At 59.4% G+C, this 56,762-nt stretch carries 51 protein-coding genes, 1 tRNA gene, 2 pseudogenes and 1 riboswitch (2 of these 55 running past the window's edge); of the genes and pseudogenes, 32 read left to right on the plus strand and 22 right to left on the minus strand.

All coding sequences use genetic code 11. The features are described 5' to 3' along the window. The 5 genes from fliF to RMR13_RS01915 all read right to left on the minus strand — a co-directional run. Positions 1–1,290, minus strand: the 5' portion of a protein-coding gene (gene fliF / locus RMR13_RS01895) for a flagellar basal-body MS-ring/collar protein FliF (RefSeq protein ID WP_310598952.1). The gene continues 369 nt to the left of window position 1, outside the view; the window shows 1,290 of its 1,659 coding nt (coding positions 1–1,290); the start codon lies at positions 1,288–1,290; its stop codon lies off the left edge, out of view. Positions 1,291–1,355: 65 nt separating this feature from the next. Further along, the gene (fliE, locus tag RMR13_RS01900) at positions 1,356–1,649 is read right to left on the minus strand and encodes a flagellar hook-basal body complex protein FliE (RefSeq protein WP_310598953.1); all 294 of its coding nucleotides are present in this window, start codon (positions 1,647–1,649) and stop codon (positions 1,356–1,358) included. 3 nt (positions 1,650–1,652) lie between these two features. Further along, entirely contained in the window at positions 1,653–2,090 is a 438-nt protein-coding gene (gene flgC, locus RMR13_RS01905) for a flagellar basal body rod protein FlgC (protein ID WP_310598954.1), read from the minus strand. Between the two features lie 47 nt (positions 2,091–2,137). After that, complete coding sequence (gene flgB, locus RMR13_RS01910; RefSeq protein ID WP_310598955.1) at positions 2,138–2,551, minus strand: flagellar basal body rod protein FlgB; 414 nt, start codon at positions 2,549–2,551, stop codon at positions 2,138–2,140. Between the two features lie 47 nt (positions 2,552–2,598). Next, on the minus strand, positions 2,599–5,043 hold the full coding sequence (locus RMR13_RS01915; RefSeq protein WP_310598956.1) for a tetratricopeptide repeat protein: 2,445 nt from the start codon (positions 5,041–5,043) through the stop codon (positions 2,599–2,601). A 283-nt stretch (positions 5,044–5,326) separates the two neighbouring features. Between RMR13_RS01915 and RMR13_RS01920 the strand changes: the two genes are divergently transcribed. The 5 genes from RMR13_RS01920 to RMR13_RS01940 all read left to right on the plus strand — a co-directional run bounded on the left by RMR13_RS01920 (position 5,327) and on the right by RMR13_RS01940 (position 10,697). Then, positions 5,327–7,084 carry an ATP-binding protein gene (locus RMR13_RS01920; RefSeq protein ID WP_310598957.1) on the plus strand — a complete coding sequence of 586 codons (1,758 nt, stop codon included), beginning with the start codon at positions 5,327–5,329 and terminating at the stop codon, positions 7,082–7,084. Positions 7,085–7,249: 165 nt separating this feature from the next. Next, on the plus strand, positions 7,250–7,621 hold the full coding sequence (locus RMR13_RS01925) for a response regulator (protein WP_310598958.1): 372 nt from the start codon (positions 7,250–7,252) through the stop codon (positions 7,619–7,621). A gap of 59 nt (positions 7,622–7,680) precedes the next feature. Beyond that, on the plus strand, positions 7,681–8,148 hold the full coding sequence (locus tag RMR13_RS01930; RefSeq protein ID WP_310598959.1) for a chemotaxis protein CheX: 468 nt from the start codon (positions 7,681–7,683) through the stop codon (positions 8,146–8,148). 47 nt (positions 8,149–8,195) lie between these two features. After that, a complete protein-coding gene (locus RMR13_RS01935; RefSeq protein ID WP_310598960.1) occupies positions 8,196–8,651 on the plus strand; it encodes a chemotaxis protein CheX in 456 nt (151 codons plus the stop codon). A 198-nt stretch (positions 8,652–8,849) separates the two neighbouring features. After that, a complete protein-coding gene (locus RMR13_RS01940; protein WP_310598961.1) occupies positions 8,850–10,697 on the plus strand; it encodes a hypothetical protein in 1,848 nt (615 codons plus the stop codon). Here RMR13_RS01940 and RMR13_RS01945 read toward each other — a convergent pair whose 3' ends face one another. Beyond that, a complete protein-coding gene (locus RMR13_RS01945) occupies positions 10,698–11,795 on the minus strand; it encodes a sigma-54 dependent transcriptional regulator (protein WP_310598962.1) in 1,098 nt (365 codons plus the stop codon). 5 nt (positions 11,796–11,800) lie between these two features. Beyond that, the gene (locus RMR13_RS01950) at positions 11,801–12,109 is read right to left on the minus strand and encodes a hypothetical protein (RefSeq protein ID WP_310598963.1); all 309 of its coding nucleotides are present in this window, start codon (positions 12,107–12,109) and stop codon (positions 11,801–11,803) included. A gap of 375 nt (positions 12,110–12,484) precedes the next feature. Between RMR13_RS01950 and RMR13_RS01955 the strand changes: the two genes are divergently transcribed. Continuing rightward, on the plus strand, positions 12,485–12,973 hold the full coding sequence (locus RMR13_RS01955; RefSeq protein ID WP_310598964.1) for a thermonuclease family protein: 489 nt from the start codon (positions 12,485–12,487) through the stop codon (positions 12,971–12,973). A gap of 54 nt (positions 12,974–13,027) precedes the next feature. On the opposite strand, the gene ftsH is transcribed toward RMR13_RS01955, so the two are convergent. Beyond that, the gene (gene ftsH, locus RMR13_RS01960) at positions 13,028–14,827 is read right to left on the minus strand and encodes an ATP-dependent zinc metalloprotease FtsH (RefSeq protein ID WP_310598965.1); all 1,800 of its coding nucleotides are present in this window, start codon (positions 14,825–14,827) and stop codon (positions 13,028–13,030) included. Positions 14,828–14,847: 20 nt separating this feature from the next. Here ftsH and RMR13_RS01965 point away from each other — a divergent pair, with 20 nt between their 5' ends. The 4 genes from RMR13_RS01965 to RMR13_RS01980 all read left to right on the plus strand — a co-directional run bounded on the left by RMR13_RS01965 (position 14,848) and on the right by RMR13_RS01980 (position 17,585). Then, a complete protein-coding gene (locus RMR13_RS01965; protein ID WP_310598966.1) occupies positions 14,848–15,075 on the plus strand; it encodes a hypothetical protein in 228 nt (75 codons plus the stop codon). A gap of 462 nt (positions 15,076–15,537) precedes the next feature. Beyond that, the gene (locus tag RMR13_RS01970; protein ID WP_310598967.1) at positions 15,538–15,771 is read left to right on the plus strand and encodes a hypothetical protein; all 234 of its coding nucleotides are present in this window, start codon (positions 15,538–15,540) and stop codon (positions 15,769–15,771) included. Between the two features lie 104 nt (positions 15,772–15,875). Beyond that, positions 15,876–17,060 (plus strand): NrfD/PsrC family molybdoenzyme membrane anchor subunit, encoded by a 1,185-nt coding sequence (nrfD, locus tag RMR13_RS01975; RefSeq protein WP_310598968.1) that lies wholly within the window; start codon positions 15,876–15,878, stop codon positions 17,058–17,060. An 81-nt stretch (positions 17,061–17,141) separates the two neighbouring features. Further along, positions 17,142–17,585, plus strand: a complete 444-nt coding sequence (locus tag RMR13_RS01980) for a MerR family transcriptional regulator (RefSeq protein ID WP_310598969.1) — start codon at positions 17,142–17,144, stop codon at positions 17,583–17,585. 210 nt (positions 17,586–17,795) lie between these two features. Here RMR13_RS01980 and RMR13_RS01985 read toward each other — a convergent pair whose 3' ends face one another. Both RMR13_RS01985 and RMR13_RS15345 read right to left on the minus strand, forming a co-directional pair. Then, the gene (locus RMR13_RS01985) at positions 17,796–19,532 is read right to left on the minus strand and encodes a sigma 54-interacting transcriptional regulator (protein ID WP_409070243.1); all 1,737 of its coding nucleotides are present in this window, start codon (positions 19,530–19,532) and stop codon (positions 17,796–17,798) included. Further along, positions 19,506–20,360: pseudogene (locus RMR13_RS15345) on the minus strand (PAS domain-containing protein); the annotation flags it as partial. The gene RMR13_RS01985 and the pseudogene RMR13_RS15345, both read right to left, overlap by 27 nt. Before the next feature lie 171 nt (positions 20,361–20,531). Here RMR13_RS15345 and RMR13_RS01990 point away from each other — a divergent pair. The 5 genes from RMR13_RS01990 to RMR13_RS02010 all read left to right on the plus strand — a co-directional run bounded on the left by RMR13_RS01990 (position 20,532) and on the right by RMR13_RS02010 (position 24,561). Continuing rightward, positions 20,532–21,299 carry a 4Fe-4S dicluster domain-containing protein gene (locus RMR13_RS01990; RefSeq protein WP_310598971.1) on the plus strand — a complete coding sequence of 256 codons (768 nt, stop codon included), beginning with the start codon at positions 20,532–20,534 and terminating at the stop codon, positions 21,297–21,299. 20 nt (positions 21,300–21,319) lie between these two features. After that, positions 21,320–22,033 (plus strand): c(7)-type cytochrome triheme domain-containing protein, encoded by a 714-nt coding sequence (locus tag RMR13_RS01995; RefSeq protein WP_310598972.1) that lies wholly within the window; start codon positions 21,320–21,322, stop codon positions 22,031–22,033. Between the two features lie 619 nt (positions 22,034–22,652). Continuing rightward, a complete protein-coding gene (locus RMR13_RS02000; RefSeq protein ID WP_310598973.1) occupies positions 22,653–22,886 on the plus strand; it encodes a hypothetical protein in 234 nt (77 codons plus the stop codon). 44 nt (positions 22,887–22,930) lie between these two features. Next, positions 22,931–24,115 carry an NrfD/PsrC family molybdoenzyme membrane anchor subunit gene (nrfD, locus tag RMR13_RS02005; RefSeq protein ID WP_310598974.1) on the plus strand — a complete coding sequence of 395 codons (1,185 nt, stop codon included), beginning with the start codon at positions 22,931–22,933 and terminating at the stop codon, positions 24,113–24,115. Between the two features lie 77 nt (positions 24,116–24,192). After that, positions 24,193–24,561: a MerR family transcriptional regulator gene (locus tag RMR13_RS02010; protein WP_310598975.1), complete on the plus strand. Its 369-nt coding sequence runs from the start codon at positions 24,193–24,195 to the stop codon at positions 24,559–24,561. Positions 24,562–24,735: 174 nt separating this feature from the next. Here the strand turns inward: RMR13_RS02010 and RMR13_RS02015 are convergent, their stop codons facing one another. Then, complete coding sequence (locus tag RMR13_RS02015; protein ID WP_310598976.1) at positions 24,736–25,002, minus strand: hypothetical protein; 267 nt, start codon at positions 25,000–25,002, stop codon at positions 24,736–24,738. A 475-nt stretch (positions 25,003–25,477) separates the two neighbouring features. Between RMR13_RS02015 and RMR13_RS02020 the strand changes: the two genes are divergently transcribed. The 8 genes from RMR13_RS02020 to RMR13_RS02055 all read left to right on the plus strand — a co-directional run bounded on the left by RMR13_RS02020 (position 25,478) and on the right by RMR13_RS02055 (position 36,200). Further along, positions 25,478–26,260 carry an enoyl-CoA hydratase-related protein gene (locus RMR13_RS02020; RefSeq protein WP_310598977.1) on the plus strand — a complete coding sequence of 261 codons (783 nt, stop codon included), beginning with the start codon at positions 25,478–25,480 and terminating at the stop codon, positions 26,258–26,260. 113 nt (positions 26,261–26,373) lie between these two features. Then, positions 26,374–27,549, plus strand: a complete 1,176-nt coding sequence (locus tag RMR13_RS02025) for an acetyl-CoA C-acetyltransferase (RefSeq protein WP_310598978.1) — start codon at positions 26,374–26,376, stop codon at positions 27,547–27,549. A 342-nt stretch (positions 27,550–27,891) separates the two neighbouring features. Then, on the plus strand, positions 27,892–29,139 hold the full coding sequence (locus RMR13_RS02030) for a hypothetical protein (protein ID WP_310598979.1): 1,248 nt from the start codon (positions 27,892–27,894) through the stop codon (positions 29,137–29,139). An 88-nt stretch (positions 29,140–29,227) separates the two neighbouring features. Beyond that, positions 29,228–30,388: an acyl-CoA dehydrogenase family protein gene (locus RMR13_RS02035; RefSeq protein WP_310598980.1), complete on the plus strand. Its 1,161-nt coding sequence runs from the start codon at positions 29,228–29,230 to the stop codon at positions 30,386–30,388. Positions 30,389–30,405: 17 nt separating this feature from the next. Next, positions 30,406–31,359 (plus strand): CoA transferase, encoded by a 954-nt coding sequence (locus RMR13_RS02040; RefSeq protein WP_310598981.1) that lies wholly within the window; start codon positions 30,406–30,408, stop codon positions 31,357–31,359. A gap of 15 nt (positions 31,360–31,374) precedes the next feature. Continuing rightward, positions 31,375–32,193: a CoA-transferase gene (locus RMR13_RS02045; protein WP_310598982.1), complete on the plus strand. Its 819-nt coding sequence runs from the start codon at positions 31,375–31,377 to the stop codon at positions 32,191–32,193. A gap of 225 nt (positions 32,194–32,418) precedes the next feature. Beyond that, complete coding sequence (locus RMR13_RS02050; RefSeq protein WP_310598983.1) at positions 32,419–33,504, plus strand: hypothetical protein; 1,086 nt, start codon at positions 32,419–32,421, stop codon at positions 33,502–33,504. Beyond that, positions 33,501–36,200, plus strand: coding sequence for a hypothetical protein (locus RMR13_RS02055; protein ID WP_310598984.1), 2,700 nt, complete (start codon positions 33,501–33,503; stop codon positions 36,198–36,200). Before RMR13_RS02050 ends, RMR13_RS02055 begins: the two co-directional genes overlap by 4 nt. Before the next feature lie 107 nt (positions 36,201–36,307). Here the strand turns inward: RMR13_RS02055 and gltA are convergent, their stop codons facing one another. Both gltA and RMR13_RS02065 read right to left on the minus strand, forming a co-directional pair. Next, complete coding sequence (gltA, locus tag RMR13_RS02060) at positions 36,308–37,711, minus strand: NADPH-dependent glutamate synthase (RefSeq protein ID WP_310598985.1); 1,404 nt, start codon at positions 37,709–37,711, stop codon at positions 36,308–36,310. Positions 37,712–37,731: 20 nt separating this feature from the next. Next, positions 37,732–38,592, minus strand: a complete 861-nt coding sequence (locus RMR13_RS02065; protein ID WP_310598986.1) for a sulfide/dihydroorotate dehydrogenase-like FAD/NAD-binding protein — start codon at positions 38,590–38,592, stop codon at positions 37,732–37,734. Between the two features lie 386 nt (positions 38,593–38,978). Between RMR13_RS02065 and RMR13_RS02070 the strand changes: the two genes are divergently transcribed. Then, entirely contained in the window at positions 38,979–40,118 is a 1,140-nt protein-coding gene (locus RMR13_RS02070) for a D-alanyl-D-alanine carboxypeptidase family protein (protein WP_310598987.1), read from the plus strand. 563 nt (positions 40,119–40,681) lie between these two features. Continuing rightward, a pseudogene (gene msrB, locus RMR13_RS15350) lies at positions 40,682–41,596 on the plus strand (peptide-methionine (R)-S-oxide reductase MsrB). 49 nt (positions 41,597–41,645) lie between these two features. Here the strand turns inward: msrB and thiC are convergent. From thiC to RMR13_RS02120, 8 genes are all read right to left on the minus strand, one after another. Next, the gene (gene thiC / locus RMR13_RS02085) at positions 41,646–42,932 is read right to left on the minus strand and encodes a phosphomethylpyrimidine synthase ThiC (RefSeq protein ID WP_310598988.1); all 1,287 of its coding nucleotides are present in this window, start codon (positions 42,930–42,932) and stop codon (positions 41,646–41,648) included. Between the two features lie 22 nt (positions 42,933–42,954). After that, positions 42,955–43,617, minus strand: a complete 663-nt coding sequence (thiE, locus tag RMR13_RS02090; RefSeq protein WP_310598989.1) for a thiamine phosphate synthase — start codon at positions 43,615–43,617, stop codon at positions 42,955–42,957. After that, positions 43,598–44,152, minus strand: a complete 555-nt coding sequence (gene thiF, locus RMR13_RS02095) for a sulfur carrier protein ThiS adenylyltransferase ThiF (protein ID WP_310598990.1) — start codon at positions 44,150–44,152, stop codon at positions 43,598–43,600. Before thiF ends, thiE begins: the two co-directional genes overlap by 20 nt. Beyond that, complete coding sequence (gene thiH / locus RMR13_RS02100) at positions 44,149–45,258, minus strand: 2-iminoacetate synthase ThiH (RefSeq protein WP_310598991.1); 1,110 nt, start codon at positions 45,256–45,258, stop codon at positions 44,149–44,151. Before thiH ends, thiF begins: the two co-directional genes overlap by 4 nt. Positions 45,259–45,282: 24 nt before the next feature. After that, on the minus strand, positions 45,283–46,059 hold the full coding sequence (locus RMR13_RS02105) for a thiazole synthase (RefSeq protein ID WP_310598992.1): 777 nt from the start codon (positions 46,057–46,059) through the stop codon (positions 45,283–45,285). A 3-nt stretch (positions 46,060–46,062) separates the two neighbouring features. After that, positions 46,063–46,260, minus strand: a complete 198-nt coding sequence (gene thiS, locus RMR13_RS02110; protein ID WP_310598993.1) for a sulfur carrier protein ThiS — start codon at positions 46,258–46,260, stop codon at positions 46,063–46,065. 89 nt (positions 46,261–46,349) lie between these two features. Continuing rightward, positions 46,350–46,447: riboswitch (TPP riboswitch) on the minus strand. A gap of 85 nt (positions 46,448–46,532) precedes the next feature. After that, a complete protein-coding gene (locus tag RMR13_RS02115) occupies positions 46,533–46,934 on the minus strand; it encodes a cell wall hydrolase (protein ID WP_310598994.1) in 402 nt (133 codons plus the stop codon). A 5-nt stretch (positions 46,935–46,939) separates the two neighbouring features. Then, positions 46,940–47,173: a NifU family protein gene (locus tag RMR13_RS02120; RefSeq protein ID WP_409070241.1), complete on the minus strand. Its 234-nt coding sequence runs from the start codon at positions 47,171–47,173 to the stop codon at positions 46,940–46,942. Positions 47,174–48,012: 839 nt separating this feature from the next. On the opposite strand from RMR13_RS02120, the gene RMR13_RS02125 reads away from it, so the two are divergent. The 6 genes from RMR13_RS02125 to RMR13_RS02150 all read left to right on the plus strand — a co-directional run bounded on the left by RMR13_RS02125 (position 48,013) and on the right by RMR13_RS02150 (position 55,190). Next, positions 48,013–49,689 (plus strand): HAMP domain-containing methyl-accepting chemotaxis protein, encoded by a 1,677-nt coding sequence (locus tag RMR13_RS02125; protein ID WP_310598995.1) that lies wholly within the window; start codon positions 48,013–48,015, stop codon positions 49,687–49,689. Positions 49,690–49,858: 169 nt separating this feature from the next. Beyond that, on the plus strand, positions 49,859–50,077 hold the full coding sequence (locus RMR13_RS02130; RefSeq protein WP_310598996.1) for a hypothetical protein: 219 nt from the start codon (positions 49,859–49,861) through the stop codon (positions 50,075–50,077). Positions 50,078–50,832: 755 nt separating this feature from the next. Then, entirely contained in the window at positions 50,833–51,597 is a 765-nt protein-coding gene (locus tag RMR13_RS02135) for a hypothetical protein (RefSeq protein ID WP_310598997.1), read from the plus strand. Positions 51,598–51,758: 161 nt separating this feature from the next. Continuing rightward, the gene (locus RMR13_RS02140) at positions 51,759–53,648 is read left to right on the plus strand and encodes a hypothetical protein (protein WP_310598998.1); all 1,890 of its coding nucleotides are present in this window, start codon (positions 51,759–51,761) and stop codon (positions 53,646–53,648) included. A gap of 109 nt (positions 53,649–53,757) precedes the next feature. Then, positions 53,758–54,273, plus strand: a complete 516-nt coding sequence (locus RMR13_RS02145; protein ID WP_310598999.1) for a Rab family GTPase — start codon at positions 53,758–53,760, stop codon at positions 54,271–54,273. Between the two features lie 5 nt (positions 54,274–54,278). After that, positions 54,279–55,190 (plus strand): GGDEF domain-containing protein, encoded by a 912-nt coding sequence (locus tag RMR13_RS02150; protein ID WP_310599000.1) that lies wholly within the window; start codon positions 54,279–54,281, stop codon positions 55,188–55,190. A 50-nt stretch (positions 55,191–55,240) separates the two neighbouring features. On the opposite strand, the gene RMR13_RS02155 is transcribed toward RMR13_RS02150, so the two are convergent. Further along, positions 55,241–55,317 (minus strand) — tRNA-Thr (locus tag RMR13_RS02155). A 96-nt stretch (positions 55,318–55,413) separates the two neighbouring features. Here RMR13_RS02155 and RMR13_RS02160 point away from each other — a divergent pair. Then, a protein-coding gene (locus RMR13_RS02160) for a hypothetical protein (protein ID WP_310599001.1) crosses the window boundary here: on the plus strand, positions 55,414–56,762 show its 5' portion. The gene runs 109 nt beyond the window's last position; the window shows 1,349 of its 1,458 coding nt (coding positions 1–1,349); the start codon lies at positions 55,414–55,416; its stop codon lies beyond the right edge, outside the window.

Genomic DNA, 56,762 nt, shown 5'->3' on the forward strand with positions numbered 1-56,762 from the left:
GCTGCCGTCGGCGGCGGCAAGAAATGGCATGGAGGTGACCTCGATTTTGTCGCCGCGAGCCTGGTCCAGCCCCAGAGCCGAGCCCACCATGGTTTCCAGGGCCTTGAGTTCGGCCGGCGATCGGGCTTCGGTTCGGGCCTCTTCCCCGTCCTTGGCCGGAACGGCTTTGTCGGCCACCAGCACCGAAACCGAAAGTTTGCTGATCGTGCCGATCGGATTGACCGTTTTCGACACCACCTTGCTGATTTCATAGTTGGTGGTCCGCTGCGACCGGCTGGTCGGCGACGAAGCCCCGGCGGCCTGGTTGGTGTTGCCCTCCAGGTTCGACTGGACCCCGGGGACGCCGCCAACGATTTCCGAACCCGATTTTTCCTCGTTGACCTGCTCGCTGCGAATGACCGGCTCCTCGGGATCGAAGGTCTCCTCGGTTTTCTCGGTCTTGGAAAAATCGAGGGTGGCACTGACCCGCACCATGGCGTTCTTGGCACCGAGCGACTTGTCGAGCAGGGTCTGGGCCCGGTCCTCCAGCCGCTGTTCCACCTGCATCTGAAACTCCAGCATGTCGGGGGAAATACCGCCGGCCAACCCTTTCTCGCCCAGCCGCGACAGCACGTTGCCGTTCTGGTCGATAATCGTCACGTGCTGGGGATCCAGCCCTTCGATGGAACTGGACACCAGGTGCACGATGCCTTCGATCTGGGTCTCGTTCAGCCGCTTGCCCGGCGCGAGCTTGATGATGACCGAGGCGGTGGCGGGCTGCTGCTGGTCCTTGAACAGCCGTTTCTCCGGCAGGGCAAGATGCACGCGCGCGGTTTCCACCGGGCCGAGCGAGGCGATGGTTCGCGACAATTCTCCTTGCAACGCCCTGGAATAGTTTACTTTTTGGACGAAATCGGTGAGCGCGAACGACTGTTTGTCGAAAATTTCAAAACCAACGCCGCCGCCCTGGGGCAAACCGAGCGAGGCCAGGCTCAGGCGGCTTTCATGGACGTCCTTGGCCGGGATGAGGATGTTGTGGCCGTTGTTGTCCAACTGGTAGGGGATGTTCTGGCCCTTGAGCCAGTTGATCACGGCCGAGGCGTCGGGATCGGCGAGATTGCCGTACAAGAGCTGGTATTCCGCGGTACGCGCCTGGACGATGATCAGGGCGAACATGCCCAGGGTCAGGGCGGTCACGGCCGCCAGAGCGATTTTTCGGGACAGGGGCCAGGCGACGATGGTCGCCACCAGCGCCTGCCAGCCGCTTTTCAGTTTTGAGCTCGAAGTGGCATCCGTTGGTTGTTCGGCCATGGCGATGCTTCCCTGCGTTGATGATTCCCCGAATGTGGCGGGCTGTTACGGCATAGGGCCGCGGATCACACCTGCATCCGCATGATTTCCTGGTAGGCATCGATGGCCTTGTTGCGGACCTGAACGGCAAAACGCAGCGAAATGTCCGCTTTTTCCATGGCGATCATGGCCTCGTGCAGGTTTCTCTCGCCGCCGTTATGGAGCTGTTGAATGGCCAGGTCGGCTTTCTGTTGCTGCTGGCTGGTGTTCTCCACCATGGCGCCGAGGATGTCGCCGAAGGTGGTTGCCGCCTGGCGGGTCGGAGAGGCCGCGGAGGCGGCCGGAGTGGTCAGGGGGCCGATGCCTTGAATCGCTTCCATCTGTTATCTCCCGATGTCGAGGGCTTTCATGGCCATGCGCTTGGCCGATTTGATGGTGGTGGTGTTGGCCTCGTACGAACGGGTGGCGGACATCATGTCCACGATTTCCTTGAAGACGCTGACGTTGGGCAGCGCCACGTAGCCGTCCGGCCTGGCATCCGGATGCGAGGGGTCGTAGATGAGCTGGGGCGGACTGTTGTCCTCGACGATCTTGGCGACCTTGACGCCCTCGGAATGCCGCTGGTCCTGGATCGAGGCGGAAAGGTGCCGCTGGAAGGGAACCGGCTCGGTTTGAAACACCACGGATTTCTTTTTGTAGGGCCCGCCCTCGGGGGTCGAGGTGGTTTCGGCGTTGGCCAAATTGGAGCTGATGGTGTTCAGCCGGGTTTGCTGCGCCTTCAATCCCGAGGCGGCAATGTCGAAGGTGGTGAAAATGTCCATGACAGACTCCTGTCTTGAAAGGAGAGGTGTTGCTGTGTTCTAGCAAATTATGCGCCACCATTGGCGGCGTATTTGAGTATCGACAATTTTTTGTTGAGCATGGTGACCGCGGTTTCGTACAGAATCTCGTTTTGCGAGAGTTTGACCATCTCCTGATCGACGCTGACCGTGTTTTTGTCGCCCAGTCCGGTGGTGTCCTTGGTGATGGCGATCGTGCCGTTGACCTGTTCGAGATTGCCGGGAGCCAGGGGGATGTGGCCTGGCTGGGCCGGTACCGACCGCATGCCTTTGTCGGCCATGGCGCTGCGCAACTGATCCTCGAACTGGAAGGATTTGGCCTCGTACCCCGGTGTTTCGGCGTTGGCGATATTGGAGCCGATGACCTCCTGGTTCTTGGAGCGAAGGTCAAGTACCTTCTGCAAAAGCCGCATGGTGGTGTCGAACTGTTGGATGCCAGGCATGGAAATTCTCCGTCAAAAGGTGGCGATGGCGGCCAAGGCGGCCGGCGTCAGCGTTTATCGAGTTCGAGAATGGCCGCTTCCTCGCGGGCCAGTTTGGTCCACAAGGGGTCTGTGCCTTTTTCGGCCAACTCCTTGAACAACTTAAGCGCCTGCGGCTTGTGGCCCTGGCGCAGGGCGATCTGGGCCAGGCGGTAGCGGGCCTGCTCGCTCCCATCCTGGTTGCGTTCGGTGATGCGTTCGAACAGGGGAAGGGCCTGTTCGTTCTGCCCGGCATGGAAGTACGATTCGGCCAGCGGCAGCAGCATTCCCTGTCGGTTCAGCATTTCCCGCACTTCCGGCTGGGTCAGGGTTTCGATCGCCTTTTTCCATGCCTGTTGTTCATAGTAGATCCGGCCCTTGAGCAACTCCAACGCCAGGACCTTGGGGTTTGCCTCGTCGTTCAATTGGGCAAGGGCCTTGGCCACCTGGCCGCTCTTGTAAAGCGCCAGAATCTTGGAAACGAATACGGCCGATCGATTGGCTCCTTCCGGATAGCGGGCCAGATAACGGTCGGCGTATTCCTCGACCTGCAGGTATTGGTCGGAGGCGGCCAGGGATTGAATCAGGGGCAGGTAGATCTTTTCCTGGCCGGCCTCGTCGGAAACGTCGAAAAGATACTGATAAATTTCAGCCGTTTGATCGGTCATGCCCAGCTTGTCGCAGGCCAGGGCCAAGTCGTACAGCATGCCGGTGTCGAGCCAGCCGTTGGCAAAGAGATATTTGTTCTGCTTGGCCAGTACCAGGGCCTTGACCGATTCGCCCTCCTTGACCAGTTGCTTGATCACGATGGGAAGCTGCTGGATGAGCAGGGCCGTGGTCTCGGTGCGCAGTCTGCCCGATTGAAAGCTGCGCAGCAACTGCATGCATTGGTTGACGCCCGCCTCATTGTCGCCCGACAGAACCTTCACCAGAGCCAGCTTGAATCCGCACTCCTCGCGCACGGCAATTGCCTCGGCCAGGGTCGCGCATCTGCCGTAGAGGGCCTCCGCCTCGCTGGCCGGCATCTTGTTGGCGATGAAGTCCACATCGGTCTGCTTGAGCTGGGCCAACAAACTGCCCTCGGTGCCGGGGAAGGCGTTGCTGATCTGCTGCAATTCGATCCGGGCCTTCTTGGCCGTGGCCGGAACATGGAGCTGGGCCAGGGCCAGCCGGAACAAAATGAGATCCTGCTGGGGCCGGTTGGTCAGCATGTCGGCGAGCTGCTGGTAGCGTTTGGCCGCCTCGGCATATTGGCCGGCGGCATACAGCTCGTTGGCAAAGCGGGCAAGCGACATGGGCTGGTTTTCGATCAACTGGGGCGATCGTTTGTCCAGGTCTTGATAGGCGGCCACGGCCTTGGCCATCTGGCCCGCCGCCGAAAGGAGATCGGCCTGCCGCAGCTGGCGAAGGGGGGCCAGCGCGGCGTCGTTGGCCACTGCGGGGTTGTCGAGCAGCTTTTTCGCGTCGTCGAGCCGGTTGGCCAACAGCGCCAGTTCGGCCAGCAGCAGATGGTTCGAGCCGCTCAAGGGAGAGCCTTCGTTCTTCTTCATCCAGTTGCGCAGCTCGTAGTAGGCGTCGATCACATCGCCGCGTTCAGCCTCCTGGTAAATCTGCAGCATGGAGGCCATCTCGGCCATGGGCGTGTCGGGATACTGGATCACGATCCGCTGCAGCAGGAAGTAGGGCTCCCGGTACTCACCGGCCCTGATCAGGGCCTCGGCATAGGTCAACACCAGCCGTTCTTTGAATTTTTCCGTCGGTTGCCGAACCACTTGCTCGCGGAGCAGCAGACACACCTGGAACCATTTATTTTCCCCGGCTTGCGCCAGCGTTTCTTCGGACAGCCAGTCGGTCACCGGGAGCTGCGGGGGCAGGGCGGCGGCCATGGGAAAAGGCGGCAGGTGGAACTTGGGCGCGGGAAGCACCGTCAGCGGCGATTCGTATTCGGTGAAAAACGAACGCCAGTTTTTGGCAAAAGCCGTGCTGTTGACCGGATTGGTCGGGCCCGCCGGGACCTGGGGCGCGGTCTTTCGATCCGTGTCGGTCTGTTGCGGCGGGGCGGAGAGATCCGGTTGAGAAGCGGACTGCTGGTTGCCCAGCAGAATATCGATCACCACCTGGTTGTCTCCCTTACGGCTCTCGCTGGTCACCTTTTGCGGTGGATAGCGAAAGTAAAAAGAAAGCAGCATACCGTTTGTTTCGACCCTGTTGACCAGTTTGACCATCTTGTCGTCGGTCTCCGGCTGGGAGAGAGTGGCGCTCGGGGCCACGTCCCGCAGGACCAGGTCGATCCGCCGCCCGCTGGTCGCGAGATGGTATTCCGGCACCTGGTCGAAATCGAAAACCAGGTGAAGACTGGCCGGATCGTCGTTCCGGGTGATTGCCTTGAGCAGGGCTTCGGCCCGGGCGTCGCTGCCGCAAAATTGATTGACAGCAAGCAGCAGCAAGAAGATGATGAATAAAGTGCGGCGCATGTGTGGTCACTGGGTTGGGCCTTCCACCCGCTTTATGCCGGAGGACGCCTGCTCAGTCGCAAGCAATAAGCATTCCATCCATTTCGATGGTGAAAAGGGTAGAGGCCGGGCTTTTTTTGTACGGGATGAGAAGGGGAAATGCCGGGGCAGGCCGCAACAGGAGGCCCTGAGTCATTTTTTTGGCATGGAAGGGGCGTGTGCCTGGGCCGCTCCCGAATGGAAGTTACGAAACCCACCCGACCGATTCGGTCGGCTGGGTACAACATACAGAAGGAGAGCAGGAGTGACAGAAGAAGAGTCATGGCGGCCGATCGCGGCCTTTATCGATACATCTCTGGAGATGATCGGCCGGGTGCAGCCCTTTGTCCGGGCACTGGCCGCGCAGCCCGCACGCGAGGATATCGCGCCCAAGGTCATTGACTTCGGGTTTCGATTGTTTCATTTCATCAAGGGCAAGAGCCTTGCTTTGGGCTTCGACCACCTGGCGGCACCGGCTGCGGCCATGGAGTATTTGCTTGATCAACTCCGGTCGGGTGGCATTCCGCTGACCCCGCCGCACATCGCCCTGCTGGACGAGGCCTGCGGCTTTTTTGAACGCGGCCTGGCTGTGGTGCGGGAGGAGCGGTCCGACCAAGGTCTGGCGGCGGCGGCCGCCGGGTTCGCTTCGGTGCTGCGGCAGGCCGCATTGGCGCAACACGACGCCGGCACGGGCGATGGGGCGGGTTGCGGACTGCCGGAAGAGGAACGGGAAGCGTTCTTCTGGGAAATGGAGCATCTGGTGGGCACAGCCGAACAGGAATGCGTCCTGTGGGATTTCATTGTGGTCGATCCGGGCCGGGTAACGGAGCTGTCGCGCCTGTTGTCCCGGATGAAGCAGTATTTTGCCCTTTACGGTTTTCACGATCTGGAACGCATTTGCCTGTCCATGGCCTCGACACTCAATCGGTTCGTGCAGGGCGAATGTTTTCAAACCGAATATCCGGAACGGGTGTTTTTGCGCAGTCTCGACGCAATCCGGACCGCGCTGGCCGCCTTTCCGGCCAACCAAGGCATGACCGTGGCCGATCTCGACCGTCACCTTGCTTCCCTGCAGGGCTTGATGCGCCAGCCTTTGGGCGAACTGCTGATCGAGGCGGGCTTGACGGATGCGGCCACCATCGACCAGGCCCTGGCCGCGCAGCGTTCCGACCCGGAAGGGCAATCGCGCCTGTTGGGCGAGGTTCTGGTCGACATGGGCCGGGTGACCTCGGACCAGATCGAACACGCGCTACGCGAACAGCATGATAAACGGGCCTTGGCCCTGGAAGCGGAGGATGTTTGCGATGCCGGAGGACGGGCCGCGCCGGAAAGCCCGTTGGCGGTGGCCATCGACGGCCGCAAGCTCGAACGGGTGCATTTTCTGCTCGAACAGCTGGTACCCTTGCGGCTGCCTGACCAACATCAGGAATACCTGACCGAACTGCGGGAGATCGTGCGCTCCTGGCGCCGCGACGCGCTTGCCTCCCTGGCCGGTCGGCTGCAGCGGGTGGTGCACGATCTCGCCGCCGCGAGCGGCAAGCGGGTCCGCTTCATCGTCGAGGGGATAGAAGCGCTGAAGGAAACGGGCGCGGCGGCCGTCCTGGCCGATTCCCTGTTCCATTTGTTGCGCAACAGCGTCGAGCATGGGCTGGAGATTGGCGAGGAACGCATGCATTTGGGGAAGAGAACGATCGGCAGGCTACACTTGCTGGTCCTCCGCCAAGGTGAGGAGATCTGGCTCAGTGTCGAGGATGACGGCCGGGGCTTCGACGGCGAGCGGGTGGATGCCCTGCTCGTCGGGCGCGGGCAGCTTGCCGCCGCCGACCTTGGCCGGTTGACCGACAGGGAGCGTTTTGTGCTGTTATCCAGCAAGCCGTCCCATCCTTCAGAGCAAGAGCATGAGGGGGAACAGGGCTTGATCGCCGTGCGCAGGAATCTGCGGGCCGTTGGCGGTAGTATGGATGTGATCACTCGGCCGGGCAAGGGGAGTTGCGTGACCCTGCGGGTGCCGCGCCGGTCGTGAGCCGTTGCCGAGAAAACATTGCGGTATAAAGAAGAAGACTTGATTTCGTCTTTTTTCTGCTGATAGAATGATCACGACGAGAATTCCTGCGTTGTTGGCCGGCAAGAGAAGCAGGAAAAACCATGGGTTGCCGGTGTGGTATCGAAAGAAAAAAAGGAGAAGAGAATGGCAAAAAATGTACTGCTTGTCGATGATTCCAGCACCATGCGCAAGATCATCAGTCGATCGTTGCGCCAGGCCGGGCTTGATTTCGGCGAGATCTATGAGGCCGGAGACGGTCTGGAAGCACTGACCCTGCTGGAAAGCGAGAGCGTCGACATCGTACTTAGCGATATCAACATGCCCAACATGAATGGAATCGAATTCTTGCGGGAAAAGGCCAACCGCCCGGCAATTAAGGATATTCCAGTGTTCATGATCTCTACGGAAACCGGTGACGATATCATCGGCGAAGCCAAAAGCCTGGGGGCTATCGGTGCTCTGAAGAAACCCTTTACTCCGGAAAAAGTCAACGAAGTGCTCGGGCCGCTGATTTAATTCGAGGCGATCTATGCGGCGATCATGCTTCTACCTGGACGATTCTGGAGGGGGACAGTTTGAATAGCTTTGTGGAACTCAGTGACAAGCTTATCGAATCGACGATCGAAATTTTCACCGGCATGGTGATGATGGACATTTCGTCGGCCGGCGAACCGGTGGAGAAAACCGGGACGCATAAAAAATCGATCACGGGCATGGTGGGACTTGCCGGAACCCATAAGGGCATCCTGGCCGTTCATTTACCCAATGAAGTGGCGCTGGCGGTTACCAGCAGCTTTCTGGGGGTGGACGTTGGAGAAATCAACGAAGATGTCCAGGATGCCGTCGGCGAAATCGCCAACATGCTCGGGGGCAACTTGAAGACGATCCTTTCCGACCGGGGCAGGGATATCCAGCTGTCCCTGCCATCGACCATCTTCGGCGACGAATATACCTTTTCCTCGCAGGCGGAAAGCGACTGGCTCATCCTGCCGTTTCAATCCCCCAACGGCATGTTTTATGTCGAAGTCGAACTCGAACGTTGACTCGCCTCGTCCGCCTCGCGCCAACCTTTGCCTCGGGAGGCCTGTCGTTGGAAATCGAACAGTTTCTCGTTGATGCCACCTTGGAGGTGTTTGCCTCCATAATTCCCCTCGATATTGCTCCGGAGCCGGTGGGATGCGATGCACCGGCGGTGGAACCGGACGTATCGAGCCTCATCGGCCTGGCCGGCGATCTCAAGGGGGTGCTCGCCGTTCATTGTCCCGCCTCCGTGGCGCTCGGCGTCACCTCGGCCATGCTCGGCATGGAAGTGGCCGCCCTGGACGAGGACGTCAAGGACGCCCTGGGCGAGATCGCCAACATGGTGGCCGGCGGTCTTAAGATCAGTCTGGCCGCCCTGAACAAAAAGATCGAATTGTCCATCGCCACCACCTGCATCGGAAAATCCATCCGCACCGGCGGTCTTGCCGGAGCCACCAGGGCTACGGTGATCTTTGCCACTCCGGCAGGTCGGTTCCGCATTGAACTGCGTTATATTCTCGTGTGAAGAAACAGGGTTAAGTCTTTTGTCCCGGCAGCCGAAACGTGTTTGAAGGGAAATGGTGCACGGCTTGCATAACTGGTTGGAATGGTTGCCGTGAGCACCGGGCGCCATTGCTGGCAGGGGCACGCCGTGTGCCGCGCCATGCCTGCACAAAACTGTACACAATCCTGATTGGCGGATGAATTTCGGCCTGTTTCTGCGATGAAAGCCAAAGAACGATTCGACAAAATCCTGTCCTCCTGCCGTGATCGAATCCAGGAGGAAGTCTCGGCCCTGCTTGGTAAGCCGTTCAAGCTGGGGGAGCCGGAATTCCGTCACGTGAGCAAGGAAGACCTGTTTTCCGAGCCGGGCGGCAAGGAAGTGCTGATCCGCGCCAGTCTGGAGGGGGAATTACAAGGCACCGGCTGCGTGCTGGTCGGCATCAGGGATGCCATTTATATCGGCGGCACGCTTATCATGCTGCCCGAATCGGAATTGGAGAATATTCTTTCCGAGGAGGATTATTCCGAGGAGTTGGAGGACTCCTACGGCGAGGTCGCCAATATAATCTGCGGCGCCGTCACCGTGATTCTGGAGGAGCAGTACCCCAAAAGCGTGCGCCTGGTTCGCCGGGAGCAGGAAGTCGTGGTGCCGGTCAAGGTGGAGGTCGAGTCGGAGCAACCGATCCTCGACGTCCTCTATTACCTGATGAGCACGCCTATGCAGCTCGACGGACGCGAACTCGGGCCCTTGCGCCTGGTTTTACCCGCAGTCCCTTTTGGGCTCGAGAGCTCGGCCGGCGCAAGCGCCAAGCCCGAACCCGCCGCAGCCCAGGCGGCCACCGTGAGCCGCGAAGCCAGCGCAGCGGCGGAGTCGGTCGAGGTTCTTGAACGCGTCGCCGCCGAGCAAGGGGCGGCAGAGTCGGTCGAGACGCTCCAGCGGCCGGTCGAGGAGCAGACCTCGCCGGCAGCGGCAGCCCCCGCTTCCGAGGAACGGGCGGAGCGCCTGCAGGAAGTCGAGCGGCAGAAGGAGTTGGTCGATAATCTGCTGCAGGGCGGCATGGCCAAGATGTGCGAGGAGGTGAGCGCCCTGCTCGGCGGCAGCCTCAAGGTCGTGCCCGATGGCAACGGCCCGGTTTCCAAGGGGGAATTTCTTGATCAGGCCGGTGGCAAGCAGATCATGACCCGGATGGAGATCCGGGGCGACCACCAGGGCGAAGCCTATTTGTTCGTCGAGGACAAGACCGCGATCTACCTGGGGGGCACGCTGATCATGCTGCCCGAGGTCGAGCTGGAGGAAACGGTCCGCAACGAGGATTTCGGCGACGACGCCCACGACGCCTACGGCGAGGTGACCAACATCATCGCCGGTGTCTACACCGCTCTTTTCGAAGCACAATATCACGGCAAGTTCGGGTTGGTCAAAACCTCGATGGAACAGGTCGTCCCGGTCAAGATCGACCCGGATGCGGACGAGGTGTTCCCCGCCCAGCCCTATTATCTTTCCACCGGCAAAATCCAGTACAACGATCGCGATCTGGGACGGCTGCAGCTGCTGATTCCGGCCAGCGCGCTGGCCCTGGAAGACGCGCATCTGTTAAGCGAGGCGATCGAATCTGCCGCCGCTCCCCAGCACGAAGCGCCGGCCTCCGCGCCCGCCGGCAAGCCGGCCGCGGCCAGCCGTCTACGGGAGCAGACGGAGGAGAGCCCCGATATCCTGCTGTTTACCGACGACGACGGCGAGGCGGAACGAATTGCCGAGATGCTCGCGGCCATGGGGTATGTCTGCCGCGTCCTGCATTTCAAGGATCCGGTGCACAGCGTCCTGGCCCCGAGAGTTCGGATTGTCTTTCTGATCATGCGGGAGGCAAGCGAGTTGGGATTCGGGGTGGCGATAAAAATCAGTAGCGCGGGCCTGCCGGTTCCCCTGGTGGCCGCCGGACCGGCCTGGACCAGGACCCTGGTGCTCAAGGCGGTGAAATACGGCGCCTGCGATATCCTGATCACCCCGGCTTCGTCCGACGACATCCGGGAGAAGATCGAGGTCAATCTGGTGAAGAAGGCGGCCTGATCACCTCAGTTCCTCTTCTTCATCTTCCTCCCAACTGGCAAACAGTTCTTTCTTTTTGATTTTTTCCAGCAGGGTGGTCCGCTTCAGATTCAGGAGGCGGGCCGCTTCCTTTTTGTTGCCCTGGGTCAGTTTCAAGGCCTGGACGATCAACTGGGTCTCGAAGTCGTTCACCAAGGCGTTGAAATCGATTCCCTGTTCCGGCCATGCTTCCGTGGGGGCGGGAGGTGGGGGCGCGGACGACGAAAACAGCAACAGTTGCTCGGGGCGGCTGCCGTCGTCATCCAGCCACTGCTGCGCGTTTCTCTCGCCTTCGCCGCCAATCGGGGCGGTGCGGTATTTTTCCGGCAGATCGTGATAGCGGACCATTGCCCCCCCGTGCAAGATGGTCATGTGTTGCACCAGGTTTTCCAACTCCCGGACATTGCCCCGCCAGGGCAGGTTGACGAGGGTCTGTACCGCGGCCTGCTCAAACCCCAATAGAGGATTCTTCTTGGTTTTGCCGACGAAACGGACGAAGTAGTCGATGAGCAGGGGGATGTCTTCGATCCGTTCCCGCAGGGGCGGGATGGACAGGGGGATCACGTTGAGCCGGTAGTACAGGTCCTCGCGGAATCTGCCGTCGGCCACCATCTGTTCCAGGTTGCAGTGGGTGGCGGCAATGACCCGGACATCCACCGGGATTGGTTTCAGGCCGCCGACCGGTTCGAATTCCCGCTCCTGGAGCACGCGCAGAAGTTTTGCCTGGAGCACCGGCTTCATGTCGCCGATCTCGTCGAGAAAGAGGGAGCCCCCGTTGGCGTACTCGATCCGCCCGATTTTCGGGCCGGTGGCCCCGGTGAACGCCCCCTTGGTATAGCCGAACAGTTCGCTTTCCAGGAGATCGTCGGGGATGGCGGCACAGTTGACCGGGACGAAATGATGCTCGCTCCTGGCGCTGTGAGCGTGAATCGCCTTGGCAACCAGTTCCTTGCCGGTCCCGGATTCGCCTTGGATGAGCACCGTGCTGCCTTCATCCTCGGCAAGTTTGCCGATTAGTCTGAACAGCCGTTGCATGGCGGGGCTTCGGCCGATGATTCCGTAAAATTCGTCAGAGGCCATGGCGTTCATGAGAGGTTTTGAGCTGCAAGTTGGCTGGCAATCAGGCAACCGGTGCGGTGCAACAGCTGCCTGACCATTTTCGGAAGACCGGCATCCGGACGCGGACGCGTCCCGGCGGATGCATCGGTTATTGGTCCGGTCAAGATTATGACTAGCAAAGACCGGGATGACATCACGGCGGCGGGTCTCGCCCCCGGATCGAAGGCCGAAACCTTGCCGCCGGCCTGGCGCGGGCCAAACCAGGTGGTGAGCCGGCAAGCGCTGGCAATCATTTTTTTCGAGACATCAAGCAGTCCGCCGATTTCGAATCGCATCGGGCCGCCTGAATCGCCATGGGCAACAGGATGTTTGCGCCGCAGGCATTCGGCCCAACCCGGGTGGCGCTTTGGGCGTCCGAAGCTGTTGGCGGCGTCGGATCTGCAGGTGGCTGACAGGGGGAGAGCGAGCATCATATCCCTGGTTTTTTCTCCGGGTTTCGGAAGGTTCCGTTCGGGCATGAGTTCTTCGGTACCGGGGCGACAAAAGTATGGATAGCCAAAAGTACAGTTTTTTTGCTTTCGGTACAATTTTTTGTAATGTTACCATAAGCGAATTGAGAAAGCCAAGAAACTTTCATAAAAAAGTGTCATTATCTTGACAATAATTGCGACTTATCGATTGAGGCCGGCAATGAAACCAGGAGTGGGGGCATGAAGAAAAAATGGGCATTGTTGCTCGGCTGCGCTTTGGTGGTATGGGCCGTGCAGGGCGAGGCAAGGGCGGAGGTGTGGGAAGGCGTTGTCACCCGGGTGCTCGATGGCGATTCGTTCCGGATCAAGCGGGAAAACCAGCTGGTAACCATCCGACTGTACGGCATCGACAGTCCCGAGTACGGCCAAGCCTGCTGGCGGGAGGCCAAAGAGGGTGCCACCACCCTGTTGCTGGGAAAAAAGGTCAGGGTCGAATCGATGGCAACCGATCGATACGGACGAACCGTGGCCCTGGTCGATTTCCGGGGACAACTGGTCAATGCGGAACTGGTCGGCCGCGGCCTGGCCTGGGTCTATCGCCACTACTGCACGGCCCAGCCGTTGTGCAAGCGGCTCGACGCCCTGGAGGAGGTTGCCAGGGACGGGCGCCTGGGGATTTGGCGGGAAGGACGGCCGGTCCCGCCCTGGGTGTGGAAGCGCGATAAATAGGGCGGCCGGGGTCCGGATCGTTTCCGGCCGCCATGCACCGAGTTGCAACCCGGTTCAACCGGGGGCGTTTGTCCGGATGATGGTTTCGAGTTCGTCGCGGGAAAGGGTCTCGCGCTCCAGCAGGGCAGCGGTGACGGCGTCCAGGCTGGAGCGATGTTCCATAAGCAGCTGGCGGGCCGTGTTGTAGGCGGTCTGCACCAGTTTCTTGACCTCGCCGTCGATGAGGATGGCGGTCTGTTCGCTCATGATTTGTCCGGGTTGGCCGGCCAGGGGGTTGGCGGCCTTGAAGGTGAGCGGCCCCACGGCCTCGCTCATCCCCCATTCGCAGACCATGCGCCGAGAGATGTCCGAGACCCGTTCGAGGTCGTTGCCGGCGCCGGTGGTCGTCTGGTCGAAGACGATCTCTTCGGCCACCCTGCCCCCCAGCAGGGTGGAGAGGGTGGTCATCAGATAGGCGCGATCGTGGGAGACACGCTCTTCCTCCGGTAGCTGCATGGTCAGACCCAGAGCCCGGCCCCGGGGAATGATCGTCACCTTGTGCACCGGGTCGGCCCCGGGCAGCATCCAGGCCACCAAGGCGTGGCCGGCCTCGTGACAGGCGGTGATCCGTTTTTCCCGGTCGGTGATGATCAGGCTGCGCCGCTCCGCTCCCATCAGCACCTTGTCCTTGGCCGCTTCCAAAATCGCCATGGTGATGGCCGGCTGGTTGCTCCGGGCCGTCATCAAGGCCGCCTCGTTGATCAGGCTGGCCAGTTGGGCCCCGGAAAACCCCGGCGTTCCCCTGGCGATCACCTGCCAATGCACCTGCGGATCGATCCTGGCGTTCCGGGCATGCACCTTGAGAATCTTTTCCCGGCCCCCGACATCGGGCAGGGGCACCATGACCTGGCGGTCGAACCGTCCCGGCCGCAGCAGGGCCGGGTCGAGGATGTCCTGCCGGTTGGTGGCGGCGATGACGATCACATGGTCGTTGGCGTCAAAGCCGTCCATCTCCACCAGCAACTGGTTCAGGGTCTGCTCGCGTTCGTCGTTGCCGCTTGAGCCGGCGCCGCCTGCACTGCGGTGGCGGCCCACCGCGTCGATTTCGTCGATGAAGATGATGCAGGGCGCCCGTTTTTTCCCCTCGTTGAACAAGTCGCGCACCCGCGAGGCACCGATCCCCACGTACATTTCAACGAAATTGGAACCGCTGATCGAAAAGAACGGCACCCCGGCCTCGCCGGCAATGGCCTTGGCCAGCAGGGTCTTGCCGGTGCCCGGCTCGCCGTACAGCAGCACGCCGGTGGGGATGCGGGCCCCTGCGGCAGTAAATTTTTCCGGTTTTTTGAGAAAGTCGACAAGTTCCGCCACCTCTTCCTTGGCTTCGTCGATACCGGCGACATCGTCCAGCTTGATTTTCGACTCCTCCGGATTGATCAACCGGGCCCTGCTTTTACCAAAGGCCAGGGCTCGGCCGCTCCCGCCGGACGATTGTCCCCCTCCCCGGCGAAAATAAAACAGCCACAGCAGACCGAAGAACAAAAAGGGCAGCCAGGAAAGGAGCGCGTGCAACAGCCAGGAGGGTTGCGGCGGCTCCTCCGCCAACACGGTCACATTGCCGCGCAGCAAGCGCGCAAGGGCGTCGCTGGCCGGCGGCACCACGGTCTTGGTCAGGGTTCCGTCGGAGCTGTTCCAGAGAACGGTGTTGCCGATCACGGTGACATTGGTCAGCAGGCCGCTGTCCACCTTGTGCAGGAATTCGGTGTAGGTGACGGTGTGGGCGCGTTCCGGCGCCCTTTGGCAGTAATGGACGAGCAACGAGATAGCCAGGGCGATGAGCAGCCAAATGGAGAGATTTTTGTAAAATTGCTGCATGGTTGTGCCTCCCGGCACCCGTGGTGGAGCGTGAGCGGGCCGAAGGTCTGTTCGGCCTTGGTATCCTGTCGGAAAAAATGAAACAGGGCAGGGCGGTGTTCCCTCCTGCCGCCGCGCCCTTGACGAGAAGTACCACGATTGATGGCAAAGGTAAAGCCGGGGAGCGGGCGCAAAACCCCTCCGAAATCATCGCCTCAAGAGAGCAGGCGAAGGGTGCTCGTTTTTCGAAAAAAACGAGGGCTGCCTGATCGATTGCACGAATCGTTCCAGAAATATGTTTGTGGTTTGATTGTGACCTTTCTCTTCAATCATGTGTTGTTTTTGATGATTCGAGGCGTTTGCGGGTCGCGGATGCCGTCCGCGTCGATTTCCAGCAAATGGCGCATTTTGCTTCTTAAAGGTGAAAATTTGGGATTGTTTCGCGCCTTAATGGGGAAAATTGGGCGCAAAATGCGAAATGTCGGTGCCTGAGACTGGTGATTCTGTTTTATATTCGATAAATCAGTATGATGAATGTGATATTCTTGCATTAAATCGTAAATTATTATTTCAATAATAATCGATATTTTTTTAATGGGATAAAAATGATCCTATAATTTACGATTTTTCTGACAATTGACAGGATATTTTCTTGACAGTCGGTTCGGGGCCGGATATTAAGACTCAGACAGTACGGCGCAGAGCCGGAGCGGGTTCCGGGGCACAGGGTCGTGGAGGCCGGCGAGCGGGAAGTGGATGGAAAGAACATGGGGTCGAACCGGGTGATGGCCGCCAACCGCGCCCGGAGCGAAAAAAACGTTCCGGGGCGCCGGGGCGCGGAGGTGGGTATGGAAGCGATGGTGTTTTTCGTTATCTGGTTGGGCGGGACGTTGCTGCATACGCTGTTTGATCTGAGAATCAAGCCGGTTCTTCGGTCGGCCAGGGAGGAAAGCGACGTGCCTTGATCGGGATTGTGTGGATAGGCCAGTTCGGCAAGCAATAACCAGCAGGGGCGACGGCGGTTGGGCGCGTTCGTCCCGGTACAGGAGGTAAAGGACTTATGAATGCGATGTTAGCGAAAGTTTTGCCCCAGGAAGGCGGGCTGGAAGGCAGCCATTCGGGGTTGTACAACGGGGTGATCGGCCTGTTCGGGCTTTTCACTCTGGTGGGACTCGCCTTTGGGGTGCACGCCATGTTTATCGGCCACGAGCATGCCTATGGCGTCACCCGCGAGGTGCCGTGGGGCTTGATGCTGGCGGCCTATGTCTTTTTCGTCGTCACCTCGACCGGGCTCTGCCTGGTTTCGTCCATCGGCCATGTCTTCGGCTACGATGCCTTCAAGCCGATCGCCAAACGCTCGGTATACCTGGCTATCGCCACCATCGTCTCCGGTTTTCTGGTGATCTTCTTCGAGATCGAGAACCCTTGGAGAATGGCCATCTACAACGTCATCTCGCCCAACCTCAGTTCCAATATCTGGTGGATGGGAACCCTGTACGGGGCGTATCTCTTCTTCATGCTGATCGAATTCGCCCTGCTCCAGGCCGGGAAACACAAAATCGCCGGGATGTGCGGCCTGTTGGGCGTGATTTCGGGTATAGCCGCCCACTCCAACCTCGGCGCGGTTTTCGGTCTGCTCAATGGCCGTGAATTCTGGCACGGTCCGTACATGCCGATCTACTTCATCGTTTCGGCCATGATGTCCGGTTGCGCCACGGTCATTTTCTTTCACTGGCTCGGCTACAAGATCAATGGCTGGAAAATGAGCGAGCCGCTGCAGGAATCCCTCCGGTCGGTGGCCAAGCTGGGAGCCCTGCTCTATCTCGTCATCATGTTTTTCACCACCTGGAAGTTCATCGCCGGTCTTTCCGGACATCCGCCGGGAGAATACGAGGCCTTCATGGCGCTGCTCAACGGTCCCTATGCCCATAATTTCTGGTACGGAGAGGTGGCCATGGGGTTGGCGATTCCCTTCCTGATCATCCTCGCGGTGCGCGCCAGAAACCTGACCGCCATGGCCATCGGCTCGGCGGCAAGCATCGTGGGCATCTTCGTCATGCGCTACGATTTGGTGATCATTGGCCAAATCATTCCGGGATTTCATGAACTGAATATTACCGGACAGCCCCATATCCTGCCTTACACGCCGACCCTGCACGAGTGGATGGTGACCCTGTCCGGAGTGACCTTCTGCGCTATTTTGTTCATGATGGGCGAACGGCTGTTCCGCGGCCATCTGTCCGAAGATCATTGATGGCAACGGTGTCCGGGGGATGGGCGGTTGGCGGTAGCTTGCCATCCATCCCCGGTGTCCCTCGCTGAACGGGAGGGCGGTATGGCAAGAAAAAGAACGGAAATTCGGGCGATTCGGTCCAATGTGCCGATCTACCCGATCGGGGTGGCCGCCAAACTGCTGAACGTGCATCCGCGCACTTTGCGGATTTACGAACAGGAAGAGTTGATCAAACCGGCCATGGTCGGCAACCGGCGGATGTTTTCGGCCGACGATATCCAATGGATCACCTGCCTGCGGACCTTCATCCATGAAGAGGGGATCAGCATCCCGGGCCTGAAAAAGCTGCTGGACTACATTCCCTGTTGGGAAGTGGCCGGCTGTCCCTTGGATATTCGCGAGCAATGCGCGGCCAAGGTTGACCGTGCGGTCCCGCGTACCCTGCACCAGGTCGGGGACAAGGCCGCCGCGGCCGAAGCCCTGGAGCAGGACCGGCAGAAACGCGAGCAGACCGGGCAAAAAAAAAAGCGTCAGTCTTCCGTCTGATGGACAAGAAAGCGGCGTGGCCGGCCGGGCGCACCGAAAAGGTGGTGCGTCGCTCCTGCGGCTGAGCGCGGTCGGGCATCGCCCGAACGGGCTCTATCGGGAAAGAATGGCAGGCTGAAACGACTGTGGCCATTTTAGCAACAGGTCACATCAACAAGGCGTTCCGCGATCGCGGGACGCCTTTTTTATTGTCCTTGCAAAGGCGGAGGGTCAGTCTCGGGAAGCGTTTTCATCCCGGGTCTGGCTGGCAATGCCGTATCGTTCAATTTTGCGCCGCAAGGTGTCCTTGGAGATGCCCAGTTCCCGGCAGGTGGCCATCTTCCGCCAGCGGTTGCGTTCCAGGCTCAGGAGGATGGCCTGCTTCTCGAGTTCCTCCAGGGTTTGCGGGCCCGCGCCGGAACGGGAGGAGGGAAGGGCTTCGCAGCCGGCGGCAAAGGGGTCGGGGAGATGCTGCGGCTGGATATAGCCGCCGTCGCACAGAATAAACGAATATTCGACGATATTCTCCAGTTCGCGGATATTGCCGGGGTAGTTGTAGCGCATCAACAGCGACAGGGCGGCCCCGGAGATGCCGACAATGTCCTTGCCCTGCTGGGCGCTGTACTTCTTGATGAAATGGTCGATGAGCAGGGGAATGTCTTCCTTGCGCTCCCGCAGCGGCGGCAGGATGATCTTCACCACGTTGAGCCGGTAAAACAGATCGTTGCGGAACGAACCCTCGCCAACCAGGGCCTCGAGGTCGCGGTTGGTGGCGGTGATGATGCGGACGTTGGCCTTGACCGGGACATTGGAACCCAGCGGTTCATAGACCTTTTCCTGCAACACCCGCAGCAGCTTGACCTGGACGCTGCCCGGTAAATCGCCGATCTCGTCGAGGAAAAGGGTGCCGCCCTCGGCGGCGGCGAAGCGGCCGATCTTGTCCTTGCGGGCATCGGTGAAGGCTCCGGCCTTGTAGCCGAACAGCTCCGATTCCAGCAGGGTTTCCGGCAGGGCGGCGCAATTGACGATGACAAAGGGTTTGTTGGCGCGTTCGCTGGAATTGTAGAGGGCGCGGGCGATCAATTCCTTGCCGGTGCCGGATTCGCCGAGCACGAGAACGGTACTGGGGCTGCGGGCGATCTCCGGCAGAATGCCGAACAACCGCTGCATGGCCGGGGCCTTGGAGATAATGGCGTCGAAGGTGTATTTCTGGCTCAGTTGCTGGCGCAGGGCGGTGATGGCGGTGAGGTCGCGGAAGGTTTCGACCCCGCCGACGATGTTCCCTTCGTGATCGGTGAGCGGGGCGGCGCTGATGCTGATCGGCACCTTGTCGCCGTGGTTGTTGCGAATGGTGATCGAGCGGTTGGCCACCGGCGCGCCGGTATAGAGGCTTTCGGCGATGGCGCAGTTCTTGCCGCAGATGGAAGAGTGGAAGATGTCGGAGCAGGACATGCCCACGGCCTCTTCCCTGGACCAGCCGGTGATCTCTTCGGCGGCCCGGTTGAAGGAGGTGATGTTCCAGTTGCGGTCCACGGTGAACACCCCGTCGGCGATCGAATCGAGAATCAGGCTTTCGCGGATGGAGGAGGTGTTGTCGCGGAACGTTTCGATTCCGCCGATGATGTTGCCGAAATCGTCCAGCAGCGGGGCCGAGCTGATGGTGACCGGAATCGAGTTGCCGGCCTTGCCCTTGATGAAGATGGAACGGTCGACGAACATGCTGTTGCCGTCGATGGCCTTTTGCAGCAGGCAGTCGTTGCCGCACACGCTGGAATGAAAGATGTCCCGGCATGGCTTGCCGATGACCTCGTCCTGGGTCCAACCGGTGATGGCCTCGGCCGCCCGGTTGAAGGAGGTGATGGTCCGGTTGTGGTCGACGGTGAAGACGCCGTCGGCCACCGAGGCCAGGATCAAATCGTTGTGGAGCGATTCGGAGCTGTCGTGAAAAGTCTGGATACCGCCGATCACCTGGTTGTTGAGGTCGTAGAGCGGAGAAAGGGTCAGGGACAAGGGATAGATGCGGCCATCCTTGCGGGTGGAGAAGATGGTATGGCCGACAAAGGTTTTCTCCTCCTCGATCGAATCCCTGAGCAGACACTGGTTTTCGCAGAATTCCGGCGGAAAGATTTCCTGGTAGTTCTTGCCGACCGCATCCTCGGCGGTCCATCCGGTAAGTTGTTCGGCCGCCCGGTTCAAGGTCATGATTTCCAGGGAGCGGTTGACGGTGAGCACGCCCTCGGATACCGAATCGAGCAGCAAGTGGTGGTAGAGCATTTCATTGCTGTCGTCAAGAATGACCAGGGCGCCGGCCAGAGCCCGGTCCCGGTCCCACAGCGGGGTAACCGTGGCGAGCACCTCGAGTCGCCGTTGCCCGTTCGAGCCGGCCCGCAGCACCGATTGCACCGAAACCGAGTTCTCCCAGCCGATTTGCTCGAACAGATCGGTCAGGTTGCCGGTGTTGTCTTTGAAGGCGATGATTTCGTCCATGGCTCGGCCGAACAGGTCGCCCAGGGTGCGGCCGGTGAGTTGCTCGGCGTTTTTGTTGAGGCCGATGATCCGGCAGCCGCGGTCCAGGTGAAAAAGGGCCAGGGTGTCGTGCCGCAGGTTGAGCTGGTTGACGAGATTAGCGCGCATGGTGGAGGACTCTGGGCTGAAAAAGGGGCGGGTTGAGACAGGAGCGGCGGTCAGGCGGCCCTTGCTTCGCGGGCGGGTGCGATTGTCGAGCCAGGACCGAAAAAGCGATCCGGCGGCCGTGGGCTCCGTTTGCCGATCCGCAACCGGGGCGTGTACCACCATGTATTTGAAAACTTGCTCTTCTCAAGGTTTTGGGGTATGTTCTCGTGTTGTTTTTCAAGGACAAATGAGTGACCATTCATTCGCGACCTTTCTTTTCTTTTGCTGAAACGGGGTATTGTAGCACAAGGTGCGCAAGTCGTCTTTATCACTTTTTTCTGTCGAGGGCATGGAATGAACATTAACGAGCTGGAAAAATTAACCAATGAAGGGGTGGATAATCTCCCAACCCTCGAACGCCGCACCTTTCTACGTGCCGGCCTCGCCATCACCGGATTGTTCATGGGGGGGACGGTCCTGTCGCTCACCTCCGTCCGCGATGTCGAAGCCGCGGTGAGTTCCATGCCGAAGGATGAGAAATACCCCTACAAGCCCCACTACAGCATGGTCATGCGGCAGAATCTGTGCGTTGACTGCGAACGCTGCATGGATGCCTGCGTCCGGACCAACCACGTGCCGCCCTATGGCTGGCGGACCAAGATTCTCGAACGGACCCGCAATGTCGGCCCCAAGGAAAAAGAAACAATTTTCATGCCCGTTCTCTGCAACCAGTGCAACGAACCGCCCTGCGTCCGCGTTTGCCCGACCGTGGCGACCTACAAGGACAAGACCAACGGCATCGTCATGATGGAGAGCAAGAAGTGCATCGGCTGCAAGACTTGCATGGCCGCCTGCCCCTACAATGCCCGCTATTTCAACGAAGAAACCCGGGCGGTGGACAAATGCAATTTCTGCTGGGACACCCGCCTGACCAAGGGCATGAAGGATACGGCCTGCGTCGAGGCCTGCCCCGCCAAGGTCAGGATCTTTGGCGATCTCAGCGACCCGAACAGTGAAGTGTACAAGCTCGTGCATCAACCGGAGACCACGGTGTGGGTTCTGCGACCTGAAGTCGGCGCTTTGCCCAACGTGTTTTATATGAACGTGACCTTGGATATCTAAAGGATAAAAGGAGAAGAAATATGAAAATGAAAACGCTTTTGATGGCGGCATTGTGGGTTGTTGCGGTAGCGGGTACTTCCATGGCGGCGGACAAGCAAGCCGCGCCGGCACCGGCGCCCGCCGGTAGCGCCGCCCCGGCCAAGCAGTACGAATCCTTTGGCAATACCCAAATCGTCGAGATGGAACCGGTCAAGCAGATGTTCAGCCACAAGGCCCACGTGGTGACGGCCGGCCTGACCTGCGATAGCTGCCACCCCAGCCTGTTTGAGCGCAAATGGGGGGCCGCCAAGGCCAAGGGCGATTACAACATGGCCTCGCTGGATGCCGGCAAGTATTGCGGCGCCTGCCACGACGGCAGCACCGCCTTCAACACCACCGGCCCGGAAACCTGCAAGAAATGCCATGGCAGCGACATGAAACAGCCGGATGTGATCGTGTTCAACCGGCCGGTCAAGGGCGTGGTGTTCACCCACAAGGCGCATGTCGACATGGGACTGGATTGCGCCAGCTGCCACGACAAGGCTTTTGAGATGCGCAAGGGCGCTGCCGAGGAGGAACTCGGCAAATTCAACATGCGGGCGCTCTATGCCGGTAAGTACTGCGGCGTCTGCCATAACGGCAATATCGCCTTTGCCTCCAACACCCGCTGTACGTCCTGCCACATCGGCGTCAAGGGAGTGGAGAAGATGCTCAACAAGGCGGCCGCTGCTGCCGAGGAAAAAGCGCAACACTGATCGCACCTGTTCACGGGGCGGGTCTCAGGCCCGCCCCGTTCGTTATCCCTCCCCTTGCTCTTCCCGCTTGTCGTTTTTCCTCCACTTCCCGCTGACAATTCTCTTGCCGCATCCCGCAAACATGGCGTTGCTGTCGCCCATGGGGGCCGTTTCGGGCGCATGATGCGCCCTGGATGCAAGCCTCCTCTGTAACAACTCTATTTTATTTGATTTTTTCTCTGTTCATCGTCGGTCTCGCCGGCGGTCAGTACGGCGCTGGGTCCGATCTTTTTTCGCACAGGCAGTGGTCCGTGGCCAGGGCCTCATCTTTTTCCCCGCAAAGATCAATCGGTTGACTTGCCTGCCTCCTGGTCGAAAGATCCGGGTGTGTGGGCGAATTTTGCGCCACTCCGCAATTGGGGGTCAGGATGATTTTGCGCCTTTGGCGGAGATATGTTGCCAACCGCTATTCCCGGCAAATCTTGCAAACAGCGTGTTGCCTATAATTTTTATCGCAGAAGTTCAGTGGGTTGCCTCTGATTTTCGCAACGTGGCCGCTTGTTCGGCGCAATGGCATATCCCTTGCCTTGGTCAAGGCAGCGGATACACCAACCAATGCTTCCGAACCAAGAGGTCTTTCATGAACATCGCATTGCAGCATTCCCTCACCCCGGCCGGAAATGATGGCGGTCATTTCGGGCTTTCCTGGGTCAAGGCGCACCTGGCCCAAATCATCGAATCATTCTGGTTCTGCCTCAGCTTCATTCTTTTCCTGCTGATGGGGCCGTTTTCAGCCGTTGTCGTGCTGATCGGTCTCGCTTCCCTGGCCAGTGGGGAGAAAAGGGAGCAGATGCGGGAACCGGCTCGGCTCTGATTTGCATTCAGTGAACATATTCCAAAGAACAAGGAGGTAGAAGTATGGCAAACGGATTTTCCCTGGCAACGGCTGCGGAACCGGAAGTGGCGGGGTCGATGGTCAAGTCCCTGTCGATTTTTTTCGGCCTGATGATGGCAATCGGGGTCGGTGTCGGCCTGGCCGGATTCATTGTCGGCCACGAGCACCTGTTCAACAATACCCGTGAAGTTCCGTGGGGCCTGCTGATCGCAACCTATGCCTTCTTCGCCATCACGTCCACCGGCCTGTGCCTGCTGGCCGCGATCAGCCATGTCTTCGGCGGCAACAATCTGGCTCCCTTGGCCAACAGGATGGTGTGGATCTCGCTGATCACCATCCTCAGCGCCTTCGTGGTCATCGGCATGGAAATCGAGAGTCCATGGCGGATGGCCATCTACAACGTCATTTCGCCGAACATTACCTCAAACATCTGGTGGATGGGGACATTGTACGGGCTTGCGCTCGCGTTCATCCTGCTCGAGTTCTGGCTGATCCTGACCCGGCACTTCGCCCTGGCCCTGGCCCTCGGCGTCCTTGGAGCCCTGGCCGAAGTGGCCGCCAACACCTGCCTGGGCGGTGTTTTTTCCACCCTGGCCTCCCGACCGTTCTGGTACGGGGCGCAGTTGCCGGTGTACTTCCTTGCCTGCGCCTTTCTCTCCGGCGCGGCGGCGGCCATCCTGTTCACGCACTACGCCTACCTCCTCCGCGGCCGGGACATGGAGCCCCATGTCTTCTCCGGGGTGCAGGCCGCGGGTAAAATCCTGCTGCTGATGATCATCCTGGTGACGGTCGCCACTTTCTGGCGCATGGCCTCCTTTTATGTCGGCGGTGCCGATGACGGCCGGATCGCGGCCAATGCCCTGTATTCCGGGCCCTTGTCCTTCAATTTCTGGACGCTTGAGGTGGGTGTCGGCCTGGCGGCTCCCGCCCTGCTCCTGGCAATGACCCGGATGCGAAGCGTGGGCGCGATGTCGGCCGCCGCGTTGATGAGCCTGGTCGGCATGTTCATCGCCCGGCTCGACATGGTGATCGGCGGCCAGATCGTGCCGCAGCAGTTGGGCTTCGATGGCCTGCCCGTCTATCTCAATTACGCCCCTTCCGGCTACGAATGGCTGGTGGTGCTTGCCGGCATCGGTTTGTGCGGGCTTGCGTTTCTTCAGGGGGAACGGTTTTTCGGCAAGAGTTTCACCGAGCCTGCCGCCCACTAAGGCGAGATAACCGGCGAGTCGGCGGCCAGGGAGGGCGCAAGCGCGCTCGGCCGCTGGCTTGCCTTGCGAGGATAACCATGGTTGACGAACAAAAAGCAATCTTTACGATCGGCGTTGCCGCGCAGATGCTCGGAGTGCATCCGCGCACCCTGCGCATCTACGAGGATGAAGGACTGATCGTGCCCCTGCGCAAGGGGAAATGGCGCTACTACACCATGAACGATGTCAAGTGGATCGAATGCCTGCGGGAAATGATCCACGGGCACGGGGTGTCCATCGCGGCGGTAAAGAAGCTGCTTCAGTACACGCCCTGCTGGAATATCACCGATTGCCCCTTTGACAAGCGCAAGCAGTGCACCGCCTTCATGGCCAACGGTTTGATCCCGCGCAAGATCGACAAGCAACGGGTGCGAAAGGTGCAAAACCTGGAGAGCAAGGCCGCCTGATTGTCCACCAACGGACAGGGGATTTGGCTCCGACATATCCCCCACAGGCTTGATGCCGCACTGCTTAGCACTGCTTAGCAATGGTTAGGCATGCGGCGCTGCAAGCCGGCAAGCGGTCGTCCGGATTTGATCGGGTTTGCCCACGTTATTCAAAAAGCCGATTGCCATCGAACTTCAAGCAGCTCGTTCGCCGGCAATCGGCGGTGTTTTTGGCGCTCCGGAAAGTTGGTCGAGCAAACGAGATCTCTTTCTGCGTTCGAGAGACCATGTGGTCAGCGCTATCCTTGTCCCGAACGTCCTTTGTTGGTCGTTTCGACAAACGCAGCGGGGAAAAATTTCAGGAAGTTTCAGCTGAATACCGTCCGGAATGAAATCGGCTGAACTCAGGTGGAGATCAGTTTCAAAAATGGCCATGTCGCTGGAGCGCGGTGCCGGCGGCATGGCCGTCGTTCCTCGATTTGCCCTGTATCCTCTTTCGTGGCTTGCCCCATCCAAGCGGCCCTATTCCGCGGCGGCCGCCTGTTTCCCGCCACCTTGCGGTTGAGCTCCCCGGTTGCCCAGAGCGGGAGATGCAGCATATCCCACAGCCAGCGCACTGGCACGGTGTAGCATATCCTTCATTCGTCATTCATTCGTTTTTTCAATGAGATAATCAGTTTATCCTGGGCGTGGCCGCTCGATTTCTCGTTCCATGCTGCAGCATATGCTGCACCTGCTCTCTCCGCTTGTCGGTTGCTTCAGTATTTTCTTCGATAAATCAGATAAATAATTCTTGTGTGTCAAATGGTACAGCGCGTGCAATGAGTGAAAATGTGTAACGTGCTTGACCTGCCTTACGGCTGCGGCGATCAAGGTCCGCAGCTGCGCCAACCGGTACGGAAAGGGCGGCCGGGGTCGCCTCACGCAACATAACGGTATGAAATACAAGACAATCAGCCTGCGGAAAGAAAACGGCCTGGCCATTTTGACCTTGCAGCGGCCGGAAAACCTGCATGCGCTGAACAGCCAGATGCTCGGTGAACTGGGCGCGGCCCTGGCCGATATCGAACGGGAAGAGCGGCTTGGGGGCGTCATCCTTACCGGCGGCAGCCAGTGTTTTTCCGTGGGATTCGATGTCGGCGAAATCAGCGGTTTTGCGGCGGTTGCTGATATGCGCGGTTTTTTCCGGGAGAGCCATGCCGTTTTCGAGCGCCTGGAAGAGCTGGAGAAGCCGGTCATCGCCGCCATCGCCGGCTTGTGTCTGGGAGGCGGCTGCGAGCTGGCCCTGGCCTGCGACTTGCGCATCGCCGCCGACAACGCCTCGTTCGGCCAGCCGGAAATCAAGATCGGCATGATCCCCGGCGGCGGAGCCACCCAACGGCTGCCGCGGCTGATCGGCATGACCAAGGCCATGGAGTTGCTGCTGACCGGCGATTATGTCGATGCCTCGGAGGCGGCGCGGATCGGTCTGATCAACAAGGTCGTTCCCGCAGCCTCGCTGCTTGAGGCGGCACGGGCCATGGCCAACAAAATTCTCCAGCATTCGCGTTGCGCGGTGAAGGCCGCCAAACTGGCCGTCAACGGCGGGGCGCACATGGATATCAAATCGGGCATCGCCCACGAGGCCCGTTGCCTGGATGTGCTGTTCGCAACCCATGAACAACACGAGGGAATAACGGCATTCATGGAAAAGCGAAGGCCGGTTTTCAAGCAGCCGTAAGGGCAGAAAACAGGACGCCTGCCACGGTTGGACACGGCAGAGCTTCCTTTGATCCAGCAAAAATCGAGACGGAATCGTCGTTTAAAATTGTCTTCAGGAATAAGGAGCGAAGTATGAGAGAAGCAGTGATTGTCAGCGCGGTCAGGACCCCCTTGGGCAGCTTCAACGGCACCTTGGCCACCACGGGCGCCACCAAGTTGGGCGCCCTGGTCATAGCCGAGGCCATTCGCCGGGCCGGCATTGCCAAGGAAGAGGTGAACGAGGCGATCATGGGCATGGTGCTGCCCTGCGGATACGGCCAGAATCCGGCCAAGCAGGCGGCCATCGCGGCCGGCATGCCGGACGAAGTGGAAGCGATCACCGTCAACAAGGTCTGCGGCTCCGGCTTGAAGGCGGTGATGCTGGCGGCCCAGGCGGTACAGACGGGCGATGCCGAGGTGGTGGTTGCCGGCGGTATGGAAAACATGAGCATGGCACCCTATTTCTTGAAGAAAGCGCGTTTCGGCTATCGGATGGGCGATGCCACCATGCACGATCACATGGTGCACGACGGCCTGTGGGACATCGTCAATGACTTCCACATGGGCATCTCCAACGAACTGTGCTCCGAGCGCTACCAGGTGAGCCGCGAGGATCAGGACCGGTATGCCGCCGAATCCTACCGGCGGACCTTGGCGGCCCAGGCGGCCGGCAAATTCGAGGAGGAGATCGTGCCGGTGGAGATTCCGCAGCGCAAGGGCGAGCCGAAAGTCTTCCGCCTGGACGAATGTCCCCAGGCAACCAGCTACGAGCAGTTGGCCAAGATGAAGCCGGCCTTCAAGGAAGGCGGGGTCACCACGGCCGGCAATGCCTCGATCATTTCCGACGGCGCCGCCGCCGTGGTGGTGATGAGCCGGGAAAAGGCCGAGGCCCTGGGTTGTACGATCATGGCCACTATCGGTGCCCAGGCTTCTTACGGCATCGACATGAAATACGTGCTGGTGGCCCCCATCTGGGCCGTGCCGAAATGCCTGGCCAAGGAGGGCATCGGCAAGCAAGACATTGATCTGTACGAAATCAACGAGGCGTTCAGCGGTTCGACCGTGGCTGCTCTGAAGACCCTCGAACTCGATCCGGCCAAGGTCAATGTCAATGGCGGCAGCGCGGCCCTGGGGCATCCGATCGGCGCCAGCGGTTGCCGGCTGTTGGTGACCCTGCTGCATGAAATGGTCCGCCAGGACAAAAAGCGCGGTCTGGTTTCGCTCTGCCTCGGCGGCGGGGAAGCCGTGGCCATGATCGTCAAGCGGTGATCGCGTCGCTACGATGCGCGTCTTGAAGCACGTCCTGTTGCGCGGCGCTGCGGTTGCAGCCGGCGTGCAGACAGATTGTATCCATTATTAACTGGGAGAAAAATTTCCTCCAGCCGGAATGGCGGCAGGGAAAACACAAGGGGCCTCTCATTGTTTGAGAGATTGTTTTTGCCGTCATTCCGGCGTCAAGGGGGAAAATCAAGCTACAAGGGCGTTTGCCCATGACCATTGCCGTAGGAGAATTGCTGGTGGCGGCGGGCTCGGGGGACACCAAGGCGGGCCCGCCCCATGGTGACTGGAGAAAAGAGAGAAGATTGTTCGCATCCAAAAAGGAGGAGACGTATGGCAGGTGGAGGATTGCAGCCTCGTTGGGGACAGCCCCTGACTGGCATTGTATCGTTTTGCTGTTTTTTCGTCGTGGCGATGATCACATGGTTCATTTTCAGCGATCCGCGCGGTCCGATCGGGTGGTTTCCCTATCCGTTCGTCATGTACCTCGCCATGATGATCCTGGTCGGGCTCTGGCAGCACATGTTTCTCGGCGACTGGCCGTTCCAGAACATCTCCCAGCCCTGGCGCGGCGTGGTCATGACCATCGCCAACCTGGTCATTGTCTGGTTCGTGATCGATGTTCTCTTCTACCGAGTGCTGGGAACCGGCTTCAATTTCCTCAGCTATTACGGTCTGGAAGCCGCCAATGCCGCCGGCAAGCTCCCCAAGATGGCGCCGGCCGGGGCCTCGGGCTTGCTGGCGCAGGTGGCGGTGGTCGGCTTCGTCCTGATCGGCTTTTATTCCTATCCGGTGTTCACCATCTTCTTCGCCAAGTGGCCGGTGATGCCCTCCGACCTCAAGCAACCGGGCAAGGGGCTGGCGGAAATCGGCTGGGCCTCGCTCATCACCCTCTTTTTCTACGCCGTCTTGATCGTGCCCTTTTTCGGCTCGGTGTATCCGGGCCCGGTGCTGAATCCTTCCTGGTGGACCGGGATCGGCGGCACCGGGCATGTCCACTGGGTGTTCGGCTGGTGGGAATGGGCGATCATCATCTTATTTATGACTCCCAATGTCTGGCGGATGAAGCCGTGGACCCTGATCAGCCTGCCGCAGCCCTGGAAGGGGTTGGTGTGCATGCTCGTTTCCTTTGTCGGCGCCTACGCCATTGCTTTGTTGTGCCGCCAGTTGATCCCGATGTGGGTGCCGGCCGAAACCTTCCAGCACCTGGAGGCCGCCAAGGGTGCCGCCGAAGTGCAACGGTTTCTCTGGCTCCACTCGGCCGAAATCGCGGGATTCACCCTGATCCCGTTCTTGATCTGGCATCACTATTTCGACGACATGTCACCCGGATCCAATCCCGATAGTTGGGGCGGATTTTTCTTCCGCACCATCGGGGTCGGCGTTTTTGCCGCGATCAGCTACGCGATTTTCTATTACGGCAACTTCGGCCACTGGGCCTTGGGCAACCACCACATGACCGAGCTTGCCGAACGATTTTCCCACGGCGAATCGCTGGTCTGGAACTTCTGGTGGATCATTCCCCTGCTGTGGAACGACTGGTTCTTCCACAAGTGGCCGTTCTACGTGGAGAAACATTGAAACAACACCGGAGGCGACGCTGCCGGAGCAGGCGGGGCGCACCGGCTACCGCATCTGATACCCGAAGACATCAACAGGAGGAGTTACAATGAATTTGGATTTGACCGAGGAGCAAAAGCTCATCCAGGATACTGCCCGCGATTTTGCCAAGGCCGAGTTGGAACCGGTGGCCGCCCGGCTCGACCAGGAGAAGGATCGCGAGACCCTGCTTGCCAACCTGAAAAAATTGGCGGAGCTGGGATTCATGGGGCTCAATATCAAGGAAGAGTACGGCGGCTCCGAAGCGGGGGTGGTCGCCTTCAGCGTGGCCATGACCGAGATCGCCCGGGCCTGCGCCTCGACGGCGGTGACGGTTTCGGTGAACAACATGGTCTGCGAGGTGATCCAGGCCATCGGCTCGGAAGAACAGAAAAATAACTATATCCCCAAGATCTGTTCGGGCGAATATGCGGCGGGCAGCTTTGGCCTCACCGAAAACAGCGCCGGCTCCGATCCGTCGGGCATGGTCACCACCGCGGTCAAGGACGGTGATTTCTACGTGCTCAACGGCTCCAAGATCTTCATCACCAGCGCCCCCTATGCCGGCGTCTTCGTGGTCTGGGCCGTGACCGACAAGGAAGCGCCCAAGGGCAAGGGCATCAGCTGCTTTTTGATCGAGGCCGGCACGCCCGGACTCACCATCGGCAAGGAAGAAAAGAAGATGGGGCAGCACGCCTCGGCCACCAACGAGCTGATTTTCGAGAACTGCCGCGTCCCGGCCTCGGCCATGATGGGCAAGCCCAACGACGGCTTCCGGATCGCGGTGGGCGAACTGGCCGGCGGCCGGATCGGCATCGGTTCGTTGGGCCTGGGCGTGGGATTGGCCGCCATGGACCATGCCACCCGCTATGCCAACGAGCGGATGCAGTTTAATCAGAAAATCAGCAATTTTCAGGCGATTCAGTGGATGATCGCCGATTCCTACACCGAGTTGGAAGCGGCCCGTTTGCTGCTGATGAACGCCGCCTTCCGCAAGGAGCATGGCCGCCCCTTTGCCAAGGAAGCCTCCATGGCCAAGATGTTCGCCACCGAGAGCGCCAACCGGGCCTGCTACAATGCCCTGCAGATGCTGGGCGGCTACGGCTACACCCAGGACTTCCCGATCGAACGCTACGCCCGTGATGCCCGCATCACCACCATTTACGAAGGCACCAGTGAAATTCAACGGCTGATCGTCTCCCGCGAGATTCTCCGGGGGCTTTCCGCTTAAACAGCAAGGAGAAGACCATGAGCATAAACAAGCGCATCACCCTGCAGCAGGCAGCGGAAATCGTCAAGAATGGCTCCAGCCTGACCTTTTCCGGCTTCACCATCTGGCGGCGGCCCTTTGCCATCGTCTATGAACTGATCCGCCAACGCCGCCGCGGCCTGCACCTGATCGAGGTGAACGGCGGCCCCCAGACCGAGTTTCTGGTGGGAGCCGGCTGTGTCGACATCTGGGAATCCTGCTGGGTCGGCCACGAACTCTACGGCAAATACGGCGCCAACCTGTCGCGCAAGGTCGGCAAGAAGGAAATCCTGGTCGAGGACTACAGCCACGCGGAAATGATGTTCAGGTTTGCCGCCGCCGCCCAGGGCGCGCCCTACGCGGTCACCCAGACCTCGCTCGGCACCGACATCCACAATCCTGAGTTCGACATGCTGGGACGCGCCGGCAAGCGCGACGGCAAGCGGATCGCCAAACAGAAGTACATTTTTGCCGACGATCCCTTCTTCGACGCCGGCCCCCAGGTGCTGATCCCGGCGGTGAAGATCGACGTGGCCATCCTCTGTGTCCAGCAGGTGGGCGAGGAGGGCACGGTCCGGGTGGCTGGCCAGCTCTATTCCGACCCCGAGGCCGCCCGCGCCGCCGATATCACCATTGTCATGGCCGAGGAGATCGTGCCCGAGGAATACCTCCGCCGCAATGCCGACCACAACACCATTCCCAGCTTCGAGGTCGACTATATCCTCGAGTGCCCCTTCGGCGCCCACCCGACCGGCTCGTTCGGCGGCTACGACGTCGACGGCGCCTTTCTCAAGGATTTCTACGCCCGCACCCGCACCCAGGAAGGGTTCGACGCCTTTGCCGAGGAGTGGATTTTCGGGCTCGATCACGTCGGCTATCTGGAAAAACTCGGCTGGCCGCGCATGTTGAATCTCCGGGCCAACACTGCCCTCAACTACAGACCCCGCAAATAGAAGGGAGGAGTCACGATGAGCAATTACGCATCGCCCGAAGAATACGGCCTGGCGGATCTGCTGTGCTGCGCCGCCTCGCGTGAAGTACAGGACAACGAAATCGTTTTCGCCGGCACCGGCCTGCCCATGGTGGCCATCATGCTGGCCCAGAAGACCCACGCCCCGAACTTGAAGCTGATCTTCGAGGCCGGCACCCTCGACGGTCGGCCGCCGGAGCTGCCCACCTCGGTCGGCGACGCCCGCTGCGAAACCGGCGCCTCGCGTTCATCCGGCCTGTACGACGCCTTTTCCATCGCCCAGCGCGGCTATGTCGATCTGGGCTATCTCGGCGGCGCCGAAATCGACCAGTACGGCAACGTCAACACCACCTGCATCGGCAACTATCTGGAGCCGGAACTCCGGCTCACCGGCAGCGGCGGCAATCCGGACATCAACGCCTTTGCCAGACGGACGGTCTTCATCATGGTGCACGAGAAGCGCCGTTTCGTCGAGCAGGTGAGCTACATCACCAGCCCCGGCTGGCGGGTGAAGAAATGGCCGGGCGGCGAATGGGTGCATCGCCGCGAGCTGTACGGCGCGGCCTTTCGCGGCGGCCCCTCGGCAGTGATCAGCACCGCCGGCGTGTTTCGCTTCGACGAGAACGACGGCCACATGTACCTCGATACCTGCCATCCCGGCAAGACCCCGGCCGAAATCAAGGAACTTTGCCAGTTCAACCTCGACGTTTCCCGGGTCAAGGGCGAAACCGCGCCGCCGACCAAGGAAGAGTTGCATTTCATCCACGATGTGCTCGATCCGGATCAGATCTTCATCCCCAAGGTGAAAAAAGTCTGACCGCTCGCGGAACACGCGTCAATGGGCCGGGTATCGCCACAGGCGGTATCCGGCTTTTTTTATGTCTTTCATCGTGGCCCCCGATTCCTTGACTTGGCATGAATCATTGTTTATATGATTAAAAATTCATATGAATTAAAAGGTGGCAGAGTGGTAATGGATAATTCTCTGAAAAATCCAGATTTTAGGTTTCGCGAACACGAGTTGGCCCGCATCGCGGAAGTGTTGGCACATCGACAAAGCGTGCTTTTGACCGGGATCAGACGGACCGGAAAAACTCAGGTACTCAAGGCCGTGCTGGTGCGGCATGCGGAGCAGGGCGGTTTGATCGGTTTTCTCGATGTGCAGGACTGCGTCAGCCTGCACGCCTTTTATCGGGATTTGTTGCGGCAGATGCCGAAAACGGTTTGGGACAATTTGACCGAGTTGCTGGTGGAAATGCGCGAGGTACCCGACCGTCTGCTTTCCTGGTTCCGCAACCATGTCGACAGAATCGAGGTCAATGGAGCGGAAGTGGACTTCAATCCGCCGGGCGACGACCTGCCGCGTTACTGGCAGCCGGTGGTGGAGCGGTTGCAGCAAGTGCTCAGTCAGCAGAAACATTCGGAACTTCCGGTGCTCGGCATCGACGAACTGCCGTTCATGCTGGAAAATCTGCTCAAGCGCGGGATCGATCCCAACGAATTGGCCGTCATGCTGGCCGGGCTGCGGAAACTGCGCGATGCGGGCCTGCGCCTTATCGTTGCCGGTTCGGTCAGCATGGAGAATCTGCTGACCCTCCATGCCATCCCGCATACGGTTCTGGGCGGTTTGTGGCGCGAGGTGATCCCGCCTTTCACCCGTGATGAGGCGCAGGGATATCTGCGGGATCGTCTTGCGGGCAATGCGGCTGGAGGCGGCCCGGCAACGGATACGATCCTTGAGCACTTGCCCGATTACATTCCCGAATTTCTCAATATTGCCGCGACAGCGGCCAGGAATTGCACCGACACGGCGGCCTGCGAGGCGGCCATGCGGCAAACCGCCTTGCCTGCCATCCGTCGCTCGTTTCTCACCCAATTCGACGAGCGGCTAGTCAAGAATTATCCCAATGCCGATCTGGCCATTGCCGAGCAAATCCTCGACATCGTGGCTCGTGCCGAGGCCTCGGGCTGCCGACTCGATGGCAACGCCTTGCCGCCGGGGTACCGGCAAGTCGTGCTCAAACTGCAATACGACAACTTCATCCTTGAGGGCCAGGACTTTAACTGGCTATTCAGCCTCAATCTTTTGCGGCAATGGTGGCGCGCGACCAGGGGGATGGAGCAATGAACGGCAACCGCTACATCCCCTGGTTCAATCCCCGCGAGATGGACGACCAAACGATGCGTGCCCTGAGTACCGGCCAGGATGAGCTCCTGGCCGATTTTTTCGTTGCCGTACGACACCGGCTGCGTCATCCGGGGACTGGGGTTCATTGGCTGGTCACCGGTCCGCGCGGGGCGGGCAAATCCTTTTTTCTCCGTTTGGTGCAATCCTGTTTTTTTCAGGAACTGGACAAGACGGCCCGGTTTGTGCTGCTCCCGGAAGAACATAGCAACATTGCCGCTCCCCATGAACTGCTCCGGGAAATCGAGCGGATGCTCTCTGCCCGACGCGGGGATATCGGCCTGCCGTCTGCCTGGCGCGTCAAGGACGAGGAGGCGGAGTGGACCGGGGCGCTACGCGACCTGCTGGCTGCCTGGTCCGGTCCGCTGTTGGTGGTCGGGGTGGAAAACTTCGATCAACTGATGCAGCAGGCCTTTGCCGACGAGGTCGGGAATGCCCGGTTGCGCAGCCTCCTGGCCAACGAACCGCGGCTGATGTTCCTGGCGACCTCCGTGCAGGGCGAATTTGACGAGCAATATGACAACCGATTTTTTCGCCAGTTCGAACACCGCCATATCCTCAGGTGGGACGAGGCGGCCCATCGCCTTTACCTCGGGCGACGGGCTGAACTGCAAGGAAAAGAGCCCACTTCACATCAGTTGGCCCGGATTGAGGCCTACAGCCGCTATACCGGTGGTAACGCGCGGGTGGCGGCCGTGTTGGCGAGCGCTATCCTCGACGAGCAAGACCCCTTGCTCGCCAGTGCCGATCTGAGCGCCACCCTGGACCGGATGACCGATTATTACCGGGCCTTGTTCGAGCGTATCCCGCCCATGACCCGCAAACTCTTCGATGCCCTGATCCGGGGGGGGGAGCCCTGTTCACAGACCGAACTCGCCGAACGGGTCGGGGCTCGGCAGAGCGATATTTCCCGCGCCTTTGCCTGGCTGATCGAGTACGGCTATGTCCGGGAAGAACGGCAGCCGGGCAGCAAGAAAGGGCGCTATCTGGTGGCGGACCGCCTTTTTGTCCAGTTCTACCGCATGCGCTACCTGCAACCCGGTCAACGGACCCAATTGGCCCTGCTGACCGATCTGCTGACCGACATCATCGAGTTTGCCGACAAATGGCGTTATGCCGAACGCTACTTCATCGCCGGTCATGAACACGAGGCCCGCACCATGGTGGCATTGGCTTGTCGGGAACGGAGTGTCGATATCGATTTGCTGCCGTCGGAAACCGGGGAAACCGCCCACTTAGTTAAAATGGGGCAGGGGTGGGAGATTTGGGATGCCATCGCGGGTGCAAGCGATCCCGAGCAGATCTTTCAGGAAATTCTGCGCTGCTTCCCCGACGATGCCAGTTTGCGGCAAGCCTACGAAGAGGCGCGGGCACTTGCCCTGGCTAATGTAGAGGATATGCGGGGGGTGCAACTGATTCCTCTGCTGGAGAATAGTCAGCTTTTTTGTCCGGCGGAAATATATTGGTTTTTGACCCAGATGCTGAGAGGCACAAAATCAAAGGGGAGCACATGGCACCAACTCATCGATGCGCTCGAAGATGAGTGTGAAAATGCAGAAGAAGAGGAAAATGACCATGAGCGGCATGAACTCGGACGGCGTTTCCCCTTGGCTGCCTCTCTGCAAGCAGTGATAAAAAGAGGATTTTTTGACTGTATCCCCGCCCCTGAGCAAGCCATCCACTGGGCTGTGCGGGCGGCGGTCCTCTGGTCCCAACACCAGCAACCAAATGCGACTAAGGAGTCTTTGCTGATTTGTTTTACCCTGCTGGAGGAACTGAAGCGCAGGCCTTACCGTCCTGAGGCAATTTTGGCGAGTCTCGCGCTGCTTGAGGCCCCGGCAATATTGCTGTCAGCTGGTCAATCGGCTCTATGGGCGTGGTACAAGGGACTCTGCTTTCAAAAATTATTTAGATTCAGCGAAGCACTCGACGCCTTTGACAGCACTCGGCAATATTTCTTGGAAACGCAAGAACCAAAAATAGCTGCGTTGGCTCTGGAGCAAATGGCGGAGTGCCATGGGGGCATGGGCCGATTTGTCTCAGCCATCGATGACCATCGCCAGGCCCGTATGGAACGCCTTAACCTGGAGCAACCGGAGTTTGCTGCCTGGAATCTAGGCCAGATGGCCCGTCATACAGTCAGACTGCACTCGCTTGCCGCGGCCTGGGAGCTGCTCGATCAACACCAGCCCGACCGATCGGAACACCGCATTGTGGCTTGGCAACAACAGGGAGACGCAATCCAGGATTGTGTCGAACAACAAGGAGTTGCCCAAGCCTTTGCCCTGGGCCGGGCCTTGCTGGAAGGGGTGGCAGCCCGGCCGCAGTACCCGGCCGAAATGGCAGTGCGGGCCTTGTGGATCGACATGATCGTCAAAGGCGTGCCGTTTCCGCTGCTGCGCGATCTGCTGGCCGAGGTAGGCTGCATCTTTGCAGACGATCATTCCGATGTCCCCTTGCTCTGCCCGGTTTTGATCGCCTGGCTCGACGACCTGGAAAGCCTTCCTGCCGAACGCGGTAAGCGTCGACAGGCGCTCGATCCGGATCTTGCCACCACCTTTGCAGCTTTGGAAAAACATCTTGATCCCGAAACCAAGGCCCGTTTGCATCTTGACCAGAAAGGGACCGAACAGGAATAAAGGCGATCGGAAAATCGTTCAATCGTTCATGCCAGGCGCAAAAGAAACAGGCCGGAACCGCGGGCAGCGGTTCCGGCCTGTTGTCTTTCGAATTGAATGATTGAGTCTTACCAGCCGCGCATCAGGTAATCGTGGATGGAGTCGGCGGCCTTGCGGCCCGCGCCCATGGCGAGGATGACCGTGGCCGCGCCGGTGACGATATCGCCGCCTGCCCAGACACCGCGCATGAAGGTCTTGCCGGTGGCCGAATCGGCCTCGATATTGCCGCGTCGATTGAGCTTGATCTCCGGCTCGGAACTGGTCAGCAGGGGGTTGGCCCCGGAGCCCACGGCAATGATGGCCAGGTCGCAGTCCATGGTGAAGTCCGCGTCCGCAAGCGGAACCGGCCGGCGGCGTCCGGAGGCGTCCGGCTCGCCCAGGGTCATCTTTTCGCAGGTGACCGAGGTCAGGCGGCCTTCGTTGTTGCCGTCGAACCGGAGCGGGTTGGAGAGCAGCAGAAACTCGACGCCTTCCTGCTCGGCATGATGGGATTCTTCCACCCGGGCCGGCATCTCGTCGCGCGAGCGGCGATAGACGATCTTCACCGATTCCGCGCCCATGCGGAGCGCGGTGCGGGCCGAGTCCATGGCCACGTTGCCGCCGCCTACCACCACCACGTTTTTGCCCGGAACCAGCGGGGTGTCGTAGAGCGGATCGTAAGCCTTCATCAGGTTGGCCCGGGTCAGGTATTCGTTGGCGGAATAGACCCCGATCAAATTTTCACCGGGCACGTTCAAAAAGCGGGGAAGACCGGCGCCGACACCGACAAAGACCGCGTCGTAGCCCTCGTCCAACAGTTCGCTCACGTCCACCGCTCGGCCGACCACGGTATTGCAGACGATCTCCACCCCGAGTTTTTCCAGGGTGTTGACTTCCGATTCGACGATTGCCTTGGGCAGGCGAAATTCGGGAATGCCGTAAATCAACACGCCGCCGGGTTTATGGAAGGCTTCGAACAGGGTGACCGCATGGCCCTTGAGCACCAGGTCGCCGGCCACGGTCAGGCCGGAGGGGCCGCTGCCCACCACCGCGACCCGTTTGCCGGTGGGCGGTTGCTTGGCCGGCAGAGAGCCGTCGCCATGGGCCCGTTCCCAGTCGGCGAGAAAACGCTCCAGGTTGCCGATGGCCACGGGCTTGCCTTTCTTGCCCAGCACGCACTGGCCCTCGCATTGAATCTCTTGGGGGCAAACCCGGCCGCACACCGCTGGCAGACCGTTCTTTTCCCAAATAATCCGGATACCTTCGGCAAACTGGCCCTGGGCAATGGCCCGGATGAACCGAGGGATGGGCACGGCCACCGGACAGCCCTCCATGCATTTGGGAATCTTGCACTGGATGCAGCGGGAGGCCTCGGCCTGGGCCATCTCTTCGGTGTAGCCGAGGGGTACTTCCAAAAAGTTGCTCCGGCGCACCTCGGCCGGTTGTTCGGGCATGGAATGCCGATCTTTGGGTGTTTTCTGCGTTTCCTGCATGGCAATATTCTCCGGCGGCCTTACGCCTGCTTTTCCAATTGTTGTACTTGCGCTTCCATCCGGCAGCGATGCGCTTCCATGGCCTCGGTTTCCGCGGCCTTGTAGGCGTTCAGGCGCTGGGCAAGACCGTTGAAATCGACCTTGTGACCGTCGAATTCCGGACCGTCGACGCAGGCGAATTTGACCTCGCCGCCCACGGTGACGCGGCAGCCGCCGCACATGCCGGTGCCGTCGACCATGACCGGGTTCAGGCTCACCAGGGTGTGGATACCCTCGGAGCGGGTCAGCTCGCTGACGGCCCGCATCATGGGGACCGGGCCGATGGCCACCACCAGGTTCGGCCGGTCGGTGGCCATGAGCTCTTTCAGGGCATCGGTGACGAATCCCTTGCGGCCGGTCGAGCCGTCGTCGCTCATGGCGATCAGGTTATCGGACAGGGCGTCCATCCGGTCCTTGAGGATCAGGAAGTTTTCACTGCGCGCGCCCAGGATGGTGGTGACCCGGTTGCCCGCCTTCTTCATGGCCCGGGCAATGGGATGGAGCACGGCGATGCCGGTGCCGCCGCCCACGCAAACCACATGGCCGACCTGTTCGATGTCGGTCGGTCGGCCGAGGGGACCGATCAGGTCCATGTAGGCGTCACCTTCATTGAGCGTGGCGAAAATGGCCGTGGATTTGCCGACGACCATGAAGATCACCGACACCGTGCCGGTTTCGGGGTTGGTGTCCGCCATGGTCAGGGGAATGCGTTCCCCGGTTTCCGTGGCCTTCAAGATGATGAACTGGCCAGGTTTTGCCTTGCGGGCGACCCTGGGAGCTTCGATTTCGTGAAGAATCACCGAAGACGGAACCAGTTCCTCTTTTCGAACGATTTTGAACATGGGTGCTCCTGAAACAATATGGTTAATCTTTCCTGGACGACAGAAAGGGCAATGGATCTTGGAAAACTTTTGAAAACAAGATGTTGCCCGAAGAAAACGCGGCCCGGCGACCGATCGATCGCACAAGGCTGGGCGTTGACCGGTGCTTCCCTCTTATAAACTCAGGAACTCGGGAAAGCAAGATTTTGTGCGAAGAATTGACCTGCCCGAATATCGCGAAAACACATGAAGAATTCGCTTACGGCCCAGGGATGCGCCGCGGGCCGGTTTTTGGGGCGAACATGGTTTCTCTGGTGCCGGCAAGTGCTTTGTGGTAAGCAGTCTCCAGTTTGCCAACGCACTGCGGCAACACGCTTGTTTAAAGATAGATTCGGGAGTCGCGAAGAATGATGAAACGTTGTGTGCTCTGCATCCTGTTCGTGCTGTTGATGGTCCCCTGCGTCCAGGCCGCCGCGCGGGCCCAGGTCAAAACCCTTGCCCAGGATCCCTATGCCTCCGCTCTGCTGGTCGAGGCCGACAGCGGCAAGGTGCTGTTCGAAGCCAATGCCGACGCCAAACTGTATCCCGCCAGCGTGCTCAAGCTGATGGATCTCTATGTGATCCTGCAACGTATCGAACAGGGAGCCCTGCGGCTGGACGAGATGGTGCAGGTGACGACGGAAGCGGCCAAGACCGGCGGCTCCCAGGTGTATCTCGATCCCAAGGAGCAGTTTTCGGTGGACGATTTGCTCTATGCCCTGATGGTGCAGTCCGCCAACGATGCCGCCGTTGCCCTGGCCACGCATATCGCCGGTTCCAAAGAGGGGTTTGTGGCCCTGATGAACCAGAAGGCCCAGGAATTGGGCATGAAAAACACAAAATTTCATTCAGTGCATGGCCTGCCGCCCTCCGAAGGTCAGGAACCAGATGTGACCACGGCCCGCGATCTTGTCATTCTCTGCCGCGCCCTGGCCAAGATGCCCGATGCCCTGAAGTACACCGGCACCCAGAGCAAGGGATTCCGGGAAGATAAATTCATGATGTACAACCACAACAAATTGCTCGGCCAGGTGGTGGGCTGCGACGGATTCAAGACCGGGTACTACCAGGCTGCCGGTTTTTCGATCGCCGCGACCGCCCTGCGGGGAGGAGTGCGGATGATTGCGGTGGTCATGGGCAGCAAGGACCGCAAGGTCCGGGATGCCAAGGCCACCGAGTTGCTCAACAAAGGCTTCACCATCATTCCGCCCAGGCCGGAACTGGCCGGGGCCGCAGCGCCGCCGAAACCCGCTGCCACCAGCCAGCCGCAGCCAGCCGCCGGCGCCGTGACCTTTGCCACGCCCGCCGTCGGCGACCCTGCCGCTCCGGCGACGCAGGAAACCCCGGCGGAACAAACCTCCAATGACGGCGGTGACAGCGGCTGGGGCAAATTCTTCATCGGCCTGGGAATCGGGTTCATCCTCTTCCTGGCCCTGTTCGGCGCAGCCGTGGTGATGATGAAACGCCGGACCGGCAGCGTTCGATCCAGGTATCGTCACCGCGACTGATTGTTTCGTTGTTCTTTATGCCAGGCCCCTTTCGCCCCAAAGCGGAAGGGGCTTTTTTTATTTCTGATTACCATCGAACTTCAGCCAAGCTCGTTTGCCGGCAATCGGCGGTGTCCTGACACTTCGGAGAGCCGGTCGATCAAACGAGATCTCTCTCTGCGTTCGAGATGACCCTGTGGCCAGCGTTATCCTTGTCTCGAACGTCCTTTGCTGGTCGTTTCGACGAACGCAGTGAGGAGAAATCTCAAGAAATTTCAGCAGAATACCCTCCAGGATGCAATCGGCTGCATTTGAGCGGTAATCAGTTGTTTGTTTGGGGAAAAGATTCTGGTGCACGTGGGAAACAGACTTATTGTAAGGGGAAAAAGAATTGTTCTCAAGTTGATATTGAGGAGGCCATCATGTTTTCCTGGCGCACTTTTTTTCGGCTCATCGGTTGCCCGGCAGCGGGCTGGGCATGGGCAATCGATTCGCAGGCAGGAGGGGAGGCCGGATCGCGACAATCCGGGGAAGAAGAGGGAAGACGGGAAACGGCCCTGTTCGCCGGAGGCTGCTTCTGGTGCATGGAGACACCTTTTGCACGGCTCGGCGGCGTGGTGGCGGTCGAGTCGGGTTATGGCGGCGGTAACACGGCCAATCCGAGCTACGAGAATTACGCGGCCGGCGGCCATATCGAGGTGGTCCGGGTGGTGTACGACCCCGACCTGGTCAGCTATCGGCAGTTGCTCGCCACCTTCTGGCGTCAGATCGACCCAACCGATGCCGGCGGCCAGTTCGTCGACCGGGGCCATGCCTACACCTCGGCCATCTTTTATTATTCCGAGGAGCAGCGGCTCCAGGCAGAGGCCTCAAAATAGGAGTTGGCGGCACGCGGCGTCTTCGACAAGCCGCTGGTCACACCCATCCTGCCCGCGAAGGCATTCTATCCGGCCGAAGCCTACCACCAGGGATTTTCCGAAAAAAATCCGTTGCGCTACATGTACTATCGTCAAGGCTCCGGCCGTGACGACTTCCTGCGCCGGACCTGGCAGGAGGCCGGCAACGGCCGGGAACATCCGGCGGCAAGCCAGCACCGGCGGTTGACGCCGCTGCAGCACGAAGTCACTCGGAACAACGGCACCGAACCGCCCTTTGTCAATGCCTACTGGGACAACAAGCAGGAGGGTGTCTATGTCGACGTCGTTTCCGGCGAACCCCTGTTTTCCTCGACCGACAAGTACGATTCCGGCACCGGCTGGCCCAGCTTCACCAAGCCCTTATTGGCGGAAAACATTGTTGAAAAGTCGGACTGGAGCCTCCTGACCCGCCGCACCGAGGTGCGCAGCAAGGGTGGTGATTCCCATCTCGGCCATCTGTTTCCCGATGGTCCGGGCCCCACCGGACTGCGTTACTGCATCAATTCCGCGGCCCTCCGCTTTGTGCCCAGGGAGCAGCTGGAGGCGGAGGGGTTGGGCCGGTTCAATCGCCTGTTCGAGTGATCCGCCCCGACCCGTCTGAAGCGGCAAGACCGCCGGTATCCTGCCGGGGCTATTTACCCTCGAGGAGGGCGCGGCTGCGCTTGACCGCGCACAGGTCGCCGCACATGGTGCAGACCTCTTGATCAAGCGGCTGCGACGAGGCGCGGTAGGCGCGCGCTTTTTCCGGATCCAGGGCCAGGTCGAACATCCTGTTCCAATCCAGGTCCTTGCGGGCCTGGCTCATGGCGTTATCCCAATCCATGGCGCCGGGGATGCCCTTGGCGATGTCGGCGGCGTGGGCGGCGATGCGCGAGGCGATGATGCCCTCCTTCATGTCGTCCGCGTCCGGCAGCCGCAGGTGCTCGGCCGGGGTGACATAGCACAGGAAATCGGCGCCCGAGGCAGCGGCCAGGGCACCGCCGATGGCCGAGGTGATGTGGTCGTAGCCCGGGGCCACGTCGGTGACGATCGGTCCGAGCACGTAGAACGGCGCTCCGTGGCAGAGCTTTTTCTCCAGTTGCATGTTGGCCACCACCTCGTTGAGCGGCACGTGGCCCGGCCCCTCGATCATCACCTGCACCTCGGCCTGCCAACAGCGTTTGGTCAGTTCGCCCAGGACGATCAGTTCCTGGATCTGGGCCGCGTCGGTGGCGTCGCGCAGGCAGCCGGGACGCAGGCCGTCGCCCAGGCTGAGGGTGACGTCGTATTGCCGGCACAGATCGAGCAGCCGGTCGAAATGTTCGTAAAAGGGATTTTCCCGGTCATTGGTGATCATCCAGTCCAGAAGCAGCGAGCCACCCCGGCTGACCACGTGGGTGAGGCGGGGATTGGCGCGCAGCCGCTCCACTGCGGTCCGGGTCAGGCCGGCATGGATGGTCATGAAGTCGACCCCGTCTTCGGCGTGGATGCGGACCACGTCGAAGAAATCATCCACCGAGATGTTGGCCACGGCCTTGCCGTACCGGGCCACGGCGTCGTACACCGGTACCGTGCCGATCATCACCGGGCTGATCTCCACGGTGCGGCGGCGGAAGGCGCGGGTATCGCCGAAGGTGCTGAGATCCATGATCGCATCCGCCTTGAGTTCGATCGAACGGCGCACCTTGTTCAATTCGGCCTCGACGTTGCAGCAGTCCTCGGACACCCCGAGGTTGACGTTGATCTTGGTGGTGAGGCCGGTACCGATGCCCTTGGCGACCAGGCTTTTATGCTCGCGATTGGCCGGGATGACGATCCGTCCTTCGGCGATCCGGGCCAACAGGTCGGATTCGTGGATTTTTTCGTCGGCAAGCACCTGCCGCATTTGCGGGGTAAGATCGCCCCGGCGGGCAGCGGTCATCTGGGTGGCGTGTTGCATGTCGGTTCTCCTTGGATGGATGCTAAGCGTTGATGGAAGCGAGGCAGGCCGCTTGCAGCCGCCGGACCGTGGCGGCGATGTCGGCGGCGCCGACGATTTCGGTGACCAGGCAGACCGTGGCGGCGCCCCGCGCCATCACCTGGCCGAGGTTGTGCTCCTTGATGCCGCCAATGGCCACGAAGGGCAGGGGACAGGTGCACGCCACATGGTCCAGGTATTCGAGGCCCACCGGGGCGCAGACGTCTTCCTTGGTCTGGGTGCTGAAAATCGGCCCGACCCCGATGTAGTCGGCACCGGCCGCGACCGCGGCGGCGGCCTGCGCCGGTTCGTGGGTGGAAAGCCCGATCAGTTTGTCGGGGCCGATCAGCCGCCGGACCTCGGGCACCGGAAAATCGTCCTGGCCGACATGCACGCCATCGGCATCGACCAGCAGGGCGAGATCCGGATAGTCGTTGATAATGAACAGCACGCCGGCCTCGCGAGTCAGAGCCCGGATCGCCCGGCACTCGGCGAGCATCTCGGCGAAGCTTTTGGCCGGCCTCTTTTCCCGGTACTGGATCAGGCGGATGCCGCCGGCGATCATCTCGCGCGCCACCTCGATATTGGTGCGGCCGGCGGAAAATTTTTCGGCGGTGATGCCGTAGACACCGGCGGGGAATGTGGGTTTAGCTGAGGGAAAGGTCATGGGCCATACCTCGATAATGCAGGACGATCGCGCTCATGTGATTGGCGATTGTACCCACTTTGTGGGCAAAAAGCGGGGCTTCGTCGCAGTCGGTGGCGAAATCGCCGACAATGAAGCTGGAGCCGATGCGCCGCGTACGGATGGAAACCAGGTCGCTGCCGGCAATGCCGCAGGCCGAGACCACGATTCGGTCCGCGCCCAGGAGCTCCAGCAACATTTTCTTGTCTTCCCGGCCATCGAAGCCTTCGACGACCAGGTCGCAGTCCGCGAAGATCGAACGGCAATTGGCGGGCCCGATCTTCGCGGTCACGGCCTCGATTTGGAGCTCGGGCCGGATGCGGCGCAGGTTGTGCGCCAGGGCCTCGGTCTTGAGCTGGCCGATCTGGTCGGCAAAATAAAACTGGCGGTTTAAGTTGGAGGCATCCACCCGGTCGAAGTCGACGATTTTCAGCGGGCCGATGCCGCTGCGCACCAGGTTGACCGCCACGTTGGAGCCGATGCCGCCTACGCCGGCGATGCCTGTCTTGACGGTCATCCGATCAGATCCCAATCCTTGTAGACCGGCTGATAGCCCCGGGCCACGATGGCTGCGGCCACCTCGTCGACGCTGCGGTCGTCAGTGATCTCGAACTGGGGCGTCTGCTCCACCCGGATTTCGGTGTAGCCGCCGACCCCGGTGCTGGAACCGGCGGAATAGCGGGTGGCGCCCAACGGCAGGATGCGGTCGCGAAAGACGGCGCTCTCGCGGGTGGAAATGGTCAATCCGGCCCGGGGCAGGAAAATGCGCAGCGCGGTCATGAATTGGACGAAGGTTTTGTCGTTCACATGGAAATCGGGGAGGAAATTGCCTTCGGCAGCGTTGAAGCGCGGCAGGGAAATTGCCACCTCGGTCTCCAGATAGGTGTTTTCCAGATAGCGGGCATGCAGGCCGGTGAAGAACATCTCGCGGCGCGGTTCGGCCAGGCCGAGCAGGGGGCCGATGTTGACCGCCCGCATGCCGCCCTGGGCGGCCCGCTCCGGGGCGTTGAGCCGCCAGTGGTAATCCCTTTTCCGGCCGGCCGGATGGACCCGCTTGTACACCGCCTGGTCGTAGGTTTCCTGAAACAGGGTCATCCCGTCGACCCCGGCCTGCCGGAGCCGTTGATACTCCTCCACCTCCAGTGGATAGACCTCGATGGCCACCGAGGCGAAATACCGTTTCAACAGGCGGGCCGCCTCCTCCAGGTATTCCATGGGCGTGAACCGCGGGGCCTCGCCGGTGAGGAACAGAATGTGCTGCATGCCGGTGGCGGCGATGGCGCGGGCCTCGGTCTCGATTTCCTCCAGGCTGAGCTTGCGGCGCAGGATCGGGTTGTTGTGATTGAAGCCGCAATAGGCGCAGTGGTTGGTGCAGTGGTTGGAGATGTAGAGCGGAATGAACATCTGGATGGTGCGGCCGAAATGTTGGACGGTCAGTTGATGCGCCCTGCGGGCCATGGCTTCCAGATGGCCCGCGGCCTTGGGGCTGAGCAGGGTGAGGTAATCCATGGCGCCGGGTTTGTCCTTGGCCAGGGCGCGTTCGACGTCGGCATCGGTTACTTGCGCCAAAAACCGATCGGAGTCGAATTCCCGGTAATGGTCGACGGTTGCGAAAAAAGACATGGGCTGCTCCTTTACTCTCCTGGCTTAATCGTCGAGGAAGCCGGTGAGCGGCGACGAGGCGCGGGCCAGGGACGATTCCTCGGCCAGGCGGGCAAGATAGGCCATCCGTCCCGCCCTGACCGCCAGATCGAATGCCCGGCCCATGGTTTCGGGATCGGCGGCGGTGGCGATGGCGGTGTTGACCAGCACGGCGTCGGCCCCCATTTCCATGGCGGCCGCGGCTTGGGACGGCCGGCCGATGCCGGCATCGACCACGACGGGCACCTCGCAGTTTTCGATCAGCAGTTCGATCAACGGTTTGGTTTCCAGCCCCCGGTTGGTGCCGATGGGCGCGCCCAGCGGCATCACCGCCGCCGCGCCGGCGTTTTCCAGGCGCTTGGCCAGCGGCAGGTCGGGCAAGACATAGGGCAGGACCGCGAACCCTTCCTTGGCCAGGATCTCGGTGGCCTTCAGCGTCTCCCAATTATCCGGCATCAGGTATTTCATGTCGGTGATCACCTCGATCTTGATGAAGTCGCCGCAGCCGGCCTCGCGGGCGATGCGGGCGATGCGCACCGCCTGTTCGGCGGTTCGCGCCCCCGAGGTGTTGGGCAGCAGGGTCACTTCCTTGGGAATATACGCAAGAATATTTTCCTGCTTCGCCTGGGCGTCGATCCGCCGCAAGGCCACGGTGATCATCTGCGAGCCGCTGGCGGCCAGCATCTTGGGGATTTGGGCATTGGCGGCAAACTTGCCGGTTCCGGTGAACAGGCGGCTGGTGAAACGCACGCCTCCCAGTTGCAATGCATCATCGGTCGTCATGAATCAGCCTCCACCGACAAAACTCAATAATTCCAGCCTATCGCCGGCCTGGAGCCGGGTCTGTGGCCATTGTTCTTGCTTGATGATCCGTTGGTTCAGTTCCACCACCAGCGCGCCGGCGGCCAATCCTTTTTCCGCCACCAACTCGGCGACAGTGCGGGCCGGAACCGTTTCTTGCACTCCGTTGACCACGATGTCCATATCGTTTTATCCCCAAAAAAAAAGCCGCCTGCCTTCGAAGGGGAAGGGCAAGCGGCTTGCAGGCCGGAAATCCGGATGGTCCCGGATAATCGTTGTCTTGTCCGCTTCCCTTCGCCGGTATTAACCGGATCAGGTTCATAGGGTTGGATGGTTTCCTCTCAGCAGGATTGCACCCCTAGCGATGGGCTTGTTTATAAGCGAGAGACGCTGGTTTGTCAACCGTCCGGTGGGAAGGCTATGCGGCCTGGAAAATGACGACGCGGATAGGAAGGTTAAAAAGCTGCGGCTGAGATCGGCGCGTCGCCCTGACGGTAAAATTTATGCGAACCGTAACGGCCGATGTAGGCCTTGCCCGCAACCCATCCCGGGGCAACGTCGATATGATGGTAGAAGGTCGAACCTTTGGTGAAATCCGGCGTGGTCATCGCCTTGAGGGCCATGCGCAGGCTTTCTTGGAGGGGATTGATCTCCAGGGGGGCGTAGCTTTTTTTCTGGAAGGTCCAGCTGAACTGATTGGGGGCCAGAATGACGTCGGCGAGGCTTTTGTTTTCTTCTATGGCACGGTTGAGGGTGACATGGGCAACGGCGAGTTGGCCGATTTCCGGCTCGCCGCGAGATTCGTGATAGATATTGAGACTGAGCCAGAACAGGCTCTCGACAAAACCGATGGGCATAACGACTATTCGACCGCCTCTACGGCCCGGATGGTCGGAAGTTCGCTTTTGACGAACTTCTCGATTCCCTCCTTCAGGGTAATACGAGACATGGGGCACCCTTGGCAGGCTCCGGTGAGCCGGACTTTGAGCACCTGATCCGAACCGATGCCGACGAACTCGACGTCGCCGCCATCCCGCTGCAAGGTCGGGCGGATTTGATCCAGTATTTTTTTAACGGTTTCTTGCAATTGTTGCATAAAAAACTCCTTGGTCCGATAGCACAACCGCCATTGGAATGAGCGCGATTATATCAGCATTGGGATGATCAGACAAGAAAACAATCCCAATATTTTGTCATCAATATCATAACTATTTGAAATAAATTAGAAAAATATGATATTTATTTGCATTGTCCGCTGTGGCGGCAATTAGTTTTCTAATTTATTGTTTTTTCGATTTTTTATATGGAAATTGCAGTGGATGGAATGATTACAATTTGCCAGGGAGACACCGAGCGGGAACCCTGATTATTACTGGATTTGTGCTTGCAAACATGCCTTGGCAAACCCGTCACCGGGGGATTGTCGCCTGAGTCGATTTTTAGGTGACGCTGAATCATGGTCGATTTTCAGGGACCGGTGCCGCCGTGCCGACCGATTCGGCTGAGGTTTCCGGCCGTCATCGTCAGCAAGCCTGTCGTCTATGGCAGACGCGAAATCGGTCGGTCGGCTGGCTGTCGATATGAAGCGTGCGCTTGCCTGTGGCACAGGATTTCCTGGGGACAAGATCTGTTTAGCTCTTTGTGCAGGTAAAATTTGTCAGTGGTTTTTCTTTTTGATATCATTGGCTAATTCATATGATGAGTCAAACGCGGTTCCCATGGTTCTTGCCCGCGAAAACACGCCTTCTCGAACGGTTGGAGGTGTGCTTGTGCCGTGGGCGGCAATCGATTTCCCCGCTCGCGGGGAGTAAACCGCGCTGCAGGATTTCGGAGGCCGACGGCTGGTAAGAAACGACCCGCCCAAGGCGGTCTGCCGAATCATAGCAAGAAAAATCGGAAAGAATTTTTGTCGTTTTCATAATTGAAGGTGCACTCATGAAGCTACGCTCGTTGTTGTTAATGTCTTTTGTCGGTATTTGTCTGGGGATATCTGTTTTGTTTGCCGCTTCGCAATACCTTGCCGCCAAGGCCGATTACAGCAAAGAACTTCGGGACAAACTGGAACTGATCGTTAAGCTGGCTTTGCTGGGAGTCGATGCCGACCTGCACAAAACATTGCAGGATCAGGCCGATGAGGGTTCGAAGAACTATTTGAAAATCCACGATGTGCTGCAGAAAGTTCGCCTGAGCGACGATGATATCAGCTCGGTCTACACCATGAGGAAAAACCATGCGACCGGGGCCGTGGTGTTTGTGGTGGATGCCAATGACAGTAAGGACGAAATGGCTCACCTGGGCGAGCAGTACGACGATGTGACCCCTGCCCAGGGAAAATCGCTCAGCTCGCATTCGGGTGTTGTTGTCGAGGATGATTTTTACACGGACAAATGGGGGACGTTTCTTTCAGCGTACGCTCCCATTGTGCTGAGTGATGGCGGAACCGACGGCATTGTCTGTGTCGATGTGTCGGTGAAAAAGCACGATGAAAAAATGCGGGAATTGCTGATCAAGGAAATCGGTATCTGCTTGCTGACCACGTTCATGGGGTCTGTGATCGCCTATTTTGTTGCCTGTAAAATTACCAACCCGATCAATCGGGTCATTACCGGGATCAAGAATGTTTCCAATGGAGATTTGACCATTCGCCTGCGCGATGAAAAAATTCATGAACTGGAAGAGCTGGTCCGGCTATTCAATGGCTTTATCGAAAAAGTGCAGGATTTTGTCAGGATAATCACCGAACACTCCGCCGAAGCCGGTAAGGAGGCAACCCAGTTGACCGGCATCTCGGGCCGCATGACGGTCAAGACCACCGAGACGCTGAATTCAAACCGGAACGTTGCCGAGGCTGCGGAAAAGATGTGCGCCAATCTCAGCGCGATTGCCACCACCATGGAGCAGTCGACCGCCAACACCGCCATGGTCGCAAGCGCGACCGAGGAAATGTCGGCAACCATCGGCCAGATCGCCCAAAACGCCATCGACGCCAACACCACCTCCCAGGAAGCTGTGCAGCAGGCGAAAAATGCCGGCGAGAGAATGGCGGTGCTGGGCGAGGCCGCCTTGGCCATCGGCAAAGTGACCGAAACCATCACCGAGATTTCCGAACAGACCAACTTACTGGCGCTCAACGCCACCATCGAAGCGGCGCGGGCCGGGGAGGCGGGGAAGGGATTTGCGGTTGTTGCCAATGAGATCAAGGAATTGGCCAAGCAAACCGCGGGTGCGACCCAGGATATTAAAAATCAGATTGCCGGCATTCAAGGGGTCACAGCTGCTGCCGGGCAAGAGATCGACACCATTTCGTCCATCATCGACAACGTCAACACTATCGTTTCCGCGATTGCCGATTCCGTGAGCGAACAGTCAACGGTCACGCAGGATATTGCCAGCAATATCGCCCAAACATCGCATGGGTTGCGCGAAGTCAGCGCCAATGTCAACCAGAGTACCGCCGTGGCCGCTCGCATTGCCCAGGATATTGCCACGATCAATGAGTCGAGCGACGATATCTCAACCAGCAGTGTGCAAGTGAAGGACAGCGCTGAGACCCTCGGTGGAATGGCCGTTGAACTCAACGACATCGCAAAGATTTTCAAAATTCATCGCTGAGAGCGCGGCAATGTGCGGCAAGCTCGCTACGATTTGCAGCCTTTTCTTTGGAATACACTTGTGGAGGCCCGGAAATTCTTGAGGACCATGGCCGGGCTCGCTCGATCTCTTCCCGGTTGCACACATTTTTTTCACGGCACATCGAACGGTGCTGTTTTCGGCGGCAGGGATGGCCAATCCAGGCCGGTTTGGGATGGGGCGCCAACGTGCCAACGGCAGACGTCTTGAACGCGGGATAAAGAAAACCCCTTTGGCTCAAGAGGGAAAGGCAGCCAAAGGGGATAAGGAGAAAAGCCACATGAAAAAGGCTTACCTTGAATGTAGGTCGATCAACCTCGTGGCACAAGGGGCTTTTGCGCAAAAATGGTATTTATTCTCATTTTCTTGACAAAGAAAACCCCTTTGGCACAGGGGGAAAGTGCCAAAGGGGAAAAGGAGACAGCCAACGGATTTGGCTAATACTGATCTTAGGTCAGCCCTCGCCGCGATACAAGGGGGTGGGCCAAAAAAAATCTTAAATACGTATTTTTTAAGGTGAGGTTCTGCGAAAAAGCCGTGCCTGGATGAATCGGCAGCCAATCGCCGGTTCGACAGCCGTAAATACAGCAAAAAGAAACCCCCTTTGGCACAAGGGGGAATGGCAACCAAAGGGGGGAGGAGAAGAGCCACATGTTCATGGGCTTGACTTGAATGTAGATCGACCGGGTTTGTGGCACAAGGGGGCTTGTGTGAAAAAATGAATTTTATTTGCATTTCACATTGTTGGAGAAGTAAAAAAATCGGAGTATCAGGAGGACCCGTACGAACGGGGCAAGTTTTCAGGCAGCGGCTTGGTGAAGAAAAAGCCGGAGGCGAGGGGAAAGAGGCCGGGAAATGAATATTCGGTTCGTCCCGTGAGCAAACCTGTCAGCGGAAGGTTTTCTTCCTGCTTTTCTTCCTGCCAAAGGAGGATGACGTGAAACGACGACCATCCAACTTCAGGCAAAGGGCTTTATTTTTTTACTGAGGCAACCGATAAACTTCAGGCAACTATCTTTTTTTTTTATTGAATTTCGGACACACTGTGCGCTAAAGGTGACTTTGACGGGGTGTTTTCCCCTCTCTCTACCTTCCTCAAGTCAGGCGTGAAGCGCTGTACAAAAGATGCCGGGCAAGCAGCATGGCCCTCTCAAGGGGAGTGCCATGTCCGGTTCCACAACCACCAAGGGAGATTGTATGCGTAAGACCGCTACCAAGTCGGATTCCATGGAACAAGTCCGCGAACTGCTGTTGGGCACCCAGATGAAAGATGTGGAAAACCGGTTCCAGCGTTTGGAAGAACGTTTCCAGCGTGATCTCTCCGACCTCAGGGATTCTGTCAAGAATCGCATTGAGTCCTTGGAGAGCTTTATGAAGAGTGAATCCGCTTCCTTTCTGCATCGCTTGCGCGAGGAACAGGAAGAGCGGGGCGCAGCGCTTAAAAACGAGCAACGGGAAAGATTGGATGCCCTCAAGACCGAGAAAAGCGAACGCCAGGAGGCTTTGAAAAACGAGCAGCGCGAACGCAGCGAAGGTCTTGCCCAGGTGATGCGCGACCTGACCACACTGTTGCAGGAGCAGGAGCGGAAACTCAAGGCCCTGTCTGGAACCCTGGACACCACGGAACGGGAACTGAGACAGCTCTTGCTGTCTGAAAACGCCAGACTTTCCGACAAGGTGGAGCAAAAGTACAAAGACGCCTTGAACGTTTTGACCAATACCGCCGGCCAAATCCGCCACGACATGGCCACCCGCTCCCAAGTTTCCAGCCTTTTGACCGAGATGGCGGTGAAACTGAGCGGCCAGTGGACCGACGCGCCGCCGATTGCCATGGTTTCGGAAACGATCGAAGAGGATAGCAGCGAGGAATACTCTGAGTCGTCAGAATGACGGATACCCTGAACGCTTCTCCGTCCCCTCCGGGGGATGGAGAAGTGGAAAGTCTCCATTCCGTCCTCCCGCCGGAGGCCCGGACGGTCGAGGACTGCCCCTCCTTGTCCGTGGAATCGTCTTGTTCTGCTCCGAAAAGCGACGTTACGGACATACCCGCCATGGCGGAAAAATCCAATGTTTCTTTCATCGAAGAACAGGCACCGCCCGCGCGTGAAGGCGAGGCGCCTTCCATCTCCCCGGACTTGTGGAACGACCTTCCCGAGATTCCGAACGACGAGGAACTGCACCGGTTGCGCGAACTGCTGTTTCAGCGCGAACTGGCCATCATCCAGCGTCTGAAAGACAGTCTCAACGATCCGCGCCAGAACGCCAAGCGGGTAAGCGAGGTGGTCGCCGAAGCCCTGCTTCTGCGCGGCGACGACAACCGCCTGAATACCGCGCTGGAACCTGCGGTGAATGCCATCCTCAAAACCTCGCTCAATCGGCACCAGTCCGATTTCGTGGGGGTGCTCTTCCCCTTGATGGGGCCGTCCATTCGTAAATCCATTGCCGAAACCTTCCGCTCCATGCTGGAAGGCTTCAGCAAAAGCCTGGAGATGTCCTTTTCCTGGAAAGGCTTGCGCTGGCGAATGGAAGCCCTGCGCACGGGCAAACCGTTCAGTGAAATCGTGCTGTTGCACACCCTTGCCTATCGGGTGGAACAGCTTTTTTTCATTCACAGCGAAACCGGGCTGGTCTTGTCGCACCTGACCAACGAAGGGGTGGGAACGCAAGACGCGGATATGGTTTCGGCCATGCTGACCGCCATCCAGGATTTTGTCCGCGACTGTTTTGCCAGCGGCTCCGAAGGTGAGTTGGAATCTTTGCATCTGGGAGATTTCACCATCATCATCGAAAAATATTCCAAGGCGTATTTGGCCTGCGTTTTGCGCGGCACGCCGCCATCCAATTTTCGGGAAGGCCTGCGCGCCACCCTGGAAACCATGCTCATCGAATTTGCCGAGCCCCTGGAATCCTTTTCGGGGGACACCGCTCCTTTTACCGGTGCCACCCGGCACCTCGAACCCTTTCTCGTCACCCGCTATCAAGAGGAAGGCCAGAAACTTCCCTGGTGGGGCAAGGCCCTGCCGTTGCTGGCGGTTTTGATCCTTGCCGGGGGGATTGGCACTTTTTGGTACCACGCCCGCGAACTCAGGCAGCAGCAGGCGGCCCATATGTCGCTCATGCAATCGGGGCTCGACTTTTTGCGCAAAGAGCCCGGTCTCACCTTGACCCATGTCAGCCAGGACACGGACGGGCCTTGGGAGGTCATGCTTCTCAAGGACGACCTAGCGAAAACGCCCGGTGACGTGCTGCAGGCACAGGGTTTTCGGCCGGATGCCTTTATCTTCAACACAATTCCCTACATTTCTTACGATCCTTCCATTGTCGCCAGAAGGGTGAAAAACGCCATTGATCTTCCGTCAACAGTGACTATGGATTTCAGCCAAGGTATGCTGACGTTCACCGGTACCGCCCCTCTGGCCTGGATTGCCGGGGCCAAGGAGACGGCCCGCACGCTGCCGGGGGTCAAGCAGGTGGATATGAGCGGGGTAAAAGATCCGCTGCTGGACCGCATCACCGCCATGATCAAATCGATTGAAAGCGCCGATATCGAATTTCCCCTGGGGAAGGCCATTCCGGTGGCAACGGATATCCCCAAGCTTGCGTCGGCGGTGGATACGCTGGTAGAGTTGGAGAAACTTGTCAGCGGCATAGGATTCACCCTCAGCCTGACCATCTATGGCCACGCGGATGCCACCGGGCTGGAGACGAGGAATTACGAAATCAGCCAGGACCGGACGCGCACGGTCGCAGCCATGCTGTACGCCAGGGGTTCCAGCATTCCCATCGCCATGTACGGCATGGGTTCGCAATATCCCAAGGGGGAAAAGCCAAACGGGCAGGTTGCTTCTGTGCCCAAGGAGGATCAGGCGAGCCGACGGATCGAACTACGGGTGCATATCGCCCGGCCGGCCACCTCGGGAGTCGATATTTTTACGCGGTAATCTTCCGGCGGGAGAGAGGATTGCCAAAACAAGCAGTATCCCTTCGTTGTTTATCTGCATCCATTACTTTTTTAATATGTGCCATGCGGCACAGTCGTGCCGTTGTATCATGATCAACAAAAAAATTTGTATGCTCGGTGCGTTTTCCGTGGGTAAAACATCCCTGGTGGCGCAGTATGTACACTCTGTTTTTTCCGACAAATACCTTTCCACGGTAGGGGTGAAAATCAGCAAGAAAACAATTGCTGTCGATGATGGTCAAGAAGTAACGCTGGTCTTGTGGGATATGGAAGGCCGAGATATTTTCACGAATGTCAATGTCGGATATCTTCGGGGAGCTATGGGATTTTTTGTGGTTGCCGATGGAACGCGGGCGGAAACCTTGGACACGGCGCTGGAACTGCGCTCCTTGGTGCTCGACCAGGTGGGCGAGGTTCCCAACGCCCTTTTGGTCAACAAGGCGGATTTGGCCGATCAGTGGGAACTCACAGAAAGTACGCTGAACCAGGCCAAGGCCGAAGGAATCCCTGTGTTCCACACCAGTGCCAAGACCGGCCAGTCGGTGGAAGAGGCATTCAGGACGCTGGCCGAAGCAATGTTGATGAAGGCGGGGAGAAACGTTTGAGGACCATGGAACATCTTGCCATGCAGGTTCTGTGCGCGCTCGATATCGCCTTGCTCAGACGGGTAGATGCGAAACAATACGAATTTTTTGGCCAGGCGCCTCCATTTTACGACGACCTTTTCCCGCCTTCGCGGGAAGGGCATTGCGTGAAGCCGTGGGAGCACTCCAGCATGCTGGAGATCTTTTTCGAGGATGCGGAAACCTTTTTCATCGATCGGGAAGCGGGAATCTTTTCCTCGGGCATTTGGCAGGAAGAAGGGAAGACCGGGGACGAGTCCGCTCTCATTGCCATGGCGCAGACTTTTGGCGGCGAACAGATCGTCATCATCCGCCTGCTCCAGGATGACTTTAATGAGCGGTCGGTGATCTTGGGCAAGGCCCGCGCCCAACTGCTGGAAAATCGTGCCCTGTCGCGCAGCCTGGAGGTATACAAGGAAAAATCCCAGCTCGACGGCCTGACCATGCTGTTGAACCGGACCGCGTTCATGGACTCCTTGCCTGCGGAAATTCGCAAGGCCGAATCCACAAGCCATCCTCTTCCGGCCATCATGCTCGATATCGACAACTTCAAGGTCATCAACGACACCTTGGGGCACGTCACCGGCGACCGGGTATTGCGGGCACTGGGCCGGATACTGCGGGCCAGCCTGCGCCGGGGCGATATCGTGGCGCGTTACGGCGGGGAGGAGTTTATCATTCTCCTGCCGGCCTGCGAGTTGCGCAAAGCCCTCACCATTGCCGAGAAACTCCGGAAAACCATAGAAGACCACGTGGTGGACGATGCCCCGGGATTCACCGTGAGCATGGGGTGCAGCCTCCATCAGGCGGGCGAAACGCCGGACAGCTTCATCCAGCGGGTGGATATGGCCCTGTACGAGGCCAAGCGCAGCGGCAAGAACCGGGTGTGCATGCGCTGAGGGTCGACAAAAAAAGCACTTAACCGTTGCGGGCCAAGTGCTTGATTTTATGGAGCCGATAACCGGACTTGAACCGGTGACCTACTGATTACGAATCAGCCGCTCTACCAAACTGAGCTATATCGGCATTGTGCTGGGAGGGATTGTTGAGAGGTACAATTTGAGGTTCCTTGATGTAGCAGTTTTATGGTAGAGTGTCAAGATTATGAATGGATCTTTCATCTTGCGCGCCATACTTCTGCTGGCCCTGGCCGGCTGCCGGACCGAAGACCCCAAGCCTCCCCCCCCATCTCCACGAACCACCGCTGCCATTGAGACGACCTCGCCGGCCAAAATTGGCTGCGCGGGGTGCCATGCCGAGGTGCAACTCGATGCGGCGCACCAACTGGCCTGCACCTCCTGCCATGGCGGACAGGACCACGAAGGCCAGGTCGACAAGGCCCACGCGGGGTTGATCGCCCGTCCGAGCCATCCTAGCCGGATGGCCCAGGCCTGCGGCAGCTGTCATCCCGGCCAGGTCCGTGCCGCCGCCGCTTCGAGCCATTTTACCCTGTCTGGCCTGATCAACACGGTGCGCAAACACTTCGGCGCCCAGGACCGCCTGGAGCAGCCCGCCGACATTCCCGCAGCCGACCCTGCGTCCGGGACGCTTGCCCTGGCGGACGACATGCTGCGCCGCCGCTGTCTTCGTTGCCATGTGTATTCAAGGGGCGATACTTACGATGCCGTCACCCATGGGACCGGTTGTGCCGCCTGCCATCTGGCCTTTGCCAAGGGTAAGCTGGCCTCGCACGCCTTTGTCCTGCCCACGGACAAGCAATGCCTGAGCTGCCACTACGGCAACCGGGTGGGCAGTGACTATTACGGCCGTTTCGAACACGATTTCAACTGGGAGTACCGCACTCCCTATTCCTCGCAAACCAGCCTGAACACCGCTCCGCGCCCGTCCGGGGTGGAATGGCACGATCTTGCGCCCGACGTCCATCGGCAGCGCGGCATCGTTTGTATCGATTGCCACCGACACAGCGGCCACGACCGCCAGGAACCACGGATCACCTGTATCGCCTGCCACGATTGGCGGCCCGGCCAGCCGGCCCCCGGCCTCGATACGTTGTCGGTGCGCGGCCGGGCGCTGGTGCTCACCGGGTGGGCGGATGGCAAGGAGCACGCGGTGCCGTTGCTCCGAAACCCGGCGCACCGGCAATACGGCGCGCGGGTTGCCTGCCAGGTCTGCCACGGACAGTGGGGCTTCAACGACGCACCCACCTATCTGCTGCTGTCCAACCGCCACGAATACGAACCGTGGGAGCGGCTGGTCGTCCAAGGAAGTTCCGAGGTCGAGGCCCTGCTGGAGCATAATCTCCACTATTCGGACGAAAAACCCCTGACCATGCGCGACGGCCTGACCGGCGAACCGCGGCCGGGCATCTGGTACCTGGGGTACGGGCAGCGCCGCTGGGAGCAGATGATCGTGCGCAAGGATACGGACGGCAAGATCAAGGTCTTCCGCCCCTATCTCGATCTGCATCTGTCCATGATCAAAGCCGACGGGCAGGTGCCGTTCGACAACAT

The organism is Desulfobulbus sp., from assembly GCF_031547805.1.
Classification (GTDB): domain Bacteria; phylum Desulfobacterota; class Desulfobulbia; order Desulfobulbales; family Desulfobulbaceae; genus Desulfobulbus.

What these genes read in the sequence shown, in the direction of transcription:
- fliE (WP_310598953.1), bottom strand. Translation starts at nt 1,649, where the DNA reads ATGGAAGCGATTCAAGGCATCGGCCCCCTGACCACTCCGGCCGCCTCC.
- flgC (WP_310598954.1), bottom strand. Translation starts at nt 2,090, where the DNA reads ATGGACATTTTCACCACCTTCGACATTGCCGCCTCGGGATTGAAGGCG.
- flgB (WP_310598955.1), bottom strand. Translation starts at nt 2,551, where the DNA reads ATGCCTGGCATCCAACAGTTCGACACCACCATGCGGCTTTTGCAGAAG.
- RMR13_RS01915 (WP_310598956.1), bottom strand. Translation starts at nt 5,043, where the DNA reads ATGCGCCGCACTTTATTCATCATCTTCTTGCTGCTGCTTGCTGTCAAT.
- RMR13_RS01925 (WP_310598958.1), top strand. Translation starts at nt 7,250, where the DNA reads ATGGCAAAAAATGTACTGCTTGTCGATGATTCCAGCACCATGCGCAAG.
- RMR13_RS01940 (WP_310598961.1), top strand. Translation starts at nt 8,850, where the DNA reads ATGAAAGCCAAAGAACGATTCGACAAAATCCTGTCCTCCTGCCGTGAT.
- RMR13_RS01945 (WP_310598962.1), bottom strand. Translation starts at nt 11,795, where the DNA reads ATGGCCTCTGACGAATTTTACGGAATCATCGGCCGAAGCCCCGCCATG.
- RMR13_RS01950 (WP_310598963.1), bottom strand. Translation starts at nt 12,109, where the DNA reads ATGCGATTCGAAATCGGCGGACTGCTTGATGTCTCGAAAAAAATGATT.
- RMR13_RS01955 (WP_310598964.1), top strand. Translation starts at nt 12,485, where the DNA reads ATGAAGAAAAAATGGGCATTGTTGCTCGGCTGCGCTTTGGTGGTATGG.
- ftsH (WP_310598965.1), bottom strand. Translation starts at nt 14,827, where the DNA reads ATGCAGCAATTTTACAAAAATCTCTCCATTTGGCTGCTCATCGCCCTG.
- nrfD (WP_310598968.1), top strand. Translation starts at nt 15,876, where the DNA reads ATGTTAGCGAAAGTTTTGCCCCAGGAAGGCGGGCTGGAAGGCAGCCAT.
- RMR13_RS01980 (WP_310598969.1), top strand. Translation starts at nt 17,142, where the DNA reads ATGGCAAGAAAAAGAACGGAAATTCGGGCGATTCGGTCCAATGTGCCG.
- RMR13_RS01990 (WP_310598971.1), top strand. Translation starts at nt 20,532, where the DNA reads ATGAACATTAACGAGCTGGAAAAATTAACCAATGAAGGGGTGGATAAT.
- RMR13_RS01995 (WP_310598972.1), top strand. Translation starts at nt 21,320, where the DNA reads ATGAAAATGAAAACGCTTTTGATGGCGGCATTGTGGGTTGTTGCGGTA.
- RMR13_RS02000 (WP_310598973.1), top strand. Translation starts at nt 22,653, where the DNA reads ATGAACATCGCATTGCAGCATTCCCTCACCCCGGCCGGAAATGATGGC.
- nrfD (WP_310598974.1), top strand. Translation starts at nt 22,931, where the DNA reads ATGGCAAACGGATTTTCCCTGGCAACGGCTGCGGAACCGGAAGTGGCG.
- RMR13_RS02010 (WP_310598975.1), top strand. Translation starts at nt 24,193, where the DNA reads ATGGTTGACGAACAAAAAGCAATCTTTACGATCGGCGTTGCCGCGCAG.
- RMR13_RS02015 (WP_310598976.1), bottom strand. Translation starts at nt 25,002, where the DNA reads ATGCCGCCGGCACCGCGCTCCAGCGACATGGCCATTTTTGAAACTGAT.
- RMR13_RS02020 (WP_310598977.1), top strand. Translation starts at nt 25,478, where the DNA reads ATGAAATACAAGACAATCAGCCTGCGGAAAGAAAACGGCCTGGCCATT.
- RMR13_RS02025 (WP_310598978.1), top strand. Translation starts at nt 26,374, where the DNA reads ATGAGAGAAGCAGTGATTGTCAGCGCGGTCAGGACCCCCTTGGGCAGC.
- RMR13_RS02030 (WP_310598979.1), top strand. Translation starts at nt 27,892, where the DNA reads ATGGCAGGTGGAGGATTGCAGCCTCGTTGGGGACAGCCCCTGACTGGC.
- RMR13_RS02035 (WP_310598980.1), top strand. Translation starts at nt 29,228, where the DNA reads ATGAATTTGGATTTGACCGAGGAGCAAAAGCTCATCCAGGATACTGCC.
- RMR13_RS02040 (WP_310598981.1), top strand. Translation starts at nt 30,406, where the DNA reads ATGAGCATAAACAAGCGCATCACCCTGCAGCAGGCAGCGGAAATCGTC.
- RMR13_RS02045 (WP_310598982.1), top strand. Translation starts at nt 31,375, where the DNA reads ATGAGCAATTACGCATCGCCCGAAGAATACGGCCTGGCGGATCTGCTG.
- RMR13_RS02055 (WP_310598984.1), top strand. Translation starts at nt 33,501, where the DNA reads ATGAACGGCAACCGCTACATCCCCTGGTTCAATCCCCGCGAGATGGAC.
- gltA (WP_310598985.1), bottom strand. Translation starts at nt 37,711, where the DNA reads ATGCAGGAAACGCAGAAAACACCCAAAGATCGGCATTCCATGCCCGAA.
- RMR13_RS02065 (WP_310598986.1), bottom strand. Translation starts at nt 38,592, where the DNA reads ATGTTCAAAATCGTTCGAAAAGAGGAACTGGTTCCGTCTTCGGTGATT.
- RMR13_RS02070 (WP_310598987.1), top strand. Translation starts at nt 38,979, where the DNA reads ATGATGAAACGTTGTGTGCTCTGCATCCTGTTCGTGCTGTTGATGGTC.
- thiC (WP_310598988.1), bottom strand. Translation starts at nt 42,932, where the DNA reads ATGCAACACGCCACCCAGATGACCGCTGCCCGCCGGGGCGATCTTACC.
- thiE (WP_310598989.1), bottom strand. Translation starts at nt 43,617, where the DNA reads ATGACCTTTCCCTCAGCTAAACCCACATTCCCCGCCGGTGTCTACGGC.
- thiF (WP_310598990.1), bottom strand. Translation starts at nt 44,152, where the DNA reads ATGACCGTCAAGACAGGCATCGCCGGCGTAGGCGGCATCGGCTCCAAC.
- thiH (WP_310598991.1), bottom strand. Translation starts at nt 45,258, where the DNA reads ATGTCTTTTTTCGCAACCGTCGACCATTACCGGGAATTCGACTCCGAT.
- RMR13_RS02105 (WP_310598992.1), bottom strand. Translation starts at nt 46,059, where the DNA reads ATGACGACCGATGATGCATTGCAACTGGGAGGCGTGCGTTTCACCAGC.
- thiS (WP_310598993.1), bottom strand. Translation starts at nt 46,260, where the DNA reads ATGGACATCGTGGTCAACGGAGTGCAAGAAACGGTTCCGGCCCGCACT.
- RMR13_RS02115 (WP_310598994.1), bottom strand. Translation starts at nt 46,934, where the DNA reads ATGCCCATCGGTTTTGTCGAGAGCCTGTTCTGGCTCAGTCTCAATATC.
- RMR13_RS02120 (WP_409070241.1), bottom strand. Translation starts at nt 47,173, where the DNA reads ATGCAACAATTGCAAGAAACCGTTAAAAAAATACTGGATCAAATCCGC.
- RMR13_RS02125 (WP_310598995.1), top strand. Translation starts at nt 48,013, where the DNA reads ATGAAGCTACGCTCGTTGTTGTTAATGTCTTTTGTCGGTATTTGTCTG.
- RMR13_RS02130 (WP_310598996.1), top strand. Translation starts at nt 49,859, where the DNA reads ATGGCCAATCCAGGCCGGTTTGGGATGGGGCGCCAACGTGCCAACGGC.
- RMR13_RS02135 (WP_310598997.1), top strand. Translation starts at nt 50,833, where the DNA reads ATGCCGGGCAAGCAGCATGGCCCTCTCAAGGGGAGTGCCATGTCCGGT.
- RMR13_RS02140 (WP_310598998.1), top strand. Translation starts at nt 51,759, where the DNA reads ATGGCGGAAAAATCCAATGTTTCTTTCATCGAAGAACAGGCACCGCCC.
- RMR13_RS02145 (WP_310598999.1), top strand. Translation starts at nt 53,758, where the DNA reads ATGATCAACAAAAAAATTTGTATGCTCGGTGCGTTTTCCGTGGGTAAA.
- RMR13_RS02150 (WP_310599000.1), top strand. Translation starts at nt 54,279, where the DNA reads ATGGAACATCTTGCCATGCAGGTTCTGTGCGCGCTCGATATCGCCTTG.